This is a genomic window from Pirellulales bacterium (genome assembly GCA_035533075.1).
Classification (GTDB): Bacteria; Planctomycetota; Planctomycetia; order Pirellulales; family JAICIG01; genus DASSFG01.
Window position 1 is genome coordinate 57,672 of the sequence record DATLUO010000091.1, and the last position, 42,604, is coordinate 100,275.

32 protein-coding genes (1 of these 32 running past the window's edge) are annotated in these 42,604 nt (G+C 64.0%); 5 read left to right on the top strand and 27 right to left on the bottom strand.

Annotated features, from left to right (window positions below):
- Both guaB and VNH11_12335 read right to left on the bottom strand, forming a co-directional pair.
- Positions 1 to 598: the 5' portion of an IMP dehydrogenase gene (gene guaB / locus VNH11_12330; protein HVA47146.1), read on the bottom strand. Its footprint begins 881 nt before the window's first position; 598 of the gene's 1,479 nt are visible here — the first part of the coding sequence; it begins with the start codon at positions 596 to 598; its stop codon lies off the left edge, out of view.
- 682 nt (positions 599 to 1,280) lie between these two features.
- Positions 1,281 to 1,526, bottom strand: a complete 246-nt coding sequence (locus VNH11_12335) for a hypothetical protein (GenBank protein HVA47147.1) — start codon at positions 1,524 to 1,526, stop codon at positions 1,281 to 1,283.
- 568 nt (positions 1,527 to 2,094) lie between these two features.
- Between VNH11_12335 and VNH11_12340 the strand changes: the two genes are divergently transcribed.
- Positions 2,095 to 3,048, top strand: a complete 954-nt coding sequence (locus VNH11_12340; GenBank protein HVA47148.1) for a hypothetical protein — start codon at positions 2,095 to 2,097, stop codon at positions 3,046 to 3,048.
- Between the two features lie 117 nt (positions 3,049 to 3,165).
- On the opposite strand, the gene VNH11_12345 is transcribed toward VNH11_12340, so the two are convergent.
- The 16 genes from VNH11_12345 to VNH11_12420 form a co-directional block, all read right to left on the bottom strand.
- Positions 3,166 to 5,052: a tetratricopeptide repeat protein gene (locus tag VNH11_12345; GenBank protein ID HVA47149.1), complete on the bottom strand. Its 1,887-nt coding sequence runs from the start codon at positions 5,050 to 5,052 to the stop codon at positions 3,166 to 3,168.
- A 149-nt stretch (positions 5,053 to 5,201) separates the two neighbouring features.
- Positions 5,202 to 6,263 carry a hypothetical protein gene (locus VNH11_12350; GenBank protein ID HVA47150.1) on the bottom strand — a complete coding sequence of 354 codons (1,062 nt, stop codon included), beginning with the start codon at positions 6,261 to 6,263 and terminating at the stop codon, positions 5,202 to 5,204.
- Positions 6,260 to 10,198: a secretin N-terminal domain-containing protein gene (locus tag VNH11_12355; protein HVA47151.1), complete on the bottom strand. Its 3,939-nt coding sequence runs from the start codon at positions 10,196 to 10,198 to the stop codon at positions 6,260 to 6,262. The genes VNH11_12350 and VNH11_12355 overlap by 4 nt, the downstream gene beginning before the upstream one ends.
- A 257-nt stretch (positions 10,199 to 10,455) precedes the next feature.
- Positions 10,456 to 11,583 carry a hypothetical protein gene (locus VNH11_12360; GenBank protein HVA47152.1) on the bottom strand — a complete coding sequence of 376 codons (1,128 nt, stop codon included), beginning with the start codon at positions 11,581 to 11,583 and terminating at the stop codon, positions 10,456 to 10,458.
- Complete coding sequence (locus VNH11_12365; protein ID HVA47153.1) at positions 11,573 to 13,162, bottom strand: hypothetical protein; 1,590 nt, start codon at positions 13,160 to 13,162, stop codon at positions 11,573 to 11,575. The genes VNH11_12360 and VNH11_12365 overlap by 11 nt, the downstream gene beginning before the upstream one ends.
- Positions 13,163 to 13,165: 3 nt before the next feature.
- The gene (locus tag VNH11_12370; GenBank protein ID HVA47154.1) at positions 13,166 to 13,549 is read right to left on the bottom strand and encodes a four helix bundle protein; all 384 of its coding nucleotides are present in this window, start codon (positions 13,547 to 13,549) and stop codon (positions 13,166 to 13,168) included.
- Between the two features lie 81 nt (positions 13,550 to 13,630).
- The gene (locus VNH11_12375; GenBank protein HVA47155.1) at positions 13,631 to 15,364 is read right to left on the bottom strand and encodes a hypothetical protein; all 1,734 of its coding nucleotides are present in this window, start codon (positions 15,362 to 15,364) and stop codon (positions 13,631 to 13,633) included.
- Between the two features lie 146 nt (positions 15,365 to 15,510).
- Complete coding sequence (locus VNH11_12380) at positions 15,511 to 16,839, bottom strand: prepilin-type N-terminal cleavage/methylation domain-containing protein (GenBank protein ID HVA47156.1); 1,329 nt, start codon at positions 16,837 to 16,839, stop codon at positions 15,511 to 15,513.
- A complete protein-coding gene (locus tag VNH11_12385; protein HVA47157.1) occupies positions 16,839 to 17,339 on the bottom strand; it encodes a prepilin-type N-terminal cleavage/methylation domain-containing protein in 501 nt (166 codons plus the stop codon). The genes VNH11_12380 and VNH11_12385 overlap by 1 nt, the downstream gene beginning before the upstream one ends.
- 188 nt (positions 17,340 to 17,527) lie before the next feature.
- A complete protein-coding gene (locus tag VNH11_12390) occupies positions 17,528 to 18,301 on the bottom strand; it encodes a prepilin-type N-terminal cleavage/methylation domain-containing protein (protein ID HVA47158.1) in 774 nt (257 codons plus the stop codon).
- A 20-nt stretch (positions 18,302 to 18,321) separates the two neighbouring features.
- Entirely contained in the window at positions 18,322 to 18,747 is a 426-nt protein-coding gene (gspG, locus tag VNH11_12395) for a type II secretion system major pseudopilin GspG (GenBank protein ID HVA47159.1), read from the bottom strand.
- A 91-nt stretch (positions 18,748 to 18,838) separates the two neighbouring features.
- Complete coding sequence (locus VNH11_12400) at positions 18,839 to 20,041, bottom strand: type II secretion system F family protein (protein HVA47160.1); 1,203 nt, start codon at positions 20,039 to 20,041, stop codon at positions 18,839 to 18,841.
- Positions 20,042 to 20,125: 84 nt separating this feature from the next.
- The gene (locus VNH11_12405; protein HVA47161.1) at positions 20,126 to 21,832 is read right to left on the bottom strand and encodes an ATPase, T2SS/T4P/T4SS family; all 1,707 of its coding nucleotides are present in this window, start codon (positions 21,830 to 21,832) and stop codon (positions 20,126 to 20,128) included.
- Positions 21,833 to 22,364: 532 nt separating this feature from the next.
- Positions 22,365 to 23,753 carry a hypothetical protein gene (locus VNH11_12410; GenBank protein ID HVA47162.1) on the bottom strand — a complete coding sequence of 463 codons (1,389 nt, stop codon included), beginning with the start codon at positions 23,751 to 23,753 and terminating at the stop codon, positions 22,365 to 22,367.
- 48 nt (positions 23,754 to 23,801) lie between these two features.
- Entirely contained in the window at positions 23,802 to 25,139 is a 1,338-nt protein-coding gene (locus VNH11_12415) for a beta-ketoacyl-[acyl-carrier-protein] synthase family protein (GenBank protein HVA47163.1), read from the bottom strand.
- 145 nt (positions 25,140 to 25,284) lie between these two features.
- The gene (locus VNH11_12420; GenBank protein HVA47164.1) at positions 25,285 to 26,538 is read right to left on the bottom strand and encodes a hypothetical protein; all 1,254 of its coding nucleotides are present in this window, start codon (positions 26,536 to 26,538) and stop codon (positions 25,285 to 25,287) included.
- 435 nt (positions 26,539 to 26,973) lie between these two features.
- Between VNH11_12420 and VNH11_12425 the strand changes: the two genes are divergently transcribed.
- Entirely contained in the window at positions 26,974 to 27,582 is a 609-nt protein-coding gene (locus VNH11_12425) for a hypothetical protein (GenBank protein HVA47165.1), read from the top strand.
- Positions 27,583 to 27,910: 328 nt separating this feature from the next.
- On the opposite strand, the gene VNH11_12430 is transcribed toward VNH11_12425, so the two are convergent.
- From VNH11_12430 to VNH11_12460, 7 genes are all read right to left on the bottom strand, one after another.
- Positions 27,911 to 28,864: a glycine cleavage T C-terminal barrel domain-containing protein gene (locus VNH11_12430; protein HVA47166.1), complete on the bottom strand. Its 954-nt coding sequence runs from the start codon at positions 28,862 to 28,864 to the stop codon at positions 27,911 to 27,913.
- A gap of 89 nt (positions 28,865 to 28,953) precedes the next feature.
- Positions 28,954 to 30,177: a lactate racemase domain-containing protein gene (locus VNH11_12435; protein ID HVA47167.1), complete on the bottom strand. Its 1,224-nt coding sequence runs from the start codon at positions 30,175 to 30,177 to the stop codon at positions 28,954 to 28,956.
- A gap of 206 nt (positions 30,178 to 30,383) precedes the next feature.
- Positions 30,384 to 31,358, bottom strand: a complete 975-nt coding sequence (locus VNH11_12440) for a glycosyltransferase family 2 protein (protein ID HVA47168.1) — start codon at positions 31,356 to 31,358, stop codon at positions 30,384 to 30,386.
- A gap of 3 nt (positions 31,359 to 31,361) precedes the next feature.
- A complete protein-coding gene (locus tag VNH11_12445; protein ID HVA47169.1) occupies positions 31,362 to 32,519 on the bottom strand; it encodes a radical SAM protein in 1,158 nt (385 codons plus the stop codon).
- Between the two features lie 159 nt (positions 32,520 to 32,678).
- On the bottom strand, positions 32,679 to 33,602 hold the full coding sequence (locus tag VNH11_12450) for a hypothetical protein (GenBank protein ID HVA47170.1): 924 nt from the start codon (positions 33,600 to 33,602) through the stop codon (positions 32,679 to 32,681).
- 70 nt (positions 33,603 to 33,672) lie between these two features.
- Positions 33,673 to 34,149: a hypothetical protein gene (locus VNH11_12455; protein ID HVA47171.1), complete on the bottom strand. Its 477-nt coding sequence runs from the start codon at positions 34,147 to 34,149 to the stop codon at positions 33,673 to 33,675.
- Positions 34,150 to 34,289: 140 nt separating this feature from the next.
- Complete coding sequence (locus tag VNH11_12460; GenBank protein ID HVA47172.1) at positions 34,290 to 36,722, bottom strand: radical SAM protein; 2,433 nt, start codon at positions 36,720 to 36,722, stop codon at positions 34,290 to 34,292.
- Between the two features lie 367 nt (positions 36,723 to 37,089).
- Here VNH11_12460 and VNH11_12465 point away from each other — a divergent pair, with 367 nt between their 5' ends.
- Positions 37,090 to 39,480, top strand: coding sequence for a redoxin domain-containing protein (locus VNH11_12465; protein ID HVA47173.1), 2,391 nt, complete (start codon positions 37,090 to 37,092; stop codon positions 39,478 to 39,480).
- 17 nt (positions 39,481 to 39,497) lie between these two features.
- Here VNH11_12465 and VNH11_12470 read toward each other — a convergent pair whose 3' ends face one another.
- Both VNH11_12470 and VNH11_12475 read right to left on the bottom strand, forming a co-directional pair.
- Positions 39,498 to 40,475 carry an L-histidine N(alpha)-methyltransferase gene (locus tag VNH11_12470; protein HVA47174.1) on the bottom strand — a complete coding sequence of 326 codons (978 nt, stop codon included), beginning with the start codon at positions 40,473 to 40,475 and terminating at the stop codon, positions 39,498 to 39,500.
- Positions 40,476 to 40,753: 278 nt separating this feature from the next.
- Complete coding sequence (locus VNH11_12475) at positions 40,754 to 41,053, bottom strand: hypothetical protein (protein ID HVA47175.1); 300 nt, start codon at positions 41,051 to 41,053, stop codon at positions 40,754 to 40,756.
- A 269-nt stretch (positions 41,054 to 41,322) separates the two neighbouring features.
- On the opposite strand from VNH11_12475, the gene VNH11_12480 reads away from it, so the two are divergent.
- Positions 41,323 to 42,318: a hypothetical protein gene (locus VNH11_12480; protein HVA47176.1), complete on the top strand. Its 996-nt coding sequence runs from the start codon at positions 41,323 to 41,325 to the stop codon at positions 42,316 to 42,318.
- Between the two features lie 51 nt (positions 42,319 to 42,369).
- The coding region (locus VNH11_12485) for a hypothetical protein (GenBank protein HVA47177.1) at positions 42,370 to 42,604 on the top strand (235 nt) is incomplete at its 3' end.

The following is a 42,604-nucleotide window of genomic DNA, read 5'->3' on the forward strand; positions in this document are numbered from 1 at the left end:
CTTTGATGGTGATCAGGCCGGTCAGTTTGTTATTTTCGTCCACCAGCAAAAGTTTCTCGACCTTATTTGCCATCAGAATCTTTTCAGCTTCTTCAAGTGATACATTCCCCGTGGCCGTCACAAGATGTTCGCGGGTCATCACTTCGGCGATCTTCAGGTCGCTGCGCTCGAGAAACCGCAGATCGCGTTTGGTGAGAATTCCGGCCAGCTTGCCGCCGCCGGCCGTGATCGGCAGGCCCGACACGTTGAACTGATCCATGATCTCGCGTGCCCGGCTGACGGTCGCGTCGGGCGGCAGCGTGACCGGATCGAAGATGATGCCGTTGGCGCTGCGCTTGACCTTGTCGACCTCTTCGGTCTGCCGCTCGACCGACATATTCTTGTGGATCACTCCCAGGCCGCCTTCCTGTGCCAGGGCGATGGCCATGTTGCTCTCGGTCACCGTGTCCATCGGCGAGCTGAGCAGCGGCACATTGAGCTGGATGCGCTTGGTGAGATGGGTCGTCACGTCGCAATCGGCGGGCACGACCTCGCTGTAGCGGGGTTCGAGCAGCACGTCGTCGAAGGTGATGCCCGAATACGGGAGTTTGTCTTGCATTGGCGATGGTTTCGCTTTGGCTGCGTAATTCAGGGGAAACCCGTATTATTGCGCCGCGGGCCGGGATTGGCTAGCGGCGCTTCGGCACCATCAAAGAGTAGCGCAACGCGAACATCGTCTATCAGCCGAGCGAATTGGTGGGCACGTGGCGGACCGGCCGGCGCGGGATAGTCCCCGGCGAAGGAAGAGCACAGGATATGCACCAGCCACGTTGAGCGGTCGAGCCTGACGGTGGTATCATGCGGGGATGGAAGAACCGTCTTTCACCATCTACTTTCGGGGCGGCCCGCTGCACGGACGAAGCCGCGCGGGTGGTCTCGGATGTGGCGCCATCGCCAGAATCGGCGAGCGATATACGATCGCCACGAACGTAGATCGCGGCAGAATTTCAGCAATCCACGAGTACGAATTCACCCACGTCCAGGGGCCGATGATCGTCGCGCAATTCGTGAAGACCATTGAGATAAGCGAGGACACAGATCAGCCATCTTGGGGGCCGTGGCGGAGGAAGTAGCCTGAGCCACTGCCTAACACCCGCGCACTCCCCCAGGCACCCGAAACCGGGTTTTTATTTGACAGAGGGGGCAAATGGAATCATTACCCGTTGGCGTCGGGCGCCCTTTCCGCGCCACGTTTTCTGAGACGCGGCACCGCTGCTGGCCTCGATGTCTGACGCCTCGAACTAAGCGCTTTGCGGCAACCATCTAGGCTGTTGTGCCGGCTCCCAGGCAAACGTGTGAAGATAGACGATCGCGAAAGGGATTTCCGCCGTTGTTCCGTCGCTGAATAAAACCCGATGCACGAACTTTCCATGTTCGCCCAGAGCGACGTCGACCTCGTCGTACAGCCAGCACGGGGTCGAATCGACAAACGGCCAGCCCTTGGGAGCGGGACGGTGGCGGATCTTATCCCAAAGCACGTAATTCAACGACACCACTTCGCCATCGCGGCGCAACGACAGGACGCTGAAGGCCGACCAGACGGGAAGCGGTCTCGCCGAAAACCGCGGATCCGGCTCGATGTTTTCGTCCCACCCAGCAGCTCGCAGTCGTGAGGAAAAAGTTCCGAGAGACTCTTCACCTGCTGCGACATTTGGTCGCGGATGCGATCAAGATGTTCGTGGTAGGCCTTGATGGCGGATTCCCAGCACCGGTCCGCCTGGTCTGCGATATCGTCGTCCTGCGAGTTAAACCGCAGATAGAGCTCTGGCGTAAAAAACTTCATGCTCTGCTTTGCCATTTCCCGCTACGATGTCTTCCGAACATTCCTTAGCTTATCCGACGGCTTCGCCGATGACCACTCGCGTCGAATGCATGAATGCAGGCGACTTCGCCTCAATTGTTTCGCCATCAGGTCCAGAGGGCAAATGCCGCCCAAGCAAGCAACGCGCCGAGTGATCGGGCCGCCAGAAGGTACGAGACGTATTGGTGATTGGCGCGCGAAGTGCGTGTTATGGCACTGGGCTGCAACCCACAAATCAACAAGGAGACAGGGCAATGCGAGTCACAATCTTGTCGTGGCTATTGGTGGCGGGCATTCTGCCAGCAGCCGCTGTGTTGGCACAGGCGCCCGGCAACGGCGGCATCGGTCTGCCGAGCCCCAATGTGGGCACGGCGGGCCAGCAAGACATGACGGCAGGCGCCACGGTTGTCGGTGTTGGTCCGGGGGGCGGCATGCGAGGCGGGCAGGTGCCGGAGGCCATTGGGGCCAATTGGGCGACCACGAATTTCGGCGATCGAAGCATGGGGGCGACCATCACCGGCACCGGGCAGTTTGCCCGCGGCAGCATGACGCCCGGTGTCGGCAGCAATTTCACGACGGTCAACGGCCAGGACCGGCGGCCGGAGGCGGGCGCCGTGAGCTTTCAGTTTGGCCAGCCCAACCAACAGCTTCCCTATGGTCCGGGAGCCAATATCAACACGGCCGCCGGTAGAGACCTGGGACTGGAACATGCGGCGATCAACGGGGGCGCGAACGCCTTTAGCGGCGGGGGTTGGAGAATAAACGGCTTGGGGCCGCCTGGGGTCGGCTCCAATATGAGCACGGTGCCGGCCGGCAACCTCGGCCCGGAGGGTATTGCCGCCGCTACCAGCGTGAATGCCCGTCTCGGCGAGAACCGATTGGCGTACCAGCAGGCCGGCGGTCGCACGTGGGCGCGAGGCACCGTCAATCCGCAGCCCACGACGGGATACCGCGGCATCCCAGTGTCGGGCTGGGCGGGACATTACGGCAACCGCTTCTTTGGCAATGGATTCAACGGCGGCGGTTACAGCCCCTATGGGAGCGGCTATTTGGGCTACGGGTTTTACGGCAACAGCCTTCCAACAAACGGCGGGAGCGCCAACGCCTCCGGATTCACTCCCAGCGGCTTCAATGGCAATGCTTTTGCGCCCAGCGCCTCGAACGCCAACGGCTTCATTCCCAGCGGTTTCAACGGGAACGGCGGTTAGCGGGGCAAGGCGAGCTTGCGAGCGCCGGCCGACGGATTCGAGGCATCAGGTTCATGGCGACGAGGGCGTGGCAGGTGTCACGGTAGCGGCGACGGTTTGCCAACCAGATGTTTGACATCAGGGTTCATCCGCAGGCTCTAGCGGCAGTTCCGGTAATCGGGCTTGGCGCACAGCCGCGGCGGCGGCAGTGACCCATGTTTCGTTCATGGCCGCGTACCGGAAATCGGTGCATTGACAGGCCAGCGTCGCATAAAACGACGCCTCCGCGGCGACGCGCAGGCCGGGCCCGCGGAGCGAAAGACAAGATTTCGCCAGGTGGTCGGCCCGGGCCGCGATGTTCGGATCGCGCCGGACCGCCTGGCCATACAGTCGCCGTGCTTCGCCTTCATCCCCGGCATTGCAGCGGGCCGCGGCCAGCATGGCCAGCAACGCCGGGTTGTCCGGGTCGAGCTCGAGGGCACGTCGGAATTCCATGCTCGCTTGGCGCCAGTCGGCATGGCACGCTCGGACCAGGGCAAGTTGTTGCCAGGTGCCTGCCCGCCGCGGATCAATGGTCAGTGCCCGTTGGAAGTCGACGATGGCCGCTCGCTCGTGACCTTCCCAGCGGTGCGCCACGCCGAGGCTCGCGTAAGCCAGGTCAAAATGTGGGTCGAACTGGAACGCCGAGCGAAAGTGTTCTTTGGCCTGGCGCAGGCGACCGGACGTCAGGTCGAGCATTCCGAGACAGTGGTGAGCGACCGGATTCGCCGGCTCGACCCGCAGCGCGCGCTCCCAGAGCGCTTGCGGCGTTTTCCAATAGGAAACCTGGACGCGGCCGAGCCACAGACAAAGCGCGAGCGCCGCACAGGCCGTTGCCACCAGCGCCGCACGAGCAGCTCGGCCGGAGGCAATCGGGACGCCCCAGGTGATCGCCAGAAACACGCCGATGAGCGGGAGGTACGTATAGTGATCGGCCGCCGCCTGTTTGCCGACCTGGACCAGACCGATTACGGGCACCAGCGTTCCAAGATACCAAAGCCAGCCGACGAGCACCGCCGGCGTTCGGCGGACGCGCAGCACCGCGAGCGCGGTGATCCCGACCAGGCACAACGCCGAGGCGGCCACCGTCCAGCCATCGATCCGCCCCGTCGTCACGGGATAAAAGAAGGCCAAGTTGACGGGCCAGGCGGTCTTGAGCAGATAGTCGGCGTAGGTCACCACCGAATTCGCGACACGCCAGGCGAACGGAAACTGATCGAGAGGAATCACGGACCCGCCCGAGCGTTGCGCGAGGAACGTCACCACGCCCGACGCGGCCGACAGGGCCAGCAGCGGCAATTTTTCTGCCACGACACCACAAGGCCGGTTCTCGGATAGCCTGTCCAAGGGCCAGTAATCGAGAAGCAGCATGACACAAGGGAGCGTCACGAGCATCGGCTTTGCCATCAGGCCGATCGTCAAGGCCAACATGACCAGGCAATAACGGCCGACCGTCGGCTTCTCGGTGTATCGAACATAGGCCCACAGGCACAAAATCCCGAAAAATGTGCTCAAGAGGTCTTTCCGCTCGGAGATCCAGGCCACGGACTCCACGTGCAGCGGGTGCAGGGCAAACAGCGCGGCGACAAAGGCCGGCCTCCAGTCTTCGCCCGTCATCCGACGGAGCAACAAAAATAATCCCAGGGTGTTGGCTGAGTGCCAGCACAGGTTTGTGAAATGGTGTCCCTGCGCATCCACACCCCAAAGCTGAACATCCAGCATGTAAGATAGCCACGTCAGCGGATGCCAGTTCGACAGATGAAACGTTCGGAACGCCCACAACGCGCCGTTGGGGGTGAGCCCGTTGGAGACCGGGGCGTTATTAAACACGTATTCGCCATCGTCGAAATTGATGAACCCGCATTCGAGCACCGGGAGGTAGAGGGTCCAAGTGAGCGCCATCAGCGCCATGCCCAGCCGGAGGGCCGTACGTCGGCCCGCGAGAATCTGCTTGCCGGTGGGTCGTTTCGCGGTCGATCGTTTCATCAAGACAGGTCATCGGCTTGCCGGGTCGAGACGACTGGCCCGGCGTTGACGGCTGGCGATGTCGGGGGACACCATGCCGATCGGTGGCCGATTTGTCAATACCATTGGCTAATTCAGCCAGTTGGCGTTCATTGAGGTGCGCAAAGCTCTCATTGCGACGACGCGGCCGGAGAGGATGTCGCGGAAGAGGCCACGGTCGGCGGCGACGTCGGCGGGTTGAACGGATGCGCGACGTGGTTGGGACGCCAAGGTCCGGGTGAGGACGAACCGGGAGTGCGCGGTCCGAACCGGCCCAGCCACGAACTGTTGCGCGGCCGCACCCGGCCGTAGGTCACCAAAGAACCGTCCGAGGCCACTGGCGTCGTGGTTGCAGGCTGGCCGACCTGGGGCGTAGCAACGGATCCCGCCGAAGTCGATGCGGCAGCCTGCGCAGTGACCGCATCGGACTTGGCAGCGGCTTGCTCGGCCGCAGGCCATGCCGGTCGTGGTCGGGCGATCGCGGTCGGCAACCGCAGATCCGGCGGACCCGCCAATTCGATCGTCGCGGTGTCCATCCGCGGCCGGCTGGGTGCGGCAATTGGCTCTTGCCGTTGCGTCAGCTTCAACTCCGCGGCTTGCGTCGTCTCTGGGCCGTCGGCGGGATCCACGCCGGGCAACAATTGCTTCACCTGGTCGCTGAGGATGGCGCCGCCTTGCACCGGCGAGAAGCGGCAGATCAGGCTGACTTGCTTGGTCTCGCCGCCCACCGCGTCCCAGGGGATCCAAAAGCTATACGAATGACCCAGCTCCGATTTGCTGTAGTGCTTGTGGACTTGTTCCGCCGGGAAGACGAACTTGCGATCGGGTTTGGGATTGTCGGGGTCGTGGTGGGCCTCGTCGAAAGCATAGATCGCCAGCGACCCGGCGACTTTCACCGGCTTGCTGTCCGAATGCTCGTAGAACATCAGCCGCCCGCCAAAGCCGCGCATGGCGGCTTGTCCCGGCGAGGTCCGCACCGTGTCGGTCCAGAAGGCGACGATCTTCATCGGCGTGCGAAACTCGCCGGTCTTTCCCGTCAAGCTCGGCAGGTATTTTTGCACGTTGAACGACGAGCAGCCGCAGGCGGCCATCAGACAGGCGGCGGCAAGCGTAGGGTGGGACCAGCGAGCTTGCGAGCGCCGGCCCACCGTCGCGATTTTGGATTTTGGATTTTGGATTTTGGATTGTCTCACGGTTCGAACCTGGCTTCTCCGGGCGGGGCCTGATATTGCGCGGGCCGGACGTTTTGCTGCATGGCAGGTTGGGCGGCGGTCGGGCGGGGTTGTTCAACCGGCCGCGGTGGCACGGCGGACTGCATCGCCGGGCCCGGTCGGGCCGGAGCGCCGGCCAGACCCCGGATGCGCAGCTCATTACGCGGCCCGGCGCCTTGCGCCGCTGGAGGCGGCAAGGTCCGCTGCGGCGGAGCAATCATGGGGCCCGACCCGCGCGGCGACGACCGCTGAGCGGGCGGGGCGGGCCGGTTCGGCATGCCCGGCGGCGGCGGCACTTGCTCCGCGCCCATCGTGCCCCCGGTTGGATCCATATCGGGATAGATCGTCGGCACCTCCGAGTCGAGCCAATCATCGGTCTTGTTGCGCAGGCCCGCCTCGCCGTGCATCTTCCGCACGTCGCTCAGGCACCAGCTTATGCGTCCCGCCTCGATCCGCTTTACGCGGTCGGCGTCCCCCTCGTTGCGCACGATGTGCGGCGTCATGATCACCAGCAGCTCCGCCTTGGCGTAGTTCTGATAGTCGTAGCGGAACAAGCGGCCGAACAGCGGAATCTCCGACAAGCCCGGCACCCGCCGCTGAATGGTCTGATTCGTCTGCGTAATCAGGCCGCCGAACACCACCGTCTGTCCGTCCATGGCGCTGATGGTCGTTTGGGCCTGTGTGATGTCGACATACGGTTGCCGTAGCACCTGACCCAGCGCGCCGAAGCCGACCGGAATGCCCGCCGCCAATGGTCCCAGCGCCGACTTCTCGGCGTCGATTTCCATCACCACCAAACCATCGGGCGTAATACGCGGAGTGACCGCCAGAATGATGCCGACGTTTCGGTATTGCACGCTGCTGGTGGCGGCGACCGCGCCGATGGTCGAGCCGCCCAACATGGGCACCGACTGCCCGACTTGCACATAGGCCGGCTGATTGTCGAGCGTCATAATCTGGGGCCGGCTGAGAACATCGAGGCGGTCGCGCTCGCGCAGCGCCCGCAGCAGGAAGTTCACCGTGTTGCTCGACAGGCTCAGCACCAGACCGCCGTAACCGAGATTATTGTCGACTCGCCCCATACCAAAGTTCGACAGCGCCTGGTTGCCCAGCGCGGCGGCCGTGGACAGCGACGTCGCGCTGCCGCTGTTGGGCATCACGATTCCCGCGGTCGTCGCGGTGCCCGCGGCATTCGTTGTTTGCAGCGTGGCGTTGTTGAAGTCGAAGCCGGGCGTGTTGTTGGCGCCGACGATGGTTTGGTTATTGGCGGTGATCGTGCCGCCGCCGGCCACCGCCTGCGTACTCGAGCTGCTGATGAGGCTGAAATTCGACAGCAGGCCGCGGTCGAACATCACGGAGTTCTGCAGGCCGGCCTCGATGCCGAACTCGTCGGTGTTGTTCAGCGTGACCTGGGCGATGAGCACCTGGATCATGACCATCGGCGCCCGCATGTCGAGCTGCTTGACGATCTTATCGATTTCCTCATAAAACCGGGGAGTGGCGCTGACGATCAGGCTGTTGGTGACGATTTCCGGCACGACCACCACTTCGCGCTCGATTTTCTCGAAGGGGCTCATCAGGCCCGGCGCCGTCTGCTGCGTCTGCCGTTCTTTTTGCAGATACTCGTTTAGCGCCAAGGCCACATCGAGCGCGGGCGCGTTCTTCAGCTTGTAGACGACGCTGCGGCGGTCGCGCACGTCGCTGTCGTCGAGCCGCAGCAGGATCGCTTCGACGACGACGAGGTCCGACGCCGACCCCGAAGCGATAATGCTGTTGGTGCGGGCATCGACCGAGAACCGCAACGGTACGCCGGCCCCTTCTTCGGCCGTGACCTGCGGAGGCCCGGCCTGTCCACCGGCGGCGATGGCGCTTCCGCCGCTGACCTGGAACAGGTCTTCCAGCATGGTCACCATGCTGGTGGCGTCGCCGTTGAGCAGCGTGAAGACCTTGATCTGCGCCGGCACCGCGTTGCGCTGGTCGAGCTGGGCGATCAGGGCCGCGATCAACTCGAGACTGTCGGCCGGCGCCGAGACGACAACCGTGTTGGTTTTGAGGTCGGCGGTGATGCGGGTATCGCCGAGATGTCCGACGCTGAGCTGCTTGCGGCCTTGCTCGTCGACGGTCAGGAACCGCAACATGACCGACTTCGTTTCTTGCGGCGCGGCGGGTTGGCCCTGCGCTTGTGTCGCCTGCGGGCCGGCTTGCGGCGGCTGTGCGGCGGCCGGCTGCTGTTGAAACTGGGCGGGCGGGCCGCCTTGCCCGCCCTGCCCGCGCTGCCCTCCCGGCTGTTGCTGGAATTGGCCGCCGCCCTGCTGCGCTCCCTGTTGAGCGCCTTGCGGCGCCGCCTGCACGGCCGCGCTCAACAGCGCCGCTACTTCGCCCGCCGAGGCGTAACGCAGCCGAAACAGCCGCAGTTCGTTCACCGCCGCGCTTCCGGGTGAATCGAGCTGCTTGACAAGTTTGCCCACTTCGATCAGGTCGCGCGGACCGGCCTGAACGATGAGCGCGTTGGTCCGCGCATCGGGAGTCACGCGCAGCCGCACCCCCAAGCCGGAATTGAAAGTGCCGAACGTCGTGTTGAGCGTGGTGGCGGCGACCGCGGCCGTGGCGTACCGCAGGTGGAAGACTTCGAACTGGCTGGTCGGGCCGCCGGGCTGGTCGAGCCGCGCGATCAGATCGACCAGGCTCTTGACGCTTTCGGCGCGGCCGATCAACAGCAGCGCGTTGGGATGGATCAACGGCGTAATGCTCACGCGCCCCTGACGCGGCGCCAACTCCGTGCCATACAGCGGCTCGATCACGTCGCTCATGGCTTCGCTGCCGATGTGCTTGAGCGGGTAAAGCTCGATCACCGGCTCCGTCTCGACGCTCAGCCGCTCGATCTCTTCGATGATTTCCATCACCCGCTCCACGTCGCGCTGGCTGCCGCGGACGATGATCGCTCCCAGGTCGGGTATCTGTTCGATCTCCACGTCGCCCGACAATGCGCCGTGTTCGTCTTCTTCTTCGTCGGGCATCGCTTCATTCATCTCGGGTGTACCGCGCGGGGCCGGCGGGTCGTTGGGTTGCGCCTGGTCGGCCTCGGCGTCTGCGGCCTGCTTGGGCTGAAAGAGACGCGCCACCAACCGCGAGGAACCGCCGCTCAGCGTTCGATCGCCCTTGGAGGCGACGGCAACCAGCGCCTGCCGCACATAAGGCGAGCCGGGGCCGCGCAAGGCGATGACGCGCGTGCGGCGGGCCGTTGCCAGCGGCTCGGCGTCGAGGGCTTCGATCAGCCGCGCCGTATGACGGGCCGGTTCCGCCGGACCCCGCACGATGACTTTCGAGGCATCTTTCTCGATGTGGATCTCCAGCGGCGTGTGGCCCGGCATTTGAATGATGTAACTGGTGACGTCTTCGTTCGTCGTGACCAGCGGCGAGAGACGATTGCCGAACAGCGACTTAAGGCGGTCGGGCAAATCTTTGGCCGCCGCGTGTTTGAGCGGAAGGGCCATCGTTTCGACGACGGTCTCACGGGATTGTGCGCCGCCGCCCACCGGCTTCGCGACAAGCCGTTGCACTTCGTTATAGGGCCAGGGCGCCGGCGGCGGGGCCCCTTGGCGTCTCGCATGCGATCGCGTTTTCGCGGCCGCCGAAAACGACGCTTGCACATTGCGACTGGGCTGCGTCTCGACGTTGGCCCTCGTAGCGTAAGCGTCCTCGCTTGCGTCGGCCCGCGTGCCGCCTGACGCCGGACGTCGATCGAACGTCGCCACCAACTCATGCACCCGCTGTCGGACCGCGCCGGATGCGCGCACCAACAGCCGGTTGCGCTGCGCGTCGATCACGACTTCCGCCCGTTCGCCTTGCAGCGACAGGGTGCGTTCCACGAGCGCCGCGACGCCCGCCGCAGGCGTTTGCCTGATCTGGAAAACCACGAATCCGTTCGTCGCGCCGGCTTGACAGTATGCCGTGGATGGTACGGCGAGTAGCGAAACGCAAAACAGGGCTACCGCGATGCGCTTCGATCGGGCGGCGACTTGCCTGCTCGTGATGGGTAGGCGAAGCACGATGTGAATCCGCTCAGGGGTTTTAGCCGGGGAGCGGCACGCCCGAAGTGCCGGTAAACTCTACGCGAGAGGAATAATCGGCTGAATCTGCCTAGCTCTCCAACAAAACGCTCCGGCCAGCACTGTTATTGCGGCGGGAATTCCCTCGGCGCGGGAAAACCACGTCGACCGAAACCTCCCCGTCTGCCTCGCTCTTCCGCAAAGCTCTTGCCCAGCGCCACCTGCCGCTTGCGCCCGCCGGCCTCGATCTCGACCGAATGCGGGTCGATCTGCGAAACCGTGGCCTTCTCCTTGCCCACGTCGAACGTCTCGCCTTGGCTCAGCTTCAAGGTCTTGCCGCTGCTGCGCAGATTGATCCACACCTGGTATTTGCCCTCCTTTTCCACAACCGCCGTGAGGTAAATGTCGGCGGCAGGATCGCTCTCTTCAGTGCGCGAATAGGGGGAAAAGAAGTTCCGCTCGGTGATGGTCTTGCTGTAGTTCGCGACTTCCTGGAACGCCAATCGATCGGCTTTGGCGTCGGTGAGCCGATCGGAGCGGTCGCCGCCCGGCAAAACCAAGGCCTCGATGGCCAGCGCGATCTCGTATTTTTGGCCCTCGGTTCGCGGCCCGTCGCGTCCAAAGCCGGGGAAACCGCCCCTGCCGCCGAAGCCTCTAGGGCCGCCGAATCCGCCAGGGCCGCCGAATCCGCCAAAACGCGTGTTCGGCACGCCGCTCGGTGCTCCGGGTGCGGCGGCGGCAGTCTGACCCGCAGTCCCGGCGGGAGCTGCCGTGGGCAGTGCGGTGCTGGCCACGGGCGTCAGCGCAAATTGGCGAATGTAGTGCAGGTGGTTGGCCTGGTAGAAATCGAAGAGGAACTGCACGACCTGCTCCATCGTGCCCTGACCGCGGACGTTGACCGGCACCTTCACGTAGATGCCCGGCTTGGGTATATCGGCGCCGACCGTGACGTCGGCCTTTTCCAGGCGCGTGCGCTCCATCAGGCCGGCGAGCCAGTTTTTGTAAAGCGATCGCGCCAGATCGACGTCGGTGGGCAAGCTGCGGTCACGCCAGGCATCGAGCTTCTTGCTCGCCTTTTTGCCCCGCAGCACGGCCACGTTCTTGTCGGCGATTTCGTGATTCAGGGCGTCGATGCGAGTCTGCCGCTCGTCGAACAGCGATTGCACGTAATTGTAGCCGAACTGCACCGCCGCCAACGTCACCAGCGTGCCGGCGCCCCACGCCAGAATCCGCTCGCGTTGATTAAGGGCCATCGGCTCTCTCCTGCCGGCCGAAACCCTCGCCCGGCCCGCCGAAACCTCCCGGAAAGCGGCGCTCGCTTGATTCGCCGGCCGCCTCCGCGGCGGCCCGTTTGCTCTCGGCGGCTTCCGCGTGCTTGCGGTAGCTCTCGCCCGATTCGGGTTTGACTGCGATGGTGGAGGTGAACTTCCACGAGTAGCCTTCGCGGCCGCTGTCCTGCTGCAGCTTGCGGCCTTGCACGGAGTGAAACTCGTCGCGCAGCGCGGATTCGAGCTGCGCGGCCGAGTTGGCGCCGCGCAGCAGCCCTTCCAGGTCGATCTGCCCCACCGCTCCGTTGGCGCTCATGTTCAAACGGCTGAGCAGCACGTCTCGCGCGGGCGGCATGTCGAGCGACAGCTCTCGCAGCTCGTCGAGCCAGTTCACGTCCGAATCGGCCCAGGCGCCCACCTCCTCGACGGCGCGCTGCAGATCCTTGGATTTGGTCACCACTTTGTCGAGGTTCTTCGACTCGCTGCCGAGCTTGGAAAGCTGATCGTCCAGCGCGCCCAACGAGCTCTCGAGCCAACTGAAGCCGGCCGCCAGCAGCACGCACGCCGCGGCGGCAGCCCAGATCACCGTTCGCCGGTGGTTTGGCGGCGGGGGCCGACGCCGCGGATTGAGAAAATCAACCGTGTGCCGCCGCTGTTCAGCCTCATCGAGCAGCATCCCCAGCACGGGCGCGAAGCGGCCGGGCGACGCCGGCAACGCCCGCTGCAAGCCCGGCGAAAGAGACAGCCCGCTGAAAGGATCAAACACGTGCGTAGCGATGCCAAGCTGTGTCTCGATCTCGGAAGCCAACTGGCTTTGCTCGTCGCCGCTGGCACAGAGGTAGATGGCTTCAACGGCGAGGCCGCCCGTCTGATTTCGGGCAGCCGCGGCCGTGCGGCGGATTTCGCCCACCAGCATGGTCTGGCCGGCGGGCGACGCCACGTCGCCCGACAGCTTGACTGTGCGCAGAAAGACGACTTCGTTGTCGACCAGCACCGTCAAGTCGGCGTCTTCGGCCAGCAGGTCGACCAGCAACTTCGCTTTGGCCACGGCTTCCCAACGAGCGCGGGCCAAGAGCGAGGCCGCGGCGCAAGGCCGCAGCACCAGCCTTTCAGGCGTGACTTTTGCCCGCGAACAGGTTTCGCGAATCTGCTTGACCAGGTCGGGCGAGACCGCCGCGGCGAGCACCTTGCGCGGCGCGCCGGGCGGTCCGGCGAGAGGAATGAAATCGAGCGGCCAGTCTTCGCCCAGCGAATGGAATTCGCGCACCGCCTGAAAGCGCACCAAATCGGGCAACTCCTCGTCGGGCGCCGGCGGCAGGGTAAGCTGCTTCAGCTCGATGCCCGCCCGGCCGACCGCCGTCAGCGCTTCGACACGGCCCCATCGCCGCTCGGCCAAGGCGGCGGCGATGGCGTCGCCAATCGCTTGCTCGGCCGCGGCGCCTTCGGCCCGCTCGGGCAGCGCGACGACAAACGCATCGTCGATCGTGGCGCCGCCCGCGCGCGGCGTAGCCACCGCCACGCGGGCCTCGCGGTTGTCCCACTCCAGTGCAAGTAAGCGAGCCATCGGTCAATTTTGGATTTTGGATTTTGGATTTTGGATTGCGCGGCGCCGCCGCGTCTTTTGAGAAGCGACGACCATCGCCAGGATTTGGCTCATCTCGTCCATGAGAGGTCCCAGACGCCTTTTGGAAATTAATCCGCTTTCTACAAGTAGCTCAAGCCAGTAAATCGACTCATCGGCTTCTTCTTCGACAATGGCCAACTTCGCGAGCATGTCCTTAGGCGACTTGGCCCGGCACACCGCGCGATAGTTGGCGCCCACGGAGGTGCCACTGCGGAGAAGCTGACGGCCAATGATATCCGCCGCGCGTCGCTCCGGCAGCGCTTCGACCAGCCGAATGACCCGTAGCGCCACCTTCTTCGTGCGGTCCTTGAATTGTGCTTCGTTCATCTTGCATTTCCAATCAAAAGACGGCTTCCTCGCCGCGCCTTCAATCCAAAATCCAAAATCGAAAATCCAAAATTGCGCCCCTCACGGTCCCAATACCGCTCGGCCGTACCCATTTCCCAGGTGCGTCATGTCTCTCCACAATAATAGCCGGGGAACCCGGCTGGTAGCGTCGATCACCACTTCCGCCCGGCTGGTCGGTCCCCCCTCCTCGAAAAAGCCGACCACTTGCGACCGAAAAACCCTGCCCGACGCGGTGATATAGGGCATCAACTGCTTCATCACGTCGAGCGATACCAGCCCCTCAAGATAAATCCACGTGGGATAGTTGCGGTTGCTGCCCAGTTGCATGCCGCTCGTCTGCTGCGCCGACGATAGAATCATGCTGGCCGTCGTGGGATCCATGCCCGGAATCGTCATCAGCACGGGCAGCGACGCGCAATTGATGTTGATCCGTCCCGGCACCCTCAAGGAGGGCACGATCGTCAGGTTGTCGAGCAACATGCCGACGTAACCGTTCATGGTCGAGGGCGTGGGATCGAACGGGCTGTTGACCACGCTGGCCTGCTGATCGCCCTGAAAGGTGACCTGCACTTTGCACCCCACCAGATCGAGCGGCGAGGCCAGCAAGGTGTTGCCCGGCAAGTTGAAGTTCGGCGATTTGCCGGCCGCCGACACCGTGGTTTGACTCCCTGTGACGGACTTGCCCTGCCGGTAGGAGATGATAAACGTGGCGATGTCGGCGCCGAGCACCGACGCGAGGGCCTGATGGAGCTGCTGGAGGTCGAGGGCGTTGACGTTGATCTTCGGCTGCCCGTCGGGGCGGAGGTTCGACTCGCAACTATAGACGGTGAGATAGGCGGACCAACCCTGGTTCATGCTCCCGCTGAAGGCCGAAGACCCGCCGGCGCTGGAGCCGCCGGCGCTGGAGCCGGAGCTCGAAGAGCTTGAGGGACCGCTCGCCGCCATGTTGCCGATGGTCGTTTCGCCCGGCCCGATCGAGCTGTTGTGGTCGAGATCGCCGCCGTAGAGCAACTGCGGCGTGACGCCTTTGACCAGCAGCAGCTCTTCGACCGACTCGAAGGGACCGTTCTTGGGTGCGTAATTGTAACTGGAATAATAGTCTCGCTCGGCCCCGTAGGTGCGCGGCACGTCGTCGGGATCGAGCCAGTCGAGGATGGCGTCGGCGATGTCGATCGTCATGCCGGGCAAATAAAGCAGGGCCTGCTCCGCCGTGACGGGGGTTGACGAACTCGACGAGCTGCTGCCAGACGCGCCGCCGCTCGACGACGACGTTCCGCTCGACGACGAGCCCGATGAACCGCCCGACATGGAGCCTCCGCTTGACGAGCCGCCGCTCGACGAGCTTCCAAAGGTCAGGCCGCCCGACGAAGCTTGCGTCGCGCCCACCGCCTCGGCCGCCAGAGACTGCCAGGTGGGGTCGATCAAGAGCAGGGTATTCAGATTGAGCCGGCCCGATTCATCCTCCAGGCCATAGCGGACGCCGTTGATGGTTCCCATCTGCATATTCGGCGCGAGCACCGAGAAGCGTCCGCGATCGCGTGGCACGTCGGCATCCACGACGAGTTGACTGTGGAACAGAGTCGTGTTGTTGTGCCAGCCGCCCGCCTGCTCGATGCCGCCCGGCTGGGCCAACTGCTGCTCGATCCAGGCGACGCCCGAATCGACCAGGGCGCGGGACTGCACGGCGCGGCCGTGCGCCCAGGCCGCTTCGCGTTCCGCCATCATGAGCTGCGCGAAGGTATAGCCGGCGAGCGTCAGCATGACGATCGCCACCAGCACGATGATCAGCACCATGCCGTCGCGGCGAGGTCGGTCAGCGTATCGCCGTAAGGTGGGACCAGCGAGCTTGCGAGCGCCGGCCCACCGATCGCGAGGTCTTCCACGGTGGGCCGGCGCTCGCAAGCTCGCTGGTCCCACCTTACCCTTGGCAAGTGGTCTCATCAAAATGTCCCCGTCCCCGTCGTGGTACTCGACGAACTGGAACCGCCGCTACCGGTCATGGACGACATCGCGCCGACCCAGGCGGGCATCGGCCGCCAGGCGGCCGGCGCAACCACCAGCTCATAGGTGACCACGTTTCGCTGGTCGATGAGCGAGACCGCCTCGTTGTCGGCGGGCTCCAGTGCGTCGGCCAAAAACGCAACGCGGATCTTCACGGCTTTCGGCAGGCCGTACCGCTGGCGAGAATCCCAGGTCGACTGATAGCCGCTGCCGTTGGAGTATTGCAATTCGATGCGGGCGACTTCGGGCGCCAGGGCTTCGGGCGAAGAGAACGCCGTGGAGGACGAGTTCCCGCCGCTGGTGGCCGATACGCTGCTGGCGCGCGAAATCTCTCGCCGCAGCAGGCCCTTGCCACCTCCGCCGCCGGCCACCGACGTGGCGGCCGACTGCGGCATGCCCGATCCACCCGCCATGTAATAGGTCACGGTCTTCACGTCGCTCGACTGGCTGCCGCCTTGCGACGTGCCTTGCATGCCCTGGGCAATCATCATCTGATCGGCCCGCGGCAAACGGCTGACATCGACCTGCAACCAATTCGGGCCGCCAAACAGGCCGGGCATGATCGGCGTGGCATACATCATCGCCGCCTGCGAAAGGTTCTGCGTGGTGGTAATCGTCGTCGAAGCGCTGCTGCTACCCGATCCTCCTCCTCCACCGCCGCCACCGCCGCTTCCTCCTCCTCCGCCCCCGGATCCAGACGAAGTCGTCGAAGACGTGCTGGTGGTGGACGTCGTGATGGTGGTGGACGTCGTGCTGGTGGTCGAGGTGGTGCCGGTGGAACTTGTGGTCCCGCTGGAACTGCCGCCCGACGAGCTAGAGCCGCTGGAACCGCCGCCACCGCTCGAACTTCCACCCGACGAGCCTCCGCCGGACGAGCCGCTTCCCGATGAGCTGCCTCCGGATCCGCCTCCGCTGGAGGCCATGCTTGTCCCACTCGAGCTAGAGTTGCTGGCACCGCCCTGGGAGGAACTGGGCGGCGGAACGACCATGGCATTGGGGTCGATGGGCTCGTACCAGACGGCCGCGCGCACGTCGTCGCCGATGCGCTTCAACAGGGCGCGGGCCAGTTGCGCCCGCGCCACGTCGACGCGGCCGCTGTCGCTGGCCTTGAGTTGGGTGCGAATGGCCATCGCCAACACGCCGATCAAGACGCTCGACAAACCGAGCGCCAAAAGAACCTCGAGCAGCGTAAAGGCGGCACGACGATGCCGGGAGAGAACGCGGTGGGGAGCGGGAGAATTGCAATTTGCAATTGGGATTCTTCTCATCAATAGACTCCTGTGCCCAACATGGTCGACGAGGTCGAAGACGTGGAGTTGCCGGTGCTCGACGGCAGGCTTTGCTCCGCCGACTGCTGGGCCAGCACTAACGACGGGTCTCGCAGCCAGCGGACCAAGATGCACCGGACGGGCCGCGCCTGCTGCTCGCGGCTTTGTTCCACCGTGACCCGCAAAGTGAGCAGGCCCGACTGACTCCCGCCGCCGGCTCCCGAGGTTGGCATGCTCGACGGTTCGATGGAATACAACCAGCCGGGCACTTCGGGAACAGGTGATTGCCCCGCCGACTGCGAGGGCAACTGCCCCGACTCGATCTGCTGAAGGATGCTTTCACACAGCAACACCGCCTGGCTGAGGTCGCGGGCCGTTTGGGCATTGCGCAGCCCTGTGCGGATCAACTCTCCCAGCACCGCGACGGATGCCGTGAGGATCGCCAATGCCAGCACGACCTCCAGCAACGAAAAGCCGCTCGCCTTGGCGAGTCCCGGCACGCCGGGCGGCCCTCCTTGTTTCGATGATTTTCGGTCTTGGTTTGGCAATGAACGTAGGGTGGGACCAGCGAGCTTGCGAGCGCCGGCCCACCGTAATCGACGTCGCCAACGGTGGGCCGGCGCTCGCAAGCTCGCTGGTCCCACCCTACGGCTGCGGCATAAAAGCCGTAAGATGGTGCGTCGTCCCTTCATGGTCGCAGCTCCTCGGCCGAGACGATGTCGCCAATCCGCGCTCCCCCGGTAAGGCTGCGGACCTCGATCACGATCGCGCGGCCGCGCTCGCCGGCGAGCGCCAAGCGGGCCGCCGTGGCCGTGCCGTCGGGATAGAACAACACCGCCTGCGACCAGGAAAGGTCCACCGAGCCTTTCCGACGGTCCTGAGCGGCGAACTGCTGCGACCGCGCATCCGACGAGATGTCGTCACCGAAAAAGGTGATCCCATCGGGCAACACTTCCTCGACCGGCGGAATCGACGACGCTCGATCGCTGCTCGACGCGGCGTAGGACCCTTGCGCGGAACCGCCCGATTGCATCCCGCCGGCGCCTACGGAGCTTGTTGACTGCAAGAGCGCTTCGTTATTGGTGCGGACATCGATGCGGTAGCGCGGTTTGTCGCGCTGATAGCTGAAAGCGAAGGTTTCGCCGCTGTTGATCGCCCGAGTGCGCGTCTTGATCAGGTGCATTCTCACTTGCTCGGCCGCCCGGCGCAGCCGTTGCGTGGCCAGCGGACGTGCCAGCGCGGGCCACACCATGGCCGCCACCGCCGCGATGAGAGCCAGCACGAGCAGCAGTTCGAGCAGAGTGAAGGCTGCACGGCGGCCAAGGGTAGACGGTAGACGGTAGACGGCAGACGGGGGTGGGAGAATTGCGAATTGCGAATAGCGAATTGCGAATTGCAAATTGCCCGTCGGCCGCCAACGTCGGCGCCGGACGCCCGATGCCTGATGCCTGATGCCTTTCATAACCGTGTACCGTCCGCTGCTTACCAATTGCCGATGTCATCCTCGGTGCCGTCGGCGCCGTCAGGGCCGAGCGACCAGGCATCGTACGAATCGGTGTTATGGCGGCCCGGCGCCGCGTAGTTGTAGGGTCGCCCCCAAGGATCGGGCGGCACCGCCTTTTCCAAATACGGCCCCTGCCATTTCGAGCCTTGACCCTGCGCTTCCGGCGGCGCGCTGCGCAGCGCCTCGAGACCCGATGCAGTCGTGGGAAATTGCCCCATGTCGAGAAGGTACGATTGCAGCGGTGTATCGAACGCCTGGACCTGGCTCTTGGCCGCGTTGACCAACGCTTTTTTCTGAGCGCCGCGAATCTGAATGCCCACCAACGAGCCCAGAATGACGAGAATGACCAGCACCAGCAAAACTTCGATCAAAGTAAAGCCCGAACGGCGTCGGCGAGTAGACATTGCATTAACCTCCCACGAGTTTGTATTCATAACGTCTCGACGTCCGTTGTCAGTGGTCCATTGTCAGTTCCGACGGACCACGGACCACGGACTAAATCGTAGTACTCATCTTGATCACCGGCAGCAGGAGTGCGATCACGACGACCAGCACCGCGCCGGCCAACACCAACAACATGATCGGCTCCAGTAGCCGCACAAACAGGTCGAGCTGCCGCCAGGTGCGGTTCTCCAGTCCGTCGGCGATGTTGATCAGCACCGCTTCCAGTGTATTCGATTCTTCGGCCACCGCGATCATTTCCACGACGGTGCCGGGAAACTGCCCGGAGGCGGCCAAGGGCGCCGCCAACGATTCGCCGGCCGAGATGTTCTTGGCGGCGTTCTGCACGGCCAAGGCCAGCACGCGGTTGCCGGTCGCCTGGCTGGAGATTTCCAGCGATTTGAGAATCGGCACGCCGTTGTGCAGCAAGGTGCCCAGCACGCGGCAGAAGCGGGCCACCGCCAGGTTGAGCATGATCTTCCCCGCGCCGGGAATGCGCACGCGCCAGCGGTCGAGCCACAGCCGGCCCTGCTCGGTGGCCAATTTTGCCCGTGCGAAGAATCCGCCCGCCACCGCGACGACCACCACGCCCAGCCCCCAATGCCGCAAGAAGTCGCTGATGGCCAGCAGGCAATCGGTGACGGCGGGCAACTCGCCCCGCTCGCGCAATTGGGCAAACAGCTCGGCGAATTGGGGCACGAAAAAGATGACCAGCACCGTGACCACCGTCGAGCCGACGATGGCCAGAAAAATGGGATAGGCCATGGCGCCCAGGGTGCGGCCCTTGAGGTCTTCCTGTTTTTCGGTGAACTCCGCGATGCGGCCGAGCGCTTCTTCGAGAAAGCCGCCTTCGCTGCCCGCACGCACCATGTTCACGGCCATCTCGCTGAACACGCGCGGATAGCGCAGCATGGCGTCGCCCAGCGAAGTGCCTTCTTCGACCTGGGTGCGGACCTGATCCAGGATGTCGGCCAGCCCCGCGTGTGACGTTTGCCGCTTCAATACATCCAGCGACCGCAACAGCGGCACGCCGCTGCGCAGCAGGTCACCAAGCTGGGAGTAGGTGGTGGCCATCAACTGCGGGCGCACGCGGCGGCCGCGCCAGGTCTGGCTTGCCGCGCGCTGGGCCGAGACTTCCAGCGGAAACAGCGCCTTCTGGCCCAGCAGGCCGATGACTTCGCGCTCACTGGCCGCGGTCAAAGTGCCGGTGATCCGCTGGCCGGTGGAGTTTCGGGCGATGTAGGCGAATTCAGGCATTGGCAATTCTGGATTTTGGATTTTGGATTTTGGATTCGGTGCAGCAACCACTGCGGTCGAAAATCCAAAATCGAAAATCCAAAATCACTTCCCTCCGATCTTGTCGCTCTTCGCCACCCTCACGACTTCCTCGACGGTCGTTCGTCCGGTCAACACCTTTTTCCAACCGTCTTGCCGCAACGTGCGCATTCCGTCGTTCATGCCCGCTTGTTTCAACTTCCAGGCGCTGGCCCGATCGTGAGCGAGCTGCCGCACCGCTTCCGTCGTGACGAGCAGTTCATAAATGCCCATGCGGCCGCGATAGCCGACGTGCCGGCAGGCGCGGCAGCCGACCGTGCGGTAGATCGGCTGGCCGCCCTCGAGCATCTCGCCGAGCGGAAAGTCGGGCGGCACATCTTCGGCCGCCGGCGTATAGGGCTGCTTGCACTCAGCGCACAACCGCCGCACCAGACGCTGCGCCATCACCGCCTCCACCGTGCTGGCCACCAGGAACGGCTCGACGCCCATGTCGATCAAGCGCGTGTAGGCGCCGGCCGCGTCGTTGGTGTGCAGCGTGCTGAACACCAGGTGCCCGGTGAGCGAGGCCTGAATCGCGTTCTCGGCCGTTTCCAAGTCGCGGATTTCGCCCACCAGCACGATGTCGGGGTCGTGCCGCAAAATGCTCCGCAGCGAGGCGGCGAACGTCAGGCCGACCTTCGCGTGGACCTGAATCTGATTGATGCCTTCGAGCTGGTACTCGACCGGGTCTTCGGTGGTGATGATCTTGGTGTCGTTGTCTTTGATTTCGAGCAAGGCACTGTAGAGCGTGGTGGTTTTGCCCGACCCGGTTGGCCCGGTGACGAGCAAGATGCCGTGCGGCATCTGAATCAATTCCTTGAACGTCTTATATTGGTCATCGTCCATGCCCAGCTTTTGCAGCGAGAACTCCATCGAGCTTTTGTCGAGCAGACGCATGACGATGCCTTCGCCATGAATCATGGGGATGACCGACACGCGGACATCGACTTCGCGGCCCTTCACTTTGAGCTTGATGCGGCCGTCCTGCGGCAGACGCTTTTCGGCGATGTTGAGGTGGGCCATGATCTTCAGGCGGCTGATGATGGCCGCCTGGAAGCGATTGATTTCGGGCGGCGTCGGCTGGGCGTGGAGCAGGCCGTCGACGCGGTAGCGGACGCGCAGGCCCGACCCTTGCGACTCCAGGTGAACGTCGCTGGCCCGCAGCTCGATCGCTTCCAGCAGGATTTCGTTCACCAGGTGGACGACCGAGGCCTCCTGGGCCATCTCCGACAGTTCCGAGCCGTCGGTCTCGATCTCTTCCAGCAGTTCGACGCCGTCGTCGACCGACTTGGCCATCAGGCCGTCGATGGTTTCGCTGCCCACACCGAGGTGAGTCTTGATCAGCTTGCTGATCTCCATCCGGCTGGCCAGGACCGGTTCGATCGTCAGCCCGGTGGCGACGCCCAGTTCGTCGAGCGAGTAGAGGTCGAAGGGGTCGCTGGTGGCCACGACGAGCGAGCCGTTGCGGCGCTCGATGGGAAACAGCGCCTGGCGATAAATGAGCCGCGTGGGAAAGTGCTTCAGCAGGTCGAGATCGATCTTCGTCCCGGCGAGATCGACGAATTCCAGCCCGATCTCGGCCCCCAGGGCGGTCAGCGCGGCTTCCTCGCTTGCCAGGCCCAACTCGACGGCGATTTCGTCGATGCGCCGGCCGTCGACTTGGGCCTGCCGTGCCACGGCGAGCTGTCGCTCGTCAAGCACGCCGCGTTTGAGAAGGATTTCGCCTGCTTCCATCGTCCGCCGAAGGTCTCCCTCTCTCCGCCGGGCCGGCGTGGAGGTTATGGTTCAAATGCACCGGGCGGAGTACGGCATCGTCTGCCTCAGGCCGCCACCGCCCGGTTCGGTCGCGTCTCGAAGATACTGGCCCAACCGGCTGCCCGAAGCCGCTGGCGGGGTAAGTATTTAGTATCCCCAGGCTTGGCAGCGGTTACAACCGGCCGGTTGGCTCAGCGTGTACCGGACAAGCTGCGCCGCTCGGTCGCTGACGGAATGGGCGGCCGCGTGCCCGGCAGCAGGCGCCGCGCCGCGACAGGCGTGTCGTGTCCACGATGCTATTGGCGCGCTCGCAGGGCGTCTGCTTGCGAATGAAAAGCGCCGCGCGCGGCGTTTTTTACACCGCCTTTGCCTGGTCTGCCGCTTCGCGGCGCAACACAAAAGCGACACGCGCGCGTCGCTTTTGTTTTGCGCCGGCGTTGCGGGACGCGACCGCATTCGCCGTAAGTGCCAGCGCCGCCGAGCGTTGCGGCCGACCATGCCTCGGTGGCCGTTATCGTTTGAACCCAATCAGGGGCCGGTCGAGCACAAGCTCGAGCATCAACCGTCGATCGTCGCGAACGTCGGCGTCCGAGATGCCCCTTCGGCCGTTGAGAATCTCTGCCGCCATCGCTTCCACCGACGGCCATTGAGCGGCGTTGTATCGAGCGCGGGGCAGGTCGACGGCGAGCCAATAGGCTCCGCCGACAGCCGCCTGCAAAGCCAGACACGCGGCCGCCAAGGTTGGTTGTCGCGGGCCGAGCCGATCCAGGCCAATCCAAACACACACGAATAGGGCCGGCAACAGCGGCAACAGCAACCGCGCGCCCGTATCCATAGCGTGTGCCGCGATCAGCAACAGATAAAATGGCATGTACCAGGCAAACAGATCGTTTCCTCGCCGTCGCCAGCGAAACCAGCCGTACACCACCAGAGCACAGAAGGGCACGTGGACCAGCATGTTCACGTCGGTCCAATCGCCCGGCGTGCCGTGGCTCTTGAACAGGCCGGGCAGGCAGACGCGGCCCATGTCGCTGACGCACAGTTGCACGCCGCGCGAATAACTCTCCAGTGGCGACCGTGCCGCGTCGTGGAACTCGTCGGCATACGATCGGCCGCCAAGTTCAGCGGCCACCCTCCGCTCGTGTGCGACGAACAGCGCGACGGGCGTGCCCGCCGCGATTGCAATCACGGCCGACGCGACGGCGGCCTTCAACCACGACAACTTGCCGGCCCTGGCCTCCAGCCAGGCCCAGACCACGAAGGCGGGCACGATCATAGTGCCAACCGGGCGAATGATGCATAGCAGCGCGGTTAACGCCGCACCGGCGGCCAGGCGACCCCCAAAGAGCGAATGCAAATCGGAGGATGGCCTTCCTGGGCCGTCCCGTTCGTCCTTGGAAGGCCTAGGAAGGCCATCCTCCAGCCTCGCGCCAGCCAGGCTGCGCAGAATGTTTACCACCCAAATCAGCGCGCACATGAAGGCGATCTCGCTCAGCGGGCGGCGAAAGTGAATCCAGAAGCCGTGATTCACAACCGTGAGACCGGCCACCCAGATAGCGGCGTCGGGCGACACCTGCCGCGCCCAGTAATAGACGCCCAGCAGCAGCCCGACCGCGAGGAGCCATTGAAACATCGCGATGCCGAGGAACGGCCGGTTGTCGAACAGAAAAAACGGGCTGATCAGGGCGGGGTAGCCCGGCGAATACCAGAGCAGGGGACTGCCGAAATTGGTCGGGCCGGTTCCACGGGCCAGGCTCCGCGCCATCGACAGGTACGATGCCGAGTCGATCGACGAATACCACCACGGGTCGATCTGCACCGCGAGCAGTATCGCGCAGACCGCCAGCACCGCTCTGGGCCGCGACGGGCAGTTGGCAATCCATTGCTTGACGACATGCATTGAGAATCCTGCGTGCTGGATGCCCCGTCCGCTTGCGGAGCAAGCGGGCTACGATTCGCCGAACCGCCGCGCGATCACACAACTTGCCTGGCCTTGCGGCGTGAAGCTGAGATTCATGCAATTGTCGCCTGGATCGCCGGGTGCCGCGGCAACCACGTTCAGCCGGCAATCGGGATCGGGCGTCTTGTAATTGAGCACCGGAAAAAGCTGCCGATGTTTCAGCGCCAGCGTGCTGGCGATCAATTCGACCAGGCCGCCGCCGGCCCCCAGATTGCCGAAATAACTCTTGGCCGCGGTCACCGGCACATGGTCGGCCTGCTGGCCAAACACGTCGCGAACCGCCCGCGATTCATACACGTCGCTGTGGCGTGTGCCGAGGCCGTGGGCGTGAAGATGGCCGACGTGCTGCGGCGTCAGGCGGGCCTCACGCAAGGCCGCCCGCATGCTGTTCGCCAGCGCCAGCGTGCAATCGGCGGTCAGGTCACGGCCGCTCACCGCCGAGGAGGCCGCGGCCACGACTTCGCCATAGATCGTGGCCCCGCGTTTTTCGGCCGATTCGAGCGACTCCAACACGACCGCGCCGGCTCCTTCGCCCAGCACCATTCCGCCGCGGTGCAAGTCGAAGGGACGAGCGGCCTGGGTAGGATCGTCGCCGCCCTCGGCGAGCCTCTCGGCCAAGGCCGCATGCACCGCCTTCATCGGGTGGACGCGCGTGCCGGTGGCGCCGGCGATCATGGCGTCGGCGTGGCCCCGCACGATGACCCGAAACGCCTCGCCGACGGCCAGGTTGCCCGACGCCTCGCGGTGCGTGAGCGAGTTGTTCGGCCCCCGCAGGTCATTATAAATCGCGATGTGGCTGGCGGGCATGTTCGGCAGGTATTTCAGCAGCCAGAGCGGGTTCATCTTGCTCATGCCCTGCGTGGCCCAACGCGAAAAATGAAACTGCCCCGCGTCGTCGAGGCAATCGACGACGCCCGCCGTGAACTCGTCGGGCATGGTGAGCATATAGTCCGAGCCGAAAACAACGCCGGTGCGATCGGGGTCGCACTTGCCCAGGCCGAGCCTGGCGTCGCCCAGGGCCAGTTGCGCCGCCGCCACCCCCATCTGGCACTCGCGGCACATGATTTTCAGCCCCTTGCGGACCTGCTTTTTTTGTTCGCCTTCCAGCGGGCCAAAGTTGTCGACGTGTCCGCTGAAGTCGCGTGCTTCGGCGGCAAAGTTGACCGGCAACGCATCCGGCGGCAGCGACGTGATCGGCCCCACGCCGCTGCGGCCGTTCGACAGATTCTGCCAAAGAGCCTCTTTGCTGTTGCCCAGGGGAGTGATGAGCCCGATGCCGGTGATCACCACCCGCACGTTGCGGCGCTCGCTTGTGTTGACAGGCATTTCGTATCCGGCGCCGACGGGCAGCCAGTCGCTTGTAGAACCGGTGAGAAAACGGGCAGACGGGGTATTTTATGCAGCCGGCTGCCGGGCGTCGAGGCGGATTTGAACCCTGAACCCTGAACCCCGAACTCTGAACCCTACACGGCTAATAGCGTCCGTGATAGGTCTTCACGTCGCGCATGCCGCTGCGAGACGTGTCGGGCGTCTGGCCGACCTTGCCTCGATTGTCGATGAACACCAGCAGATCGGCGCGCGGCGGGCCCGTGAGACCCGGAACCAGACCGTTCGGCTTGCCGGGCACCGGCGTCGCCACGACGCCCAGGCCCACGAGCAACACCTGGTCGGACGGCCAGCGAAATCGCTCGTGCAGCCCGAAATGCGCGATCTGCGGCACGTGGACCTCGGCCTGCTGCCGAGGATTGACCGCGTTGCCCGCCGGCACCGACACGCGGACCAGCCGCTCGAGCTGATCGATATTGCACTTGATCACGGCGTCGACCAACCGCCCGTCGAGCGTCATGAGCGGGCTGAGTTCCAATGAGAACCCTTCGTCGAACTGCGCGTTGTCAGGCTCGTAAGAGGGAATCCGCTCCGGACGCAAGACAAGGTTTCTAACATAGGGGCGTGGCCGAATGGCCGAGACCGTGGTCGATTGGCCATTGTTCACCAGCAGATGCGGCGAGCTGTGCTCGCGGAAATCGTTCCGCTTGCTGAGCTCGGAAAGCACCAGCGCGGCGTCTTCCTTATGCAGCAGCCAGGCCTGAATTCCTTGGGTTTGCGTGGGCACGGAGTGCAACATCGGCTGGAACTTGGCCCGCCAGTTCGGACTTCCCACGGTAATGACTCGCAACCCGAATGAGTTCGCTTCGGCCTCGCTGCTGACGAACCGGTCGACGATCTCTTCCACCACCGCCTGCACTTCGGGCGTGTGATAGGCCGTCACCGTGCTTTGGTCGGCATAGAGCAGCGAACAGATGTCGGAATGCCAGGTTTCGTAGCCCGTCTCCCGCAAAATCCAGTCGATGACGGACTGTTCCGGGCGGTTGGTTGAGGTGACCCGCACCGTGTAGGGCCGGATGTTGTAGGTGCGCCACACTTGGCCGGCCTCGTTGGGCAATCCGCTGGGTGCCTGCGAATTCTCATCGCGGGTCCGGCGGGGAGCTTGGGCCAGCCGTTCGGTGCGGGCGGGTCCGGCCGGTTCGCCGGCCCCGCGCGCCGGCTTGCTCAGCACCTTTTTGCTGATTGCCGCTCCGCGCGGCTTGCCCGGCGGCGCGGCCGCCCGGCCGGGTCCGGGCATGGTTTCATGGGTCGCTTCCTCGGTTGCTTCCGGCAGGCCGTCCTGGCCGATCACCGGGCAAACGACGGCGGTCGCAACGTTGATGCATCCAAACGTAATCATGAGGCGCCATGCGCCCCGGCGGAATCGCGAAGACATGTTCAGCCTCCATCTGGCTGTTTGAAGAGGGGAGGCGGAGTATAGAGCGGTCGGCGCAGCCCGGCAAGACCGACATGAACGGCGTCTTGACCGCACAAAAAGGCCTGGCGGACGCAGCGCGAGACACACTGGAAGATGCCGACTTCGGTTTCGTAAATGATCTGGCGACCGGCATAGGCAGGCATGTGAGCACCGCTGATTGTTCGCGTCAATGTACATCGGGTTCAAAGCCTGTCGCGCGGCGCGACGAACGGCTCCGGGCGTCGGATTCTTTGGCAGGTTTGCTCCGCCCGCCGGACCTGAATAGACTATGGGCGTCTTATTTCGGCTTCTCTATTGCTTCGGCCCATATAGTTCATCGCAAAGCCAAGTGCGATACGCGACTGAGGTGCATGCATAATGCGCGGCAATCAAGCTAAGTTAATAGAACAGTGGTTCACAGAATACAGCCAGGACGGCGATTTCGTGTACGAGGGAAGACCTCTCCCGTACACCGTCATGGCACCCGCAAAGGCAAGGGGGCGTATCGTGTTCGCGACAAAACCTGGCTATGCCGCACAAGCCATTTATGAGTCTAGCGAGTATGCGTCAATCGGTTTGATTGGCCGCTATGGCCTTCCATGCCGTTTCGATTTGGCATGGATTCGCGATGTCGCTGCCAAACACCAGTTATTTTTTCTTGGGGATATGGATCATCCTGACCTCATGATTTTTTGTTGGTTACGTGCGCGTCTGCATCCAAAACGAATCGAACATCTCGGTGTTAACGATGCTTACTTGCATCAGCTTCAAGTCCAATTGCCGGATTCGTTCATAATGCGATGCTCGCGGTCCGAACGAAGATCCCTTCCTGTCCTGCAAAAGGCATTTCCCGACCTATGCAAAACGGTGGGAGTCAATTGCGCCCGAATGTTGGAGCAAGGCCAAAAAATCGAACTAGACGCAGTCAAGAGCGCGTTGGGAGCGTTCACACCACTTTTGCGCCCTCTTATCGCCTCACGAAAATGAACTGGCCTCGTCAGCGGAGTTCGGGGGTGAATGAGTCACTCCCAATGCGGCACAACTTGCCTCTGGATGATCGATCTCAACGCGGACACAGGTATTGAGTTCGACCGTGAAAGGCTTGAACGGTCTGCGACGTATCATCGCCAGTAACACTTTCTGAGAATTTTCCGTGGTCATTGGTTTTCCTTTCTCCGAATCGTGCCCTGAATCCGATCGCCGAGGTCCGCGGCTGGGAAGCCCGTCAGCTTCACGATACTTGACGAGGGGGATCCGGTTCCAGCCCCGCGTGACGCAAGCCCTCCGCGTGATGCCGAAACGGCGGGCACATGCTTCACACCACGGCGGCCGGCCCAACAGCGCTCTCGAGCACGCTGCTTGGCTGATTGCTTCCTCGCCGCACGTAACCGAGCGCGAGCGGGGCGCCTGCCCGCGGCGAAAATGCCGCTGACGTGACGTGACCCGCCACGTGGCCCGACGCCAACAACTCCGCGCCGGGCGAAGGCACCTGTTCGCCTTCGTATCTCAGCCGCACGAGCGTCTTGTTGACATGCCCCAGCGCGTCGATGCGGGCCACGGTCTCCTGGCCGATGTAACAGCCTTTGTTGAAGCTGATGGCCAGCGCGTCGCGGCCCACCTCCTGCGGCAAGTTCTGATCGCTGATGTCGATGCCGTACCAGGGAAAGCCGGCCTCGAGCCGCGCGGCTTCGAGCGCCGCCGAATCGCAGGCGATCGCGCCTTGCGAAATCAATGCCTCCCGCACAATGGCCTGCGACGCCCGGCCGAAGAGCAGCAAATACCCGCCGCTCCGTGTGATGTCGACGCGGACCAGCGTGACGGGCTCGCCGGCCAGCAGCAACTCGGTGCTGGCCAGGCGTTCGCGCGGCAACGTGCCGGAGGCGATCTTTTCCAATACCGCACCGCTGCCGTCTCCGGCAACGAGCAACTCGGACCAATCGCCGCCCCGGTCGTGCAACTCGACTTTTTCGCGAATCAAATAGCGGTTCAGGTGATTGAGCAGGAATTCGTCCTGGGCGGCAACGGTCTCGATGATGAACGATTCGCGCCGGCAAATCAGGAACACGTGGCCGCGCACGTGCCCACGGGCGTCGAGCAAAAACGCCTCGCAGCCGCTGTCCGGCTGCAAGCGTTTGACGTCGTTGGTCGACAAGTTGTGCAAGAAGCCGGCCCGGTCGTCGCCCGTCACCTCGATGCGAGTGCGGTGCGTGAAATCGACAAGCCCGGCCGCTTCAGTGAGCGCCTGGTATTGTTGCTCGAAGGTTTGCATAGGAAGGATGAGCGATGAGGGACGAGGGATGAGGGATGAGGGATGAGGCAGCCTCCGATGTCGAATTCCTGAACCCTGAACCCTGAACCCTATTCTTGTGCTGCCGGAACCACATACTGCGCATTCGACAGCACGATGCAGGACTCATGACGCCGGGCCAGCCGGCCGACGTCGCCCGGCTCGCTGATGTGCGCCATGCCGAGATCCTCGACCAACGATTCGTCGAGCCGGCTGAGCAAATAGACCCTGGCTTGCTCGGTTGCCCGTGCCAGCTCGATTGCCTCCAGCGCGTCGACGGCATGCTCTCGCCGAATACTTTTGACGAGCAGTTCGCGGTCTGCCAGACGCGACAGGCCCGTCACCGCCGGACCAGGCTCGACCGCCAACTCCGTGCAGACCGCGATCGCCCCACCATCGGCCACCAGGCACGATGCCGCGGCCAGCGCCCGGGCCAGGTTCTGCCACGTTTGCTGCTCGCGGCCGCCGGCGAGCGAAGCCACCACCAGACTGGCCCGACCAGGCACGCCGCACCTCCACGCCGATTCGTAGGCCAAGCGGCCGGCCCGGAACACTGCCGGGATCTCGCCGGCCAGCACTTGCAACAACCCGCCGCCACCACCGGGCAAAGCCTGCACCGTGAACTGTGTGCCCAGCAGCCACCCCACTTCATCGATTTCTTCTCGCTGCTTCGCCGCCTGTTGACGCCGCGCGCCGGCTGCCGGCTTGTGGAACCGCGATTGCGTCCGAGCGTCGGAGAACGTGGGAAACAGCCCGCCATACTGGCCGTAGTAACCGATCGTCGGCTCATGCCGCAGACAGCCGATCGGCACCACGAGATCGGCGTCGAGCAGCGTGCGGTTCATATACACCGGCTTGCCCTCGTGGTTCGACGCCAACAGCGACAAACTGCCGGCCGCATCGGGAGCGTGGACTTCCAACGCCACTTCGTCGCGCCAGGCGTCGGGCAACAAGCTGCGCGGGTCGCGCTCGCCGGCGGCCACGGCGGCCGGAGGGATGAGCACGGCAAGCTGGTCGGCCGACGCGCCGTGCTCCACAAGATAGTTGGCCACCGCCGCCACCAGGGCCGTCGCCTGCGGCACGCCGTGCTCCAAGGCCAGCACAATCCGGTCGCCGGGCACGGTCGCCCGTGCCAGCGCCGGAAAGTTCAGCGGCTCGTCCAGCGCGGCGGCAACCGCCGCCGCGGGATCGTCAAGCACTCCGCCACGCGGCTCATTGAAGACCGCCAGCAACGTCTCGTCCGGAAGATCGAGACCGACGTGTGACTGGGCGCCGTAAGGCAGAACGCAAGACATTGGGCAAGATACATTAAACAGGGAAACCGGTGACAGCGATGTCCGTCGAACAATGGTATCGGACAGCCCCTGTGCGTCAAGAAGCCGAGCTGGACCCGGACCGGCATTTTCCGCATGATGCCGCACCTGCCGGCAACGTTGTGGCTGGACCGCGCCGGTGTGGCCGGGCCCGACGGATCGACCCGTCACCGAGTGTTCGACCTGGCCTATGTCCGGTCGTTGCCGGCTTTCACGATCATGGCGTTGAACGCGCATGACTCGCCCTCCGGACGACCAATCGTCGGCCGCTGCCGCTCGATGCTCTCGATGACATACGACGGGCGTCCCTGAATCTGCTGATGCATCCGCGCGAGATACTCGGCGAACACGGCTAGCACCGAGAAATGCATCGCCTGCAGCAGGAAAGCCACCGCCGCGACCACCGCGGTGCCCGAAAGGGGTCCGTTCGCATACCACTGGACTGCCGCGTACGTCGCCAGCGCGCAGCCGATGACGAAAGTCAGGAATCCGCAGAGAAGCCCCAGACGCAGCGGACTGGCCGAAAACGACACAACCGCGTCGATGCCTAGTCTCATCATTTTGGTGAACGGCCACTTCGTCACGCCGCTGAACCGCGAATCGCGATCGAATTCGATCGCCACCTGCTGAAACCCCATCCAACTCATCATGCCGCGCACAAATACAGGACGTTCTGGCATCGATAAAAAGACTTCCAGCGCCCGACGGCTTATGAGCCGGAAATCGCCGGTGTCGTCGGGGATGCGCACTTCTGCCAGCATATTAAGAAGCCGGTAGAACGCGGCGGCGGTAAAGCGCTTCCACGCCGATTCGCCGCGGCGCGAGCGCCTTTTGCCGTAGACCACGTCGGCGCCGTCGTCCATCAGTTCGAGCATGGTCGGCAAAAGCTCTGGCGGATCTTGCAGGTCCGCGTCAATGATCAGCACTCGCTCGCCACGCACCGTGCTCAAACCGGCCACGAGCGCCGCCTGTTGGCCGAAGTTGCGAGAAAGGTTCACCCCGACCACCGACGTGCTTTGCGCGACGAGACGGCAAATCTCGCTCCAGGTGGCATCAGTCGAACCGTCGTTGACAAAGACGATTTCAAACGGCTTGAACAACTCGCCACAGGCCGCTTCTGCGGGCGTTCTTCCTGGAATAAGCCTGCCACCAAGCCAGCCCATTCTTCACTCCGCTTCGGCATGCATCGCCTCCTCGCGTTGGTTGAGCTTGGTCAAATCCGGCATATCCGCGTCCCATCGCAGGCTGTCGATTCGCAATTCGGCCAGCCGCCGGCGCGCATAATCGCAAGCTTGCTTTTGCGCGAACATCAGCTTGCAAAAGTAATCGGCGGGCACATACATGTCGCCCGTGTCGGCGATGCTGGCCGCGTGACAGCCGCCGTTGCAATGCGCGGCGAGCTCGCACGAGTGGCATTTGATGCGCGGCGCTTCGCTGTGGTCGAGCAGCTTGAGCCGATTCTCCGGCCGGCTGAAACCGGAGTCTACGGAACCCAGCGGCAGCGGCGCGGCGGCGCTTCCGCCCTTCGCGCCCCAGGCGAGCTTCGAACAACCGTGCAAGGTGCCATCGGGCGCGATCGCCAGCCGACCGCTTCCGGCTCCGCACCCCCACGCGCTGCGCCGGCTGTGGGCGAAAGCGGCGTCGAGTTGACCGAGCTCGAAGAGGCCGATGCGAATTCGGCGGCTGCGCTGGACCACCCGTTGCTCGACGAAATAATCGAAGGCGTCCATCAGCCCCTCCGCATAGTCGGCAATTTCGCGGTCTGCCCAGGCAACGTGCGTGGCGAAACCGATGATGAACTGATTGATCGCGAGATCTTCGTGCAGTGCCCGCACGTCGTCGCCGAGTTGCGCGGCCGATTGCGGCGTGATGGTCATGCGCGCCCCTTGCCAGTGCTGGTAGCGCTTGAGCATCTTCATCTTCGCGGCCACGATCTGGAAGGTTCCCGAGCCACCGAGCGTGCGGCGGTGCCGATCGTTGGTGAGCTGGGCCCCGTCAAGACTGAGGCAGTAATTGACGCCGTTGTCGCGGAAGAACCTCGCGTGCTCCTCACGAATCAGTACACCGTTGGTCTGCATATCGAAAGTGACGCTCTTTGCTCGCCGCCGCGCGTGGTGACCTGCATAACCGACAACATCTTGGATCAGGTCGACCATCAGCATCGGCTCGCCGCCCATGAACGTCACGGCGACCCGGGGCGCGTCGCGGCTGGCGTCCATGAGTAGATCGACGGCCGCACGCGCCGTCTCGAGAGTCATCGAAGTGTGGTGGTCGGCGCCGTACTCGAAGCAGTAGCTGCAGCCGAGGTTGCATGCCTCAGTCACGATCAGCTCGAGGCACTGGACCGGAGGAGCCCAGGCCTGCAGCGCCAATTGGTGCGCAAGCCGAACCGTCGGCCGGTTTGCCATCGTCAGTCCTGACGCCGCTTCACGAAACATCTCTTACTTTCCCACAATTCACGAAAGATCGAACATTCTGATTTGCTACGATGGCGGCGGTGGGCTGTACTGAGTGGTGCTAGACGGACAGCCGCTGTACTGGCCGGAGCAGTTGACTTGGTTGTCGCACGCGAAGGTGCCCTGCGTCTGGCATGAGAAACTACCAGAGTTGTTAATCGCGTCGCCGCAATTGAACTGTGCGTTCAGGTTGCAGTCGAAGTCGTCGCTCCCGTTGCAGGTGAAGTAAACCACGCACTGAAAGTTTGCGCCCACTGCGTTGGGGCCCGCGCCGCAAAGGAAGTCGCCGGGATTACCGTCGTTGCCCGGTGGGTTGTAGGGATTGTTGTTGCAGCCGGTCGCCCCGGTGGCTGTGCATCCGAAATTCTGGACGCAGGTATTGCCGGTCATGCAAAAAAAGACATGGCCACTCGTGCAGTCAAACCCAACGTCGCAGTTGAAAGTGCCATCGCACAGATAGTCTAATTCGGTACTACACTGGAACCCACAGCCGTCGGCCGTAGTGCAGTCGAATCGCGAGCAGTCGTACACCGCGGTTGTGCAGTCATACACCTGGCTGCCGTCCGCACCGCCGCAATTATAGGCACCCTTCCCAGCACAGTTGAAATTGCTGCCGTCCGAGCAGTTAAACGTTCCGAAGCCGCCTTGGCCGCAATTAAAGCCATTGGGAAACAGCGGCGGACCACAAGTGAAGTCCGCGTCTGCGCATGGGAAGTTTACTGTTGGGGGAACAGCGTTATTGCAGCCGTTTCCTACTTTGGTCTCGCCCACGTACAACTGCGTTGAGAACTTCTCGGCGGCGGCAATGCCGCGCCAGGTATCAGTGGCAAGCTGCGAAAGGCGGGAGCGCGCCGCCAGCCGCCGCATCACGGCGCTCAATACCTTGGCGTCGCTGAGGGCGTCAGAAACGTGTCTCGCGATCGTGTCCTGCCTGGCCTCGTCGGCTATCATTGCTCGGTTCCTTAAGGATCGAAGTGGATTCTGTTGGGATTTGCGCAGCCCGCGAACCGCGCCGAGCGCCTTACCCCTGGTCGCTGAATGTGAGGCGGACCCGTGCAGGGTGCCCTTCCGCCACAGTGAGCACAAACATCGGGCAATTCGGTCCCGGGCCCACGGGCAGGCTTACGGGGCCCAATGACACAATTCCGCGTTCCTGGATTCGCTCATCCGTATAGTCAATCTGGTCGCTCGCAAGCACCCTCCCCGTTGCGTCGAGCACCTCGACCGTCAACCGCCTCCGCGCATCTGGAATGATCGGGCCCTTCGATTCGAATTCGACGCCGAACGAGAGGTGGCCGCGCGGTACATGGAGCGCATTGATCATTAGCTTTATGGGCCGGACCAACTCACACGCGTTTTCATCCAGCGGAACGTCCCAGTGCGCGTCGGGAGGCTTGGAAGGCGGCCAATCGACCAGAATTTCGCATGCGCGGCGGTTCCAACGCCGCGCGATACTGCGCACGACGGGCACGTGCAACAACGCAGCGAGCAGCGCCAAAGCCGCCAATAACCAGCGGCGACGGCTTACGCGTTTTGCCGGAGGGCCCGACGCGCCGGAGCCGGGCGCTTCGCTCCGCGATTCGTTTTTGGCCGGTCCGGATTCGTACACGATCTTCCCTCCTTCGATGAATACCGGCATCACGACTCGACGCACGGCCCGCCCATGTCGGCACGAAGCGTATCGGGTCCGGTGAGAAGATCGTCTCCTTCGCCGGCCCCAAAAATCTCGCGCGTGCGTTGGCGCATGTAGGCGTGTACTCGCTGGTTAATGAATACGATTCGGCAGCCCAGGTCGTCCGGGTCAAAAATGCTCCCCGTTGCCTTATAATTGACGGCCGGGCAACCGCCGCCGCAGACCTCGTTGAATTCGCAGTTTCGGCACTTCTCGCGCGGCCCGACCGCGGTGTGCATGAACTGCAAACGATTGTCGATGCGCGTGAAGCCCTGAAAGACATTTCCATACGGCAGCACCCCGTTGTGCATGCCTGTGATGGTCGCCAGTTTGGAGCAGCCGTAGATGTCGCCGTAAGAGTCGACGCAACAGCGCCCTCGCCCGGCGCCGCACCCGAATGTGGCGTGGCCGTCGGCTTCGCCGAGCTCGCCTTCCTCGAACAGGCTCATGCGGAAATACTGCTTGTGGAACTTCTTCTCCAAATACAACTCGCAGAGTTCATAGAGGGCCTGCTCGTAGCGCGCGAGGTCGCTCACCGTCCAGGGCAGCCCGTGGGCGTAGCCCAAAATGAACTGGTTGATTCCGCGGCGGTGCAACTCGTCGACGCTCCGCGCCAGGTTCGGCCCAGATTCGGGCGTGACGCTGATCTTGGCGCCCAGCCAGGGCTGAAACCGCTTCATGATTGGCAACTTCGCCGCCACGACTTCGAAGCTGCCGCGGCCGTTGGCGAACTTGCGATAGCGATCGTGGTCCTCCTTGCCGCCATCGAGGCTCAGCAAGTAGTTGACTCGTGCCTTGGCGAGCCAGGCGGCCTTTTCCTCGGTCATCAAGGTGCCGTTCGTGGTCATGTCCCAGTGGATCGTCTTGCCACGCTTGTTGGCTTCAGCGGTCGCATAGGCGTGGACGCGCTTCATCAAATCGAAGCGCAACAGCGGCTCGCCTCCGAAGAACAAGATCGTGATGGACTTCGTGGGGCCTGATTCCTCCATCAGGAAGTCGATCGAAGCGATGGCGGTTTCGTCCGACATTTGATGCGGATTTTTGTCTTTCTCAAAGCAGTACGAACAGCGCAGATTGCACTGGTCGGTGAGGATCAGCTCCATGTAACAGAGCCGGGGCATCCGCCGCGCGACCTGGTTGCCGCGAACCGCCTCGGCCAAGGAGCCAAGTGTGGCGGACTCGTCGCGCGGCCGGCCTCCGCCGCCACCGCAGCCCGCGCCACAGCCGGAAGTCATCGTCGTGTTAATGATGGGAAGCGCGCTCACGGTCATTTTTTTGACTCCTGCATTACGCGGTCGGGACGGGCGCCGCGGCATTGGCGGCGATGCAAAGCGCAGGCTGAACCAAGGCGCGGCCGGCGATTCGGCGGCGGCCCAAAACGCCGGCGAACGGTCGTCGTATACCGAGCGGACCGGCTCGAAAGTCGCCAGGGCCTGCGCCTTTTCGGGCCACGGCGGCGCGGCGCGAACGCCCCAGTGCCGCTGCACTTTCAGCATCGCCAGCGGCTCGCCGAAGGCCCAGTTTTGATAGGCGATGAAAGCCGCCAGACCCCAGCAGGCCAGCGGCAGATAGAGCGCGAGCCGCGGGCCGGCCGAGCGAAGCCGCCTGCTCGCGCGACGCAAAACGTGGACCGCGAAAGGCGCCAAGAGCGCCACGCCAACCGGCCGCGCCGCAGTCGCTAGGCCCACCATGAGGGCGATCGCCCAGAGCGGCCAGCGACGTTGCATGGCGTACATCGCCAGCACCAGCAGCAGCAGGCACGTCGACTCGCTGTAGGCCAGGCGAAAGAAGCAACCCGTCGGGCACAGCGCCGCGGCCAGCACCGCCCAGTCGGCCAATTCGCGGGTCGGGCTTTCCACCATCAGCGGCCCGGCGCTGCTTTGCGCCGGACGCGCACCAGGCGTGAGCGGAACGCCGTGGAGGGCGTTCCCTACAGGGGCGCCGGTCGGTGCGGGGCGTATAGCATGTGGTATCGGCGCCCGGCCACGAACGTAGAGGGTGAGCATGCCGAGCGCGGCCAGGAACGAAACGTTGGAGACCATCACTAGAGCGGCTTCGGCCGGAATGCCGGCGATTTCCATGACGTCGCGCCCCAACAGCGGATAGACTGGAAAAAAGGCGGCGTTGGAGCGCGTGCCGGGGTCGTAATGATACCCCTCGGTCGCGATCTGCGTGTACCATCGCCCGTCCATCCAACGCAGCGCGGCAGCCAAATCGCCGCGATGCGATTGGGGGGCCGAGGCGGGGCGCAGCAGGCAGAACCCGAACGAAAAACCGAGCGCCGCCAACAGGCCGGTCAGATACCAGTAGGCCACCGCGCTCAGCCAGAGATTAAATAAACCGGCCGTAGCGCCTTCGGCGTTTCCGTGGTCCCCCTCGTCGACGGCAATGGATGACATAAGTTAAGTGATGGCAGCGGAAGGTGAGCGGCTTCGTATCTCTCCACCATGTAAGACCGACGCCGCCTCCCAAACAGTCACTCTGGAAATCCTGACCTACGACGCAGGCCGTAGGGCAGAACGCAAGACATTGGGCAAGATACATTAAACAGGGAAACCGGTGACAGCAATGTCCGTCGAACAATGGTATCGGACAGCGGTCGGGCGTCAAGAAGCCGAGCTAGACCCGGACGGACGGTTTACGCATAATGCCCGCCGCGCGCTGCAAGGAGGATGGCCTTCCCAGGCCGTCACGAACGCGTGCTGACGGGCTAGGAAGCCCATCCTCCTTGTTCGTTCCCCCAAACCTCAACCCCATCCGCGCCCCATGCACCGACTTATCAACCGCCGTCGTGCTCTTTGTTCCCTCTATCGCGTGGCGTTGTTCTTGCTGCTCTTGCCCGGCTGCAAAAAGCCACAGCCGGCTCTGCCGGAGCTGACTTCGGCGTCCGAGATCCTGGAGCGAATGGTGGCGGCCTACCATGAGGCGCAGAGCTATCAAGACAGCGCCGAGGTGCGGCTGCACTTCAAGAAGTCGGGCGACAAAGACAGCGTCGTCGATGAAAAATGGGACTACTCCGTCGCGTTGTCGCGGCCCAACAAGCTGCGGATGCACGTCTATCAATCGGTGGTCGTATGCGACGGCAAGCATCTTCACGCCGTGCTCAACCTCGACGAAGTGCGCGGTCAGGTGCTCGAACTGCCGGCGGCGGAAAAGCTGACCGCACAAAGCGTGTTCGAGAGCGAGCCGTTGCTGGGCCAGGTGTTGACGCAGGGCGGAGCGGCGGGACCGCCGGTGATTCTGCCGCTGCTGTTGGAAGAGGCGGCGTTGGAGCCGGTGCTGGAAGGCGCCGAGAAGCCGACGCTGCTGCCGCCCGAAACCGCCGACGGCGAGCTGTGCTACCGCGTCGAGGCCAAACGCCCGGACGGCAAGCTGGTGTTCTGGATCGACCAGAAGAGCTTCGCGCTGCGCCGCATCGAATATCCGACCGCCGAGTTCCAGAAAGGCGTCGAGGAAAAAGAAGGCCGCGTGACCGAGCTTTCGCTCACCGTCGAGTTCACCGGGGCAAAGCTGAACGCCGACGTGGAGTCGACCGCCTTCAAGTTCGAGGCGCCCCACGATGCCCGGTTGGTGCAGCAGTTCATTGTGCCGCCGCCGTTGTTGGGCCAGAAGATCGGCGACTTCAAGTTCCGCGGCCTCGACGGCGAAGAGATCACCCGCGAATCGCTGGCCGGCAAGGTGGCCGTGCTGGAATTCTGGGCCACGTGGTGCGAGCCTTGTATGAAGAATCTGCCCAGCGTCGAGCGCGTGGCCGACCGTTATCAGGAGAACGACAAGATCGTCTTTCTGGCCGTGAGCGTCGATAACGACCAGATTGCCGACGATGCTGTGCGTGAAAAGTTCGCCGAGAACAAGTTCACGCTGCCGATTGCCCGTGACCCGAACATTGCCGCGCGCGAGGCGTTTTTGGTTGAGTCGCTGCCCACGATGGTGGTGCTCGGCCCTGACGGCGTCGTGCAGGATTACGAGAACGTGCTCGACCCGGAGCTGACCGACACGCTGCCGCCCAAGCTCGACAAGCTGTTGGCCGGCGAAAGCATTTTCGAAGAAGCGCTGCGCGAGTACGCCGCCCCGGCGCCGTCGGGTAGTCAGACGGAAGCGGCCGTGGCGGCGGCCGAGATCGCTCCGGCCAGCGGTCCGCAAAAGCTCGCTATGTCGTCGCTATGGACCTGCCGCGACCTGACCTCGCCCGGCAACGTGCTGGCAACCAACGGGCCTGACGGACGTGGCCGCCTGTTTGTGCTCGACAATTGGCAGACCGTGGTGGAGCTCGATGGCGACGGCAAACCGGCCGCCCGGCACCGCCTCGACCTGCCGAAGCAGCCGGAAGAAGCGGTGGTCAGCTTTCTGCGCACGGCGGTCGATGGCCAGGGGCGGCGCTATTTCGCCGGCTCGGCCAACGGCGTGCGGCAGCTTTTCGTATTCGACGCCGATTGGAAGCGGCTGCTGACCTTTCCCACCGACGGCACGCATCCGGGCATCACCGACCTGGTGTTTGCCGATCTCGACGGCGACGGCGCTTTGGAGATCAACGTCGGCTTTTGGGGGCCGGCGGGAGTGCAAAGCGTGTCGCTCGACGGAGAGCGCCGCTGGAAGACCCAGACGTGCGAAAACGTTCTCAAGCTGGCCGCTTTGACGGGCAATTCGGAGGGCCCCGCGGAATTGCTGGCGACGACGGCGATGGGCAGCGTCGTGCCGATCGACAAGCAGGGTCACGAACGAAAGCCGTGGCCCGCCGGCAAACGGTTTGTCCAGCTCGTCTTTACGGCCGACCTCGACGGCGACGGCGCCAGCGAAATCTGCGCGATTGGCCCCAGCCAGACGGGCGACGAGATGCGGCCCGGCGACAACGCCGCGTTCGGTCTCGATCGCACGGGCAAAGTCGTATGGCAATATGACTTGCCGTCCGGCGTGCCCGCCAGCGGAGCTTTGGAATACGTCACCTCCGGCAAACTGGTTGGCGACACGGCTCAATGGGTGATCGCCGGCCCCGACGGCTCGGTCCACATTCTCTCTGCCGATGGCCAGCCCATCGACCGTTTCAACAGCGGCGTCTCGTTGACCGGCCTCGCCGTGGCCCAGTTCGACGGCACGCCGGCGTTGGTCTTCGCTTCGTCCGCAGGCATCGAGGCCCGCCGCTTCGAACAGGCGGATTAGGCATCGGCATCCCGGTGCTATCGATCGCGCGAACGCCGGAGGTAGACCAGGGCCAACCGCCGCTCGTCGTCGGTCCAGGCGTTGTCGATCGTCAGTCGGACCTCGCGGGCCATGCGCTCGACGTCGTTCCAGCCATAGCGCTGCGAGCATTCCGTGCGGACCGCCTCGCCCTGGCGAAAGCGAATCTTGTGGTGATCGATCTTGGCCGTCTGCTCGACCCGGCTCACAAGCTGCAACTCCACGCGCCGCGACGAACGGTTCCAGCAGGCCCGGTGCGCAAAGCGGTCGACACGGAACGTCGCCGAGAACTGCCGATTCAGGCTCACAAGGGCGTTGAGGTTGAAAGACCGCAATCGGTCTCCGTCGAAGTCGTGCAACTCGGAATCGCACCGCAAATCGACGCCCACCACGATGCCGCCGCGTTGGCCGCAAAGGCCCGCGGCGCCTTCCAGCAGACGCATTGCCGACGACGGCGACAGCGTGCTGAACGCCGAGCTCGAAACGTAGACCAGCAAGCGCGTGGCATGCGACCACGCGGCGGGCAAGGCAAAACAACTCGTGAAGTCGGCGCGCACGGGAATGGTCCGCAGCCAGGGCAACGTCCGACGTACGCGGGCCACGCCGAGCTTCAGTGAAGCCAGCGAGGCGTCGACGGCCACATAGGCGGCCGGCCGCGTAAGGGACCGCAACAGCGCCAGTCCCGCCCGCGACGTGCCGCTGCCGTAATCGACGACCACCGACCGCTTGCCGGCCATGCGTCGCAACTCCCTGCCCGACTCGCGGAGCAGTCGGCACTCGCGACGGACGAGCGAGTAGCCCTCCTGCTGGCCAATGCGGTCGAAGAGGCGGACGCCACGCGCATCGTAGAGCAACGACGAGGGAAGCTCCTTCTCGCTCTGAACGAGTCCCCGGACGATTCTCTCCTCCAGGTTCGCCGTGCCGGGCACAAGGTTGTAGAAGCGGACGGGCGATTGGGTGGCTTCGCAGTATCGCATGGTGAAACGCGAATGGGTGCAAAATAGAGAAGCGAGAAAATTCTGCGAAGCAAGGGCCATGCCCTGGTGCTGCCAATCCTGTGTGAAACTTTGAGCGGTTCCTTTATGCATCGCGATGAACTGCTAAGTCACCGGGCGGCACGAAGTTAGGCCGGCGGCAACCCCAGTCGCGAGAAAAAAAGAGGGCGAGTGCGCCACCAAGGGCAGCGCACTCGCTTACCAGACAGCCTGATTCCGGTGGCCCGCCAACGGCCAGGACGTGCCGGTGAAAGCCAGCATTACGTACCGGCATCGGGAGCCGGCGGGGGCGGCGGCGCTTGCGGGGCAGCGGCCGGTGGCGGCCCACTCATGCTGCCTGGAGCATAGCCGGGAGCGCCGCAGCCGGTGCCGGAACCGCTGACCGCGCCGCACGGCCCGGCGGTGCAGCCCGTATACACGGCGCCACAACAGCCGCGATTGCGCCGGTGGTGGCGGCCACCGCAGCGGTGCCGGGCCAAGGCCGTCTGTTCCGGTGCGATCAAGCTCATCGCCACCACGGCAACGAACGCCCCAAACATCAACTTTAGTCGCTTCTGCATTGAAATCCTCCATAACAAAAGGGCCAGTCAACAAAAAAGCCCGCGCGCCGCTCGGGCGCGTGGGCTGTCCTAGCTGAACTCAAAATGGTCCGCTGATTCCCTCACCGGTCACCGGTGTTTGTCGAATCCTAGCCGCCCTGGCCTCAAAGTCAAGCTATTCGGAAAAGTCCGCCCGGTCGGCTACAATAGCCGCATGCCGACGCGGTTGGCCACGTTGGCCATCCGCTGAATCCCCGACCGGCACGCTCCTCTTCCGCATCAACAGCATAATGTCTACCTGCCTCCTCAGTGTGGCCGTAGTTCTGGCCGCCGCCGGTGCGGCGCCGCAGTCTCCACCAAAGCTCTATGTGGCCAACTCGGCGGGCAACGACCTCCATATTGTCGACACGGTCACCAATCGAGTCATCAAGCGAGTGGAAGTAGGCCCGCAACCGCACGGCCTCGCGGCCACCGCCAAGGGCGATCAGCTTTTTGTCACCATCGAAAACACCGCCGGCGACGTCGGCGAGCTGCTGTGGTTCGATCCGTCTACCGATGCCGTCACGCGGCGGATGGCCGTCGGCCCTCGCCCGAACCAGCTTGCCTGCACGCCCGATGGCCGGTTGGCGTATGTTCCTTGCGACGACGCCTCGTGGTGGGTCGTCGATACGGTGCGGGGCGAGGTCGTCACGCGCATCGCCACGGGCGGCCGTCCGCACAACACGCTCTGTTCGCCCGATGGCCAGCGAATGTATTTGGGGCCGAAGGGATCGTATCACGTGTTGATCGCCGACGTGGCGTCGCACCGCTTGATCGGCGAGATACCGCTTTCCGACGCTCCGCGGCCGATCGTGCTCTCGCGCGACGAAAAGCGGCTGTATGCCAACGTCGATACGCTGATCGGCTTCGAGGTTTGCGACGTGCCGGCCCGCAAGGTGATTTACCGCGTCGCGGCGGAGGTGCCCGACGAGCTGCTGCGCCAGCCGAGCCGCAGTCACGGCATCGGGCTGACGCCGGACGAGAAAGAGCTATGGATGTGCGACGTGTTTCACGACCGGACGTACGTCTTCGACCTGACCGTCGCGCCGCCGCGGCAGGTGGCGACGATCGTGATGCAAGGCGGCGGTTATTGGATGTGCTTTTCGCCCGACGGCCGCTTTTGCTACATCAGCGAGCGGAAGGGCAACACGGTGGCCGCGATCGACACGGCCAGCCGCCGCGTGGCCGCGCGGATCCCCGTCGGGCAGGTCCCCAAGCGCGTGCTGGTGTTGACGTTGCCCGATTGACGCGCAAACCGCCATTACGATCGTGCGCGGCACGCCCAACGTGCCCGGTACGTGGAGCGAAACGCCGCGCGGGCGAACCTCGTACGTCGGGCGGAGGACTGGCCGTGGTGCAGCCTCTATCGGTGGCTGCACGGCGGAGCCGACGACAAGCCCGTCCTTGCCTCTTGGCCGCTTCCGCGCAAAGCCGGCTGGGCGGAACACGTGAATGCGCCGCAGAGCGAGGCGGAGTTGGCCGCGATTCGCCGCAGCGTGGAGCGCGGGAATCCCTACGGAAGCGAGTCCTGGA

Excerpts from the sequence above, each read along its gene's own strand:
- VNH11_12340 (HVA47148.1), top strand. The coding sequence starts at position 2,095 with ATGCGAGTCACAATCTTGTCGTGGCTATTGGTGGCGGGCATTCTGCCA.
- VNH11_12345 (HVA47149.1), bottom strand. The coding sequence starts at position 5,052 with ATGAAACGATCGACCGCGAAACGACCCACCGGCAAGCAGATTCTCGCG.
- VNH11_12360 (HVA47152.1), bottom strand. The coding sequence starts at position 11,583 with ATGGCCCTTAATCAACGCGAGCGGATTCTGGCGTGGGGCGCCGGCACG.
- VNH11_12365 (HVA47153.1), bottom strand. The coding sequence starts at position 13,162 with ATGGCTCGCTTACTTGCACTGGAGTGGGACAACCGCGAGGCCCGCGTG.
- VNH11_12370 (HVA47154.1), bottom strand. The coding sequence starts at position 13,549 with ATGAACGAAGCACAATTCAAGGACCGCACGAAGAAGGTGGCGCTACGG.
- VNH11_12375 (HVA47155.1), bottom strand. The coding sequence starts at position 15,364 with ATGGTGCTGATCATCGTGCTGGTGGCGATCGTCATGCTGACGCTCGCC.
- VNH11_12380 (HVA47156.1), bottom strand. The coding sequence starts at position 16,839 with ATGAGAAGAATCCCAATTGCAAATTGCAATTCTCCCGCTCCCCACCGC.
- VNH11_12390 (HVA47158.1), bottom strand. The coding sequence starts at position 18,301 with ATGAAAGGCATCAGGCATCAGGCATCGGGCGTCCGGCGCCGACGTTGG.
- gspG (HVA47159.1), bottom strand. The coding sequence starts at position 18,747 with ATGTCTACTCGCCGACGCCGTTCGGGCTTTACTTTGATCGAAGTTTTG.
- VNH11_12400 (HVA47160.1), bottom strand. The coding sequence starts at position 20,041 with ATGCCTGAATTCGCCTACATCGCCCGAAACTCCACCGGCCAGCGGATC.
- VNH11_12405 (HVA47161.1), bottom strand. The coding sequence starts at position 21,832 with ATGGAAGCAGGCGAAATCCTTCTCAAACGCGGCGTGCTTGACGAGCGA.
- VNH11_12410 (HVA47162.1), bottom strand. The coding sequence starts at position 23,753 with ATGCATGTCGTCAAGCAATGGATTGCCAACTGCCCGTCGCGGCCCAGA.
- VNH11_12415 (HVA47163.1), bottom strand. The coding sequence starts at position 25,139 with ATGCCTGTCAACACAAGCGAGCGCCGCAACGTGCGGGTGGTGATCACC.
- VNH11_12420 (HVA47164.1), bottom strand. The coding sequence starts at position 26,538 with ATGATTACGTTTGGATGCATCAACGTTGCGACCGCCGTCGTTTGCCCG.
- VNH11_12425 (HVA47165.1), top strand. The coding sequence starts at position 26,974 with ATGCGCGGCAATCAAGCTAAGTTAATAGAACAGTGGTTCACAGAATAC.
- VNH11_12430 (HVA47166.1), bottom strand. The coding sequence starts at position 28,864 with ATGCAAACCTTCGAGCAACAATACCAGGCGCTCACTGAAGCGGCCGGG.
- VNH11_12435 (HVA47167.1), bottom strand. The coding sequence starts at position 30,177 with ATGTCTTGCGTTCTGCCTTACGGCGCCCAGTCACACGTCGGTCTCGAT.
- VNH11_12440 (HVA47168.1), bottom strand. The coding sequence starts at position 31,358 with ATGGGCTGGCTTGGTGGCAGGCTTATTCCAGGAAGAACGCCCGCAGAA.
- VNH11_12450 (HVA47170.1), bottom strand. The coding sequence starts at position 33,602 with ATGATAGCCGACGAGGCCAGGCAGGACACGATCGCGAGACACGTTTCT.
- VNH11_12460 (HVA47172.1), bottom strand. The coding sequence starts at position 36,722 with ATGTCATCCATTGCCGTCGACGAGGGGGACCACGGAAACGCCGAAGGC.
- VNH11_12465 (HVA47173.1), top strand. The coding sequence starts at position 37,090 with ATGCACCGACTTATCAACCGCCGTCGTGCTCTTTGTTCCCTCTATCGC.
- VNH11_12470 (HVA47174.1), bottom strand. The coding sequence starts at position 40,475 with ATGCGATACTGCGAAGCCACCCAATCGCCCGTCCGCTTCTACAACCTT.
- VNH11_12475 (HVA47175.1), bottom strand. The coding sequence starts at position 41,053 with ATGCAGAAGCGACTAAAGTTGATGTTTGGGGCGTTCGTTGCCGTGGTG.
- VNH11_12480 (HVA47176.1), top strand. The coding sequence starts at position 41,323 with ATGTCTACCTGCCTCCTCAGTGTGGCCGTAGTTCTGGCCGCCGCCGGT.